The 57,671-nt window shown below is 46.4% G+C and carries 47 protein-coding genes, 9 tRNA genes and 1 other RNA gene; 53 read left to right on the forward strand and 4 right to left on the reverse strand.

All coding sequences use genetic code 11. The features are described from left to right. The first annotated feature begins 174 nt into the window (after nucleotides 1–174). The 32 genes from ABH897_RS20210 to ABH897_RS20365 all read left to right on the forward strand — a co-directional run bounded on the left by ABH897_RS20210 (nucleotide 175) and on the right by ABH897_RS20365 (nucleotide 24,897). Nucleotides 175–266: transfer RNA gene (locus ABH897_RS20210), tRNA-Ser, on the forward strand. 31 nt (nucleotides 267–297) lie between these two features. Beyond that, a tRNA-Met gene (locus tag ABH897_RS20215) sits at nucleotides 298–374 on the forward strand. 10 nt (nucleotides 375–384) lie between these two features. Then, nucleotides 385–460 (forward strand) — tRNA-Val (locus ABH897_RS20220). A 4-nt stretch (nucleotides 461–464) separates the two neighbouring features. Further along, nucleotides 465–540 (forward strand) — tRNA-Thr (locus ABH897_RS20225). 16 nt (nucleotides 541–556) lie between these two features. Next, a tRNA-Asp gene (locus ABH897_RS20230) sits at nucleotides 557–633 on the forward strand. A gap of 77 nt (nucleotides 634–710) precedes the next feature. Further along, nucleotides 711–783, forward strand: a tRNA-Phe gene (locus tag ABH897_RS20235). Between the two features lie 9 nt (nucleotides 784–792). Continuing rightward, nucleotides 793–878, forward strand: a tRNA-Tyr gene (locus ABH897_RS20240). Nucleotides 879–885: 7 nt separating this feature from the next. Next, nucleotides 886–958 (forward strand) — tRNA-Lys (locus ABH897_RS20245). A 164-nt stretch (nucleotides 959–1,122) separates the two neighbouring features. After that, on the forward strand, nucleotides 1,123–2,271 hold the full coding sequence (locus ABH897_RS20250) for a PucR family transcriptional regulator (protein ID WP_404592615.1): 1,149 nt from the start codon (nucleotides 1,123–1,125) through the stop codon (nucleotides 2,269–2,271). A gap of 103 nt (nucleotides 2,272–2,374) precedes the next feature. Next, complete coding sequence (locus tag ABH897_RS20255) at nucleotides 2,375–3,499, forward strand: ABC transporter ATP-binding protein (protein ID WP_283654128.1); 1,125 nt, start codon at nucleotides 2,375–2,377, stop codon at nucleotides 3,497–3,499. Nucleotides 3,500–3,793: 294 nt separating this feature from the next. Continuing rightward, nucleotides 3,794–4,732, forward strand: coding sequence for an HPr(Ser) kinase/phosphatase (gene hprK / locus ABH897_RS20260; RefSeq protein WP_044645057.1), 939 nt, complete (start codon nucleotides 3,794–3,796; stop codon nucleotides 4,730–4,732). A gap of 43 nt (nucleotides 4,733–4,775) precedes the next feature. Beyond that, nucleotides 4,776–5,834, forward strand: a complete 1,059-nt coding sequence (gene lgt / locus ABH897_RS20265; protein ID WP_283654129.1) for a prolipoprotein diacylglyceryl transferase — start codon at nucleotides 4,776–4,778, stop codon at nucleotides 5,832–5,834. Beyond that, a complete protein-coding gene (ppaX, locus tag ABH897_RS20270; RefSeq protein WP_404592616.1) occupies nucleotides 5,831–6,484 on the forward strand; it encodes a pyrophosphatase PpaX in 654 nt (217 codons plus the stop codon). Before lgt ends, ppaX begins: the two co-directional genes overlap by 4 nt. Then, the gene (locus ABH897_RS20275; protein WP_404592617.1) at nucleotides 6,481–6,975 is read left to right on the forward strand and encodes an acyltransferase; all 495 of its coding nucleotides are present in this window, start codon (nucleotides 6,481–6,483) and stop codon (nucleotides 6,973–6,975) included. Before ppaX ends, ABH897_RS20275 begins: the two co-directional genes overlap by 4 nt. Before the next feature lie 409 nt (nucleotides 6,976–7,384). Continuing rightward, a complete protein-coding gene (locus ABH897_RS20280) occupies nucleotides 7,385–8,590 on the forward strand; it encodes an ATP phosphoribosyltransferase regulatory subunit (RefSeq protein WP_404592618.1) in 1,206 nt (401 codons plus the stop codon). Next, the gene (gene hisG, locus ABH897_RS20285; RefSeq protein WP_283654133.1) at nucleotides 8,587–9,231 is read left to right on the forward strand and encodes an ATP phosphoribosyltransferase; all 645 of its coding nucleotides are present in this window, start codon (nucleotides 8,587–8,589) and stop codon (nucleotides 9,229–9,231) included. The genes ABH897_RS20280 and hisG overlap by 4 nt, the downstream gene beginning before the upstream one ends. A 59-nt stretch (nucleotides 9,232–9,290) precedes the next feature. Next, complete coding sequence (hisD, locus tag ABH897_RS20290; protein ID WP_283654134.1) at nucleotides 9,291–10,598, forward strand: histidinol dehydrogenase; 1,308 nt, start codon at nucleotides 9,291–9,293, stop codon at nucleotides 10,596–10,598. Then, the gene (gene hisB, locus ABH897_RS20295) at nucleotides 10,588–11,196 is read left to right on the forward strand and encodes an imidazoleglycerol-phosphate dehydratase HisB (RefSeq protein ID WP_283654135.1); all 609 of its coding nucleotides are present in this window, start codon (nucleotides 10,588–10,590) and stop codon (nucleotides 11,194–11,196) included. Before hisD ends, hisB begins: the two co-directional genes overlap by 11 nt. A gap of 3 nt (nucleotides 11,197–11,199) precedes the next feature. After that, nucleotides 11,200–11,829, forward strand: a complete 630-nt coding sequence (hisH, locus tag ABH897_RS20300) for an imidazole glycerol phosphate synthase subunit HisH (RefSeq protein WP_404520814.1) — start codon at nucleotides 11,200–11,202, stop codon at nucleotides 11,827–11,829. Between the two features lie 43 nt (nucleotides 11,830–11,872). After that, nucleotides 11,873–12,604: a 1-(5-phosphoribosyl)-5-[(5-phosphoribosylamino)methylideneamino]imidazole-4-carboxamide isomerase gene (hisA, locus tag ABH897_RS20305; protein ID WP_283654137.1), complete on the forward strand. Its 732-nt coding sequence runs from the start codon at nucleotides 11,873–11,875 to the stop codon at nucleotides 12,602–12,604. Between the two features lie 11 nt (nucleotides 12,605–12,615). Further along, nucleotides 12,616–13,374, forward strand: coding sequence for an imidazole glycerol phosphate synthase subunit HisF (gene hisF / locus ABH897_RS20310; protein ID WP_404520815.1), 759 nt, complete (start codon nucleotides 12,616–12,618; stop codon nucleotides 13,372–13,374). Continuing rightward, the gene (gene hisIE, locus ABH897_RS20315) at nucleotides 13,371–14,111 is read left to right on the forward strand and encodes a bifunctional phosphoribosyl-AMP cyclohydrolase/phosphoribosyl-ATP diphosphatase HisIE (protein ID WP_404520816.1); all 741 of its coding nucleotides are present in this window, start codon (nucleotides 13,371–13,373) and stop codon (nucleotides 14,109–14,111) included. Before hisF ends, hisIE begins: the two co-directional genes overlap by 4 nt. Before the next feature lie 36 nt (nucleotides 14,112–14,147). After that, nucleotides 14,148–14,972, forward strand: a complete 825-nt coding sequence (gene hisJ / locus ABH897_RS20320; protein ID WP_404520817.1) for a histidinol-phosphatase HisJ — start codon at nucleotides 14,148–14,150, stop codon at nucleotides 14,970–14,972. 231 nt (nucleotides 14,973–15,203) lie between these two features. Beyond that, nucleotides 15,204–16,982, forward strand: a complete 1,779-nt coding sequence (locus tag ABH897_RS20325; protein ID WP_283654140.1) for a tetratricopeptide repeat protein — start codon at nucleotides 15,204–15,206, stop codon at nucleotides 16,980–16,982. A 40-nt stretch (nucleotides 16,983–17,022) separates the two neighbouring features. Next, entirely contained in the window at nucleotides 17,023–17,976 is a 954-nt protein-coding gene (trxB, locus tag ABH897_RS20330) for a thioredoxin-disulfide reductase (RefSeq protein WP_044645043.1), read from the forward strand. Nucleotides 17,977–18,264: 288 nt separating this feature from the next. Continuing rightward, nucleotides 18,265–19,215, forward strand: a complete 951-nt coding sequence (locus ABH897_RS20335; RefSeq protein WP_283654141.1) for an ROK family glucokinase — start codon at nucleotides 18,265–18,267, stop codon at nucleotides 19,213–19,215. A gap of 51 nt (nucleotides 19,216–19,266) precedes the next feature. Beyond that, on the forward strand, nucleotides 19,267–20,166 hold the full coding sequence (gene rapZ, locus ABH897_RS20340) for an RNase adapter RapZ (RefSeq protein ID WP_013308254.1): 900 nt from the start codon (nucleotides 19,267–19,269) through the stop codon (nucleotides 20,164–20,166). 12 nt (nucleotides 20,167–20,178) lie between these two features. Continuing rightward, a complete protein-coding gene (locus ABH897_RS20345) occupies nucleotides 20,179–21,165 on the forward strand; it encodes a gluconeogenesis factor YvcK family protein (protein WP_134911640.1) in 987 nt (328 codons plus the stop codon). 5 nt (nucleotides 21,166–21,170) lie between these two features. After that, nucleotides 21,171–22,115, forward strand: coding sequence for a DNA-binding protein WhiA (gene whiA / locus ABH897_RS20350; RefSeq protein ID WP_014279171.1), 945 nt, complete (start codon nucleotides 21,171–21,173; stop codon nucleotides 22,113–22,115). A gap of 135 nt (nucleotides 22,116–22,250) precedes the next feature. Then, nucleotides 22,251–22,520, forward strand: coding sequence for an HPr family phosphocarrier protein (locus ABH897_RS20355; protein ID WP_007428150.1), 270 nt, complete (start codon nucleotides 22,251–22,253; stop codon nucleotides 22,518–22,520). A gap of 270 nt (nucleotides 22,521–22,790) precedes the next feature. Continuing rightward, complete coding sequence (locus tag ABH897_RS20360; protein WP_283656165.1) at nucleotides 22,791–23,549, forward strand: SIMPL domain-containing protein; 759 nt, start codon at nucleotides 22,791–22,793, stop codon at nucleotides 23,547–23,549. A 235-nt stretch (nucleotides 23,550–23,784) separates the two neighbouring features. Beyond that, nucleotides 23,785–24,897 carry a stalk domain-containing protein gene (locus tag ABH897_RS20365; RefSeq protein ID WP_404592619.1) on the forward strand — a complete coding sequence of 371 codons (1,113 nt, stop codon included), beginning with the start codon at nucleotides 23,785–23,787 and terminating at the stop codon, nucleotides 24,895–24,897. A 127-nt stretch (nucleotides 24,898–25,024) separates the two neighbouring features. Here the strand turns inward: ABH897_RS20365 and clpP are convergent, their stop codons facing one another. Next, a complete protein-coding gene (gene clpP, locus ABH897_RS20370; RefSeq protein WP_025686039.1) occupies nucleotides 25,025–25,621 on the reverse strand; it encodes an ATP-dependent Clp endopeptidase proteolytic subunit ClpP in 597 nt (198 codons plus the stop codon). 209 nt (nucleotides 25,622–25,830) lie between these two features. Then, a tRNA-Arg gene (locus tag ABH897_RS20375) sits at nucleotides 25,831–25,905 on the reverse strand. Nucleotides 25,906–26,140: 235 nt separating this feature from the next. Between ABH897_RS20375 and ABH897_RS20380 the strand changes: the two genes are divergently transcribed. From ABH897_RS20380 to ABH897_RS20470, 19 genes are all read left to right on the forward strand, one after another. Next, nucleotides 26,141–27,178, forward strand: a complete 1,038-nt coding sequence (locus tag ABH897_RS20380) for a sugar-binding transcriptional regulator (protein ID WP_283654144.1) — start codon at nucleotides 26,141–26,143, stop codon at nucleotides 27,176–27,178. Nucleotides 27,179–27,269: 91 nt separating this feature from the next. Further along, nucleotides 27,270–28,280, forward strand: a complete 1,011-nt coding sequence (gene gap, locus ABH897_RS20385; RefSeq protein WP_404592620.1) for a type I glyceraldehyde-3-phosphate dehydrogenase — start codon at nucleotides 27,270–27,272, stop codon at nucleotides 28,278–28,280. A gap of 123 nt (nucleotides 28,281–28,403) precedes the next feature. After that, entirely contained in the window at nucleotides 28,404–29,585 is a 1,182-nt protein-coding gene (locus ABH897_RS20390; RefSeq protein WP_149095409.1) for a phosphoglycerate kinase, read from the forward strand. 59 nt (nucleotides 29,586–29,644) lie between these two features. Next, the gene (gene tpiA / locus ABH897_RS20395) at nucleotides 29,645–30,397 is read left to right on the forward strand and encodes a triose-phosphate isomerase (RefSeq protein WP_283654145.1); all 753 of its coding nucleotides are present in this window, start codon (nucleotides 29,645–29,647) and stop codon (nucleotides 30,395–30,397) included. A 1-nt stretch (nucleotide 30,398) separates the two neighbouring features. Further along, entirely contained in the window at nucleotides 30,399–31,943 is a 1,545-nt protein-coding gene (gene gpmI, locus ABH897_RS20400) for a 2,3-bisphosphoglycerate-independent phosphoglycerate mutase (protein WP_283654146.1), read from the forward strand. Nucleotides 31,944–32,006: 63 nt separating this feature from the next. Beyond that, entirely contained in the window at nucleotides 32,007–33,293 is a 1,287-nt protein-coding gene (gene eno / locus ABH897_RS20405) for a phosphopyruvate hydratase (protein ID WP_044645031.1), read from the forward strand. A 340-nt stretch (nucleotides 33,294–33,633) separates the two neighbouring features. Next, nucleotides 33,634–33,867 (forward strand): preprotein translocase subunit SecG, encoded by a 234-nt coding sequence (gene secG, locus ABH897_RS20410; protein ID WP_043922593.1) that lies wholly within the window; start codon nucleotides 33,634–33,636, stop codon nucleotides 33,865–33,867. Between the two features lie 188 nt (nucleotides 33,868–34,055). After that, on the forward strand, nucleotides 34,056–36,683 hold the full coding sequence (gene rnr, locus ABH897_RS20415) for a ribonuclease R (RefSeq protein WP_404592621.1): 2,628 nt from the start codon (nucleotides 34,056–34,058) through the stop codon (nucleotides 36,681–36,683). 267 nt (nucleotides 36,684–36,950) lie between these two features. Further along, nucleotides 36,951–37,430 (forward strand): SsrA-binding protein SmpB, encoded by a 480-nt coding sequence (gene smpB, locus ABH897_RS20420; protein WP_014279183.1) that lies wholly within the window; start codon nucleotides 36,951–36,953, stop codon nucleotides 37,428–37,430. 334 nt (nucleotides 37,431–37,764) lie between these two features. Then, nucleotides 37,765–38,129, forward strand: a transfer-messenger RNA (tmRNA) gene (gene ssrA, locus ABH897_RS20425). Between the two features lie 631 nt (nucleotides 38,130–38,760). Beyond that, the gene (locus ABH897_RS20430; protein ID WP_404520873.1) at nucleotides 38,761–39,435 is read left to right on the forward strand and encodes a hypothetical protein; all 675 of its coding nucleotides are present in this window, start codon (nucleotides 38,761–38,763) and stop codon (nucleotides 39,433–39,435) included. Continuing rightward, nucleotides 39,432–40,847, forward strand: a complete 1,416-nt coding sequence (locus ABH897_RS20435; RefSeq protein WP_283654149.1) for a phage baseplate assembly protein V — start codon at nucleotides 39,432–39,434, stop codon at nucleotides 40,845–40,847. Before ABH897_RS20430 ends, ABH897_RS20435 begins: the two co-directional genes overlap by 4 nt. Before the next feature lie 76 nt (nucleotides 40,848–40,923). Next, the gene (locus tag ABH897_RS20440; protein WP_404592622.1) at nucleotides 40,924–42,210 is read left to right on the forward strand and encodes a pentapeptide repeat-containing protein; all 1,287 of its coding nucleotides are present in this window, start codon (nucleotides 40,924–40,926) and stop codon (nucleotides 42,208–42,210) included. Nucleotides 42,211–42,224: 14 nt separating this feature from the next. Then, entirely contained in the window at nucleotides 42,225–42,731 is a 507-nt protein-coding gene (locus ABH897_RS20445; RefSeq protein ID WP_283656166.1) for a hypothetical protein, read from the forward strand. Between the two features lie 14 nt (nucleotides 42,732–42,745). Continuing rightward, complete coding sequence (locus tag ABH897_RS20450; RefSeq protein ID WP_283656167.1) at nucleotides 42,746–43,162, forward strand: DUF4280 domain-containing protein; 417 nt, start codon at nucleotides 42,746–42,748, stop codon at nucleotides 43,160–43,162. Nucleotides 43,163–43,238: 76 nt separating this feature from the next. Next, nucleotides 43,239–46,265 (forward strand): DNA/RNA non-specific endonuclease, encoded by a 3,027-nt coding sequence (locus ABH897_RS20455; protein ID WP_404592623.1) that lies wholly within the window; start codon nucleotides 43,239–43,241, stop codon nucleotides 46,263–46,265. A gap of 7 nt (nucleotides 46,266–46,272) precedes the next feature. Further along, nucleotides 46,273–46,758, forward strand: a complete 486-nt coding sequence (locus tag ABH897_RS20460; protein WP_404592624.1) for an antitoxin YezG family protein — start codon at nucleotides 46,273–46,275, stop codon at nucleotides 46,756–46,758. Between the two features lie 173 nt (nucleotides 46,759–46,931). Further along, nucleotides 46,932–47,600, forward strand: a complete 669-nt coding sequence (locus ABH897_RS20465; RefSeq protein WP_404592625.1) for a hypothetical protein — start codon at nucleotides 46,932–46,934, stop codon at nucleotides 47,598–47,600. Between the two features lie 162 nt (nucleotides 47,601–47,762). Continuing rightward, a complete protein-coding gene (locus ABH897_RS20470; protein WP_404592626.1) occupies nucleotides 47,763–48,284 on the forward strand; it encodes a hypothetical protein in 522 nt (173 codons plus the stop codon). Between the two features lie 1,094 nt (nucleotides 48,285–49,378). On the opposite strand, the gene ABH897_RS20475 is transcribed toward ABH897_RS20470, so the two are convergent. Both ABH897_RS20475 and ABH897_RS20480 read right to left on the reverse strand, forming a co-directional pair. Beyond that, a protein-coding gene (locus ABH897_RS20475) for an IS5 family transposase (RefSeq protein WP_404592627.1) occupies nucleotides 49,379–50,142 on the reverse strand; the annotation gives its coding sequence in 2 pieces (ribosomal slippage) (nucleotides 49,379–49,803 and nucleotides 49,803–50,142; 765 coding nt in all). Nucleotides 50,143–50,225: 83 nt separating this feature from the next. Beyond that, nucleotides 50,226–53,669, reverse strand: coding sequence for an nSTAND3 domain-containing NTPase (locus tag ABH897_RS20480; RefSeq protein WP_404592628.1), 3,444 nt, complete (start codon nucleotides 53,667–53,669; stop codon nucleotides 50,226–50,228). 412 nt (nucleotides 53,670–54,081) lie between these two features. Here ABH897_RS20480 and ABH897_RS20485 point away from each other — a divergent pair, with 412 nt between their 5' ends. Continuing rightward, nucleotides 54,082–54,258: a hypothetical protein gene (locus tag ABH897_RS20485; protein WP_404592629.1), complete on the forward strand. Its 177-nt coding sequence runs from the start codon at nucleotides 54,082–54,084 to the stop codon at nucleotides 54,256–54,258. Between the two features lie 967 nt (nucleotides 54,259–55,225). Next, complete coding sequence (locus ABH897_RS20490) at nucleotides 55,226–57,394, forward strand: pectate lyase family protein (RefSeq protein WP_404592630.1); 2,169 nt, start codon at nucleotides 55,226–55,228, stop codon at nucleotides 57,392–57,394. Nucleotides 57,395–57,671 lie beyond the last annotated feature (277 nt).

Raw genomic sequence — 57,671 nt, forward strand, 5'->3', positions numbered from 1 at the left:
GCATGGAGCTGACCAATACTAATCGGTCGAGGGCTTATCCTAAAGTATAGGACGCAATGGAGTTTCGGATCCAGTTTTCAGGGTGTAACCTTGAAATTACGCTTGGTATTCTAATTCACTATGGTGATATATAGAATAACGCGCGGAATTTTTGCTAAGTGAGTCCATTTACATGGAGAGATACCCAAGTGGCTATAAGGGGACCCTCTGCTAAGGGGTTAGACTGCGAAAGTGGTGCGAGGGTTCGAATCCCTCTCTCTCCGCCATTTAGGACAAGCTAGCAAAATATTATGTTATGGCGGTGTAGCTCAGCTGGCTAGAGCGTACGGTTCATACCCGTGAGGTCGGGGGTTCGATCCCCTCCGCCGCTACCATACATACCCAGGAGGCTTAGCTCAGCTGGGAGAGCATCTGCCTTACAAGCAGAGGGTCGGGGGTTCGATCCCCTCAGCCTCCACCATTGTGCCGGTGTAGCTCAACTGGTAGAGCAACTGACTTGTAATCAGTAGGTTGGGGGTTCAAGTCCTCTCGCCGGCACCATTTTTGAAAAATCCAGGGAACTGTGGTGTAGAGGCCTAACATGCCTGCCTGTCACGCAGGAGATCGCGGGTTCGAATCCCGTCAGTTCCGCCATTTTTCAATATGATAGTTTTACGTACTAAAGTGGGAAGGGGGATCCCTCCACACTTTATTTTTTTGTTAATGGATATGGCTCGGTAGCTCAGTCGGTAGAGCAGAGGACTGAAAATCCTCGTGTCGGCGGTTCGATTCCGTCCCGAGCCACCTTTATATGGAGGATTAGCGAAGTGGCCAAACGCATCAGACTGTAAATCTGCTCCCTTACGGGTTCGGTGGTTCGAGTCCATCATCCTCCACCAGTTTTATGAGCCATTAGCTCAGTTGGTAGAGCACCTGACTTTTAATCAGGGTGTCGAAGGTTCGAGTCCTTCATGGCTCATCGAAAGTCATCAACTTATAGTTGATGACTTTTTTTGTATGCATTTTTGCATGGATTTAGGTTATGTTTCTTACTAACTTTTTTATTTTAAGGTATCGACAGGTTATAATAAGTTCATTATGTTCGCTTAGAGGTTATTCTAAAAAAAGTGAAGTGGTGATCGCGTGGCTTTGGATACGGAATGGATACAGCAACAGCTTCAGAATATTATTCAAGCACCTTTTACTATACTGCCTTGGTGTCCGGAAATGATTGCAGAAGGTCAGTCAGCAGAATCGGCTGTACCGGATAAGTCATTTGTACGTGATAGCAAAATATATTTTCCGTTCCGTGTGGTAGCAGGAGAATTGGCTGCCTTTGCGGTAGAGGCAAAGCATTTGACGGATCGGGAACGGAAGCTGATTGAGGCGTTACTCTGGAACATGGAGCAATTCAGGCAGGATGAGACGGGGACGCAACAGCCCGATAATCCGGTTTATGCTGAGGAAGAGCGAATGAAGCGTTTTGGACAATGGCTCATACAGCAGGCTGGCAACCTACAGAATGAAGAAGAGGTTCCTGATGATTTGGGGCTTCGGGATTCGTTGTTAGCGTATATGGTTCCCATTGTACTGACTGGTGAAGGAACACAGGAGGGCGCTATTGCTTACACTCAGCTATATCGATTGTTAGCCAGTTATTTTGGAGGGAATGTGCTGCTTACTCCATTGGAAGAACAGTCTTGGCTGATTATGGCTAAAAAGGAACTACTGTTGGGAGCAGAAGACGACCGGGATAAAGATGTAGAAACCAGGGATGCGGATTTTACGGAATCGCTGGAGGAGGTTCTTACGGCTTTCAGCCTGGGTTTATACGAGCTCATTGCAAATGAGTGGGTAGGTGTATTTCATTTGGCGGTATCCAAGCCGTCTATACTATTGCAAAGTCTTCCCAAAGAGCTGAATTTGTTATGGGAGACGCTCCATCTTGGCAAAATTTTTCATGTAACAGAGCATATCCACTTTTCATGGGAGTTGCATTTGGAGAGGTTATTAAACCGTATTTCGAAGGAGCAACGCGAGCAATTTTTGGAGCAGGTTGTGCGGTCGTCCGTCATATTGGAGGATGCTGAAACGATGGCTACATTGGATATCTTTTTTCAACTGGATTGTAATGTGAGTGAGACGGCTAAGCGCCTTTATGTGCACCGGAATACGTTGATTTACCGTTTGGACAAGATTAAACAGGAGACGGGACTGGACGTGCGGACGTTTAATGATGCGGTTTTGGTCAAGCTTTTTCTACTATTGTACAAAGTGACAAAAAGGAAATAGCATTTTTGTGCAGTTTGCGAATAGCCACGAAGTGGGTACTAGGGTAAGATACAAGTAAGAAATGTATTCGATTTCAAAACTTGATCTTGGGGAGGCAAAAGCTATGGCTGGTGTACGCTTAGAGCATATTTTCAAGCAATATCCGGGTGCAGATAAAGCTACGGTTGTTGATGTCAATTTGGACATTCGAGATAAAGAATTCCTCGTATTGGTTGGTCCCTCCGGTTGTGGGAAGTCTACTACACTTCGTATGATTGCTGGTCTGGAGGAAATTTCAGATGGTAAATTGTACATTGGGGATCGCGTTGTGAATGACGTGGCTCCAAAAGACCGCGATATCGCGATGGTATTCCAATCCTACGCCCTGTATCCGCACATGAGCGTGTACCAGAACATGGCGTTCGGTCTGAAACTGCGCAAAGTGAAGAAAGAAGAAATCGACAAAAAAGTACGCGAAGCTGCCAAAATCCTCGATATCGAGCACTTGCTGGAACGTAAACCTAAGGCGCTGTCCGGTGGTCAACGCCAACGTGTCGCTCTGGGCCGTGCGATCGTCCGCGATCCTCAAGTCTTCCTGATGGATGAGCCGCTCTCCAACTTGGATGCTAAACTTCGTGGTCAAATGCGTGCTGAAATCACTAAACTGGTTAAACGCCTTGAAACCACTTGTATCTATGTAACACATGACCAGATTGAAGCCATGACGATGGGTGATCGGATTGTCGTTATGAAGGATGGTATCATTCAACAAGCTGCATCCCCGGATGAACTGTACAACCGTCCAGTGAATCTGTTCGTAGCTGGTTTTATCGGTTCTCCTACGATGAACTTTATCACAGGTAAGCTGGCTGAGAAGGACGGCGCGCTGTATTTCACTGCACCGGGTCTGGATTTGTTCGTACCCGAGGGTAAGGGACAGATTTTAAAAGCGAAGGGCTATATCGGCAAAGAAGTGATCCTGGGTATCCGTCCTGAGGATATTCATGAAGAGCCTGTATTCCTGGAGGCTTCTCCGAATACAATCTTTACATCCACTGTGGATGTAACGGAAAATCTCGGTCATGAAATGCTGTTGTACCTGAGTGGCGCCGGAAATGAAACGATTATTGCCCGTGTAGACGGACGTTCCAATACTCGTGATGGTGTTAAAGCGAAGTTGGCTGTTGATATGAACAAGGTTCATATTTTTGATAAGGAATCGGAATTGAGCATTCTGGTTGGCGAATAAGATCAACCGATGAAAGAGAGTCGCAGTTTCCCAGCCGGGGAAAGGCGGCTCTTTTTGTATATCCCATACAGCTTCCAGCTTCGGCATTGCATTCATTGGAAAATTCCGATACGATGGGTACATTGGTATGGGTCTAGGTTCAGCATGAACACAGGTAGCCCGAAATCATGTTGAAAAGGTGAGCTTGGGCTGGCACAGGATGGGCTGGCAGTGAGCTATATGGTTGATAGGGTGACGCTACATAAATAAGATTACGTATAGAATCCGGTCATGCAGGATGAAGGGGAGAATACGATGGCTAAAAAGGTAAAGGTATCTGAGCTTGTACAGCAATTTCAAATGGAGGTTATTTCTGGCGAGAAAGGTCTGCGCAGGCTGATCACGGTGGATGAATTGAATCGTCCGGGGTTGGAGATGGCTGGGTATTTTGAATACCACACACAGGAGCGGGTGCAGCTTTTGGGAAGGTCTGAGCTGGCTTTTCTCGGTATGCTTCCTCCTGAGGAAAGAAAGGATCGGATGCAGCGTCTATGTACGGAGCTGACTCCGTGTATTATCATCACACGCGGTCTGGAAGTACCGGCAGAACTGGTGGAGGCAAGCGCTGAGCGGGATGTCCCAGTATTGCGAACTAATATGGCCACGACGATTTTATCAAGCCGCATTACGGGTTTTCTTGAAAGAAAGCTGGCTCCTACGGCCACCATCCATGGTGTATTGTGTGATGTGTACGGTGTAGGTATGCTCATTACGGGCAGTAGCGGCATTGGTAAAAGTGAAACAGCACTGGAACTGGTTAAACGCGGTCATCGTCTGGTAGCAGATGATGCAGTGGAAATTCGGCAAACGTCCGATTTTCAGTTGCATGGTACGGCGCCGGAACTGATTCGTCACCTGCTGGAAATTCGCGGCGTGGGCATCATTAATGTGATGACGCTGTTTGGTGCAGGTGCAGTTCGTAACAACAAGCGGATTACGCTGGTCGTCCGTCTGGAGGCATGGCAGCAGGACAAGCAGTATGACCGTCTTGGTTTGGATGAAGAAACGACACGTATTATTGACACGGATGTTCCGCTCGTTACGATTCCAGTTCGTCCGGGCCGAAATTTGGCCGTTATTATTGAAGTGGCAGCAATGAACTATCGTTTGAAGCAAATGGGCGTGAACGCAGCTCTGCAATTTACGAACAAGCTGACTGCTACAATTTCTGAAGATATGGAAGATATGGATTAAGGTTCAGTCGTTTGCAAGGAAGAACAAGGAGTGAGAGAAACATATGTCAACGGCAACATTACTGCTGAATCCGATTGCTTTTTCAATCGGGGCAATTAAGGTCCATTGGTACGGGCTTATTTTGGGGCTGGCGGCGCTTGTGGGTTTATATCTCGCCATTCGTGAAGGCAAAAGATTTGGCATTCCGCAGGAATTTTTTATGGATATGCTGCTGCTGGGTGTTCCTTCGGCTATTATTGGAGCGCGTATTTACTATGTAGCCTTCAAATGGGAAGACTATCGAGATAATCTATGGGATGTTTTTAAAATCTGGAATGGTGGTATTGCGATATACGGCGCATTGATCGGTGCGATTATATGCGCAGTCATCTATTTCCGCTATAAGGGTTATAATTTCTGGCGGATTGCCGATATTTGTGCGCCAGGTCTGCTGATTGGTCAAGCGATTGGCCGCTGGGGTAACTTTGTCAATCAGGAAGCCTACGGTGGACCGACGGAAGTAAGCTTTTTGCGGAATCAACTGCATCTGCCGGATTTCATTGTAAATCAAATGAACGTTAACGGAGTGTTTCACCATCCTACATTTCTGTATGAATCCCTGTGGAGTATTGTAGGTGTGATTCTGCTGCTCGTTATTCGACGTATGAAATTTGTACGTGCAGGCGAGATGTTTGCGTTTTACTTCATTTGGTACTCGATTGGCCGTTTTTTCATCGAGCGTGTACGGACGGATAGTTTGGCTTTTCAGGGACCAGACTGGCTGGCTTCTTTTGTGAATGCTTTGTGGTCTCCTATGGTATGGCTGGGGTTTGAACCAGGGCATCTGGACCCGAGTTACGGTAATGTACGGATCTCGCAACTGCTCCCTATTTTCATTGTTGTAGCCGCTGTAATTTTCATCGTGGTTCGTCGTCGTAAGGGGGCATCTGTTCCAAAATATAGCGATCCGATTGTCTCCAGCAAGGTAGGAGTTGATCAGGTACCTGACGTGACGCCGGAACAGGCTTTCCGCCCGGGTCAAGATACGATTCCTCCGACAACGGCTGCGCCGGATAAGCTACACAAGGAAGACACGGACGAGGACAAGAAGGAGCATCTATGATAAATACGATTTTATTCGACTTGGACGGAACGATTATGGATACGAATGAGCTGATTATCAGCACATTTCTGCACATTTTGAATCACCCGGACGCTGACCCGCTGACGCGGGAGCATATTATCCCTCATATGGGCGGAACGCTGGATGACCAGCTTCGTACCTTTTCGGGATTAAAGGATGTGTCTGAGCTGGTTAAAGGCTATCGTGCTTATAACTTGCTCCATCACGACCAAATGGTGAAGCCTTTTCCGTATGTCATCGAGGTTATTCAGGAGTTGCGTGCGCGAGGAATTAAGCTGGGGGTTGTGACGACTAAAATACGATCCTCTACGATTCGTGTGCTTGATCTGTTCGATCTGACCTCCTCTATGGACTATATTGTGACGGTAGACGACGTAGAGCATCCGAAACCACACGGAGAACCTGTGCTTAAGGCGCTGGCTGGGTTGAACGCCAAAGCAGAGCATACGTTGATGGTTGGAGACAGTTCCTTTGATATTCTATCAGCTCAAGCCGCAGGCGTGAAATCGGCGGGTGTAGCCTGGTCGCTCAAGGGTGAGGAAACTCTACGGGGCTATGGACCGGATTACATTTTGCATGATATGCGGGATTTACTGAAGCTGGAGTTTCAAGGTGTCGATGTGTCGTGAGGAAGGTTGACCGCCATCCCGTGGAAGGTCCCAATGCGCTGTGGCAGATTTACCGGACGGTAAGCCGCTGGAAAGGGATTAAAAACTTTGTTTTTATACAGATCGCTCGGTATTGTCCCGTGCTATCCTGGAAAAATGTCATTTACCGCAGAGTGCTTGGGATGAAGGTAGGGCAGCATGCGGCCTTCGGCCTGATGGTAATGGTGGATGTTTTTTTTCCGGAGCATATTACGATAGGGGACAATTCGGTGATTGGATATAACACAACCATTCTGGCGCATGAATATCTCATACAGGAGTATCGTATTGGTAAAGTAATGATCGGAAATAGTGTGTTAATCGGCGCCAATACGACCATTCTGCCCGGTGTTACTATAGGTGATGGAGCTATAGTAGCCGCCGGGGCGGTTGTGCATAAAGACGTGCCGGCCGGAGCATTCGTGGGCGGTAATCCGTTGCGTGAGTTAAGACGGTCGGGTGCGGATGTATAGTAAATAGCATAACAATAAGGGTCCCTTAAGGATTAGGGGGCTTTTTTGTGTTGTTTTTTGTATAAATTATAAATGTGTCTGTTGGCTGAGAGGCTGGCAGTCTTTTTTTAGATTATTGAATTTATAAATTTTCAGCGAAACTGAACAAATCTATAATCGCAAGAAAAACTTTCGCTAAGCGCGGTCTTGCTTCCGTGAAAGTACATCGTTAGATGTTTTTCTTATAGGGTTCATGAATTCTGCAATGGATAAAATAAAGAGAGGGAGACAGTTCTGCAACGTTGCTCTAAAAATGGGCTGCTCCATTCGGTTGACGTTCGCAGTCAGAGCATGATAATATATCGAATATACTTTAGTTTATTAGCACTTTACCATGATAAAGATATTGTGAAATCATGAGGTGATAGAGATGACCAAGCCAAAAGGATTTGAAATCCCCGTAGGGGTTCGGGATTACCTTCCGCGTGCGGTGTCGAAGCTGCGGGCGATTGAATTGAATGTACTCGAATGTATGGAACGTTGGGGCTACCGTCAGATTATGACGCCTACGATGGAATACTACGATACGGTGGGTGTGGCTAGTTCTACTTCGGATCGGAAGTTGTTCAAGCTGCTCAATAACCGGGGAACTACGCTGGTGCTGCGATCTGATATGACCGCGCCGATTGCGCGTGTGGTATCGTCGCTGTTGAAGGAAGAGGAAGTACCACTCCGGCTTTCCTATCACGCAAATGTATTTCGGGCGATTGAGGAAGAGGCGGGAAGAGAAGCGGAGTTTTTCCAGACGGGCGTGGAGCTGGTGGGCGATGACTCGCCCGAGGCTGATGCGGAGGTCGTGGCACTGGCGATTGCATCGCTGCAGGCGGCAGGGGTGTCCTCTTTTAAAATTGCTATGGGGCATGTGGGATTCCTGAACGGTCTGTTCGAGGAAATCATTCCGGGTCGCCCGGTTGAACAGCAAGCGTTAAAGGAGCTGTTATTGAACCGTGATGTGGTGGGCTACCGGACAGCGATTGAGGCTTTGGGTTTGCCTACCGAACATCGGGATAAGCTGGAGGCTATTCTCCGGCTTCGCGGGGGCAAAGAAATTTGTGAGCAGGCTACCCGTCTTAGCGTCGAGCAGCAGACGATTCAATCCATTGCGCATCTGTGCGAGGTTTGGGAAGTGCTGGAGAGTTACGGCGTGTCTGAGCATGTGCTAATTGACCTTACTATGATCGGAGACTTTTCATATTATACAGGAATGACTTTTGAGGGGTATGCGGCGGAAATCGGATTCCCCGTATGTAATGGAGGGCGCTATGACAATCTGCTACAGCAGTTTGGTCGTTCCGTTCCTGCCACAGGATTCGCGTTGAAGACGAACCGAATCGTTGATGGTGTGGACGGTATCCAGATCGAGGCGAAACACCCGGTGCTCATTCGTTATGACGAGCAGGGACGCAGAGAGGCATTATCCGCTGCGGCACAGCTTCGAGGAGCAGGACGGACAGTGGTGACAGGGCTGAGTGGTGGGCCTGAGGATCGCCGCCGCGAGCAACAGGACTTGTACGCAGAGGTTTACAGCTACACAGTCGAAGAAAGACAACCGGTACAAGGGAGGGAATTACCATGACGGAGACGCTGAAGGTAGCCATGCCGAAGGGACGGATTTATAAGCAGGCTTCTGAGCTGTTTCGTCGAGCAGGGGTTCCTATTCCTGTGGATGTGGATGAAACGCGCAAGCTGGTCATTCCGCTGCCTGAACTGGGAATGGAGTTTATTATGGCGAAGCCGGTCGACGTTCCCACGTATGTGGAGTACGGAGCTGCGGATATTGGCATTGTAGGCAAGGATGTTTTGCTGGAAGAGAACAAGGATGTGTATGAGCTGCTTGATCTGGGGATTGCCCGTTGCCGAATGTCGGTCATTGCTTTGCCAGATTGGCAGCCGGGTATTCGTCAGCGGGTGGCTACGAAGTATCCGAATGTGGCTTCCCAGTATTTTCGGGAGCAAGGCCAGCAGGTGGAGGTTATCAAGCTGAACGGTTCTATCGAGCTGGCACCGTTAATCGGCTTGGCAGACCGGATTGTCGATATGGTGGAAACAGGGCAGACCTTGAGAGAGAACGGATTGGTCGAGCAGATCAGTATTTTGGATATTACGAGTCGGCTGATTGCCAACCGGGTCAGCTATCGGATGAAAAACGGCCCGATTCAGGCGTTGTGTGACCGATTGCATCAGGTGATTCCAGCTGCGGTGGCACCGCGGGACTGAGGAGTAGGCTAGGGTTAGGAGAAATATTCTGCAAGCTGCAAGTAAGGGGGAATGGACAAATGAAGATCGTTTTAGCCCGTGATTTCAATCTCCAGCGCGAGGTCGATTATGGCACACCTGAGCAAAATGAAGCCGTTCGTGCGATTATCCGTTCGGTACGGCAGGAGGGAGATGCTGCTGTCCTGCGGTATACGGAATCGTTCGACGGTGTATCGCTGACGGCGGAGCAGCTCCGTGTGACGGAGGAAGAATTGAAGGCGGCATATGACAAGGTGGAGCCTTCTTTTTTGCAGGCGATTCGGGAGGCGGCGGACAATATCCGTGCTTTTCATACGAAGCAAAAACGTAATTCGTGGATGGATTTGCAGCCGGACGGTAGCCTGCTGGGCCAGATCATCCGACCGTTGAAGCGTGTAGGCGTGTATGTTCCGGGTGGTAAAGCAGCTTATCCGTCCTCGGTACTGATGAATGTGATCCCGGCTCAGGTGGCTGGTGTACCGGAGATCGTCATGGTGACACCCCCAGCAACAGGCGGCAAGGCGGGAATTGATCCATATACACTGGTTGCTGCGGCAGAGGCGGGTGTGACAGAAATGTACCGAGTTGGCGGAGCGCAGGCGATTGCGTCTCTCGCTTACGGGACTCATAGCATCGAACCCGTCGATAAAATTTGCGGCCCAGGCAACATTTATGTAGCGCTGGCGAAGCGCGAGGTATACGGGGCGGTGGATATCGACAGTATTGCAGGACCGAGTGAAATTGTCGTGCTGGCTGATGATACGGCGAATGCCTCTTATGTAGCCGCTGATCTGCTCTCGCAGGCAGAGCATGACGAAATGGCCTCGGCCATTCTGGTTACGCCCTCGCAGCGCTTGGCAGAAGAAGTATCAGCCGAGGTACAGCGCCAATTGGCAGAGCTGCCGCGCAGAGATATTGCTGCTGCATCCGTTGATGCCTATGGAGCGATTATTGTCGTTGATACGTTGCATGAGGGGATCCAGATTGTGAACAAACTTGCCCCGGAGCATTTGGAAATCATGACAGAGAATCCGATGGAGCATGTGGGTCTGATCGAAAATGCGGGAGCGATTTTTCTGGGAGCGTACAGCTCGGAGCCGGTAGGCGATTATTTTGCCGGGCCTAACCATATTATTCCGACTAATGGAACCGCGCGGTTCTCTTCTCCGGTCGATATTGATGATTTTATCAAGAAGTCGAGTATGATCTATTACAGCAAGGAAGCGCTGCTGCGCAATGGAGAGACGATTATGCAGCTTGCCCGGCATGAAGGGCTGGAAGGTCACGCAAGGGCGATACAGGTTCGATTGGACAATGAGAAAAAGGCGGTGGATGGCGATGGGGAATGAAAATAACGGAGCAGGACGTACAGGCAGCGTCAGCCGGAAGACGAACGAGACGGATATTCAGCTATCTTTTGCAGTAGATGGCACAGGGCAGGCCGAAATCGAGACAGATGTCCCCTTTCTGAATCATATGCTGGATTTGTTCACCAAGCATGGACAATTTGACCTGAACGTACAGGCCAGAGGGGATGTTGACATCGACGATCACCATACCGTGGAGGACATTGGTATCTGTCTGGGGCAAACCTTATTAGAATCGTTAGGTGATAAAAAGGGAATCAAGCGCTATGCCAGCGTCTTTGTACCGATGGATGAGGCGCTCGCGCAGGTCGTCATTGATCTTAGTAACCGACCGCATTTTGAGTATCGTGCGGAGTATCCGTCACAGCAGGTAGGGAGCTTTTCGACGGAGCTGGTGCATGAATTTCTGTGGAAATTCGCGCTGGAGGCTCGTATGACGCTGCACGTCATTGTTCACTACGGGCAAAATACCCACCATATGATCGAGGCGGTGTTCAAGGCACTGGGACGTGCACTGGATGAAGCGACATCCATTGACCCGCGGGTGACGGGAGTGCCTTCGACGAAGGGAGTGCTGTAGTCCATGTCCATTGCTATTGTGGATTACGGCAGAGGCAATCTGCATAGTGTGAACAAGGCGGTTGAGCGTCTTGGCTATGAGGCTGTAGTGACAGGAGATGCGAAAGTGATACGTTCCGCCAGCGGTGTGATTTTGCCGGGTGTAGGGGCGTTCGGAGACGCTATGGAGCATTTGCGTTCCAGTGGCCTGGATCGGGTCATTCAGGAGGTCGCGAGCGCTGGACAGCCGCTGCTCGGCGTTTGCCTGGGGATGCAGTTGTTGTTCACTCGTGGCGAAGAATATGGCAGCCATGAGGGGCTGAATATTTTGCCGGGAGAGGTCGTGCGCTTTGCTCCTGATCTGGGCGTAAAGGTACCACATATGGGCTGGAACCGTCTGCACATGACGCAGCCGGAACATCCGTTGGTGCAAGGCTTGGAGGAAGGGCATGTATATTTTGTGCATTCTTATCATGCCAAGCCGGAGGTAGAAAGCGATTTGTTGGCGGTGACCGATTACGGCGGGCCGGTAACAGCTATCGTAGGCAGAGGCCATGTATACGGTATGCAGTTCCATCCAGAGAAGAGTGGGGAAATGGGTATGCGACTGCTTCGTCAGTTTTTGGAACTGGCGGAGGCGGAGAAGCGAGCGTAATTACACATAGGTATTTTTGAATAGCTCACAAGGGGGTCATACTTTGTTCACGATATATCCGGCGATTGATATTCGCGATGGCAAATGTGTACGGCTGGTGCAGGGTGATTATAACCAGGAGACGATATACAATGAAAATCCGGTGGAGGTGGCCCGGGAATGGGAGCGCTTGGGCGGTTCCTACATTCATCTGGTCGATCTGGACGGTGCTAAAGCGGGTCAACCTGTGAACGATGAGCTGATCGGACGCATCGCGTCTGCGGTGCAGGTACCTGTACAGGTGGGCGGGGGCTTGCGTACGCGCGAGCATGTGGAGCGGTTGTTGTCACTAGGCGTGAGCCGCGTGATTTTGGGCACGGCGGCGATTGAGGACCGTGCTTTTACGGAAGCGGTGTTGGGTACCTATGGTGACCGGATCGCGATTGGTCTGGATGCGCGAAATGGCTATGTAGCGACACGAGGGTGGCTCGAAACCTCGGAGGTGCGAGCGGATGAACTGGCGGCTGAGCTGGCCTCCAAGGGTGCAGAAACGTTCATTTTTACGGACATTTCCCGCGATGGAATGATGCAGGGTCCGAATGTAGAGGCGATCGTGGCGCTTGCGAAAAGCAGTGGACGCACCGTGATTGCTTCTGGCGGTGTCAGCAAGATGGACGATCTGATTACGCTAAGTGCTTATGCGCAAAAAGGTGTAGGCGGCGCTATTGTGGGTAAGGCATTGTATACAGGCAGCATTAATTTACAGGTCGCCGTACAAGCTGTAGCAAAGGCATAGGGGGAGTAGGCATGCTGGCTAAACGGATTATTCCCTGCTTGGACGTAAAGGATGGCAGGGTGGTTAAGGGCGTCAATTTTGTGAACTTACGCGATGCAGGCGATCCGGTAGAACTGGCGGCGCTTTATGACCGGGAAGGCGCAGACGAAATCGTATTTCTGGATATTTCCGCTTCGGTTGAAGGTCGCGCCACTATGGAAGAGGTGGTTCGTCAGACAGCGGGGGAAATTGCCATTCCCTTCACCGTGGGCGGCGGGATATCGCATGTCGATGATATGAAGCGCATCCTGCGTGCAGGGGCCGATAAAATCGGCATTAATACGGCGGCTGTTCGCAACCCTCAGCTGATTGCGGAGGGTGCGCGCAGCTTTGGCTCACAATGCATCGTAGTCGCGATTGATGCCAAGTATAATGAGGCTTGGGGCGAATGGGAAGTGTATACACACGGAGGCCGCACGCCATCTGGCATTCGGGCCTTGGCTTGGGCCAAGGAGGCTGAACGGCTGGGGGCAGGCGAAGTTCTGTTGACCAGCATGAATGCGGACGGAACCAAGGATGGTTTTGACCTGCCGCTGACCTCTGCGGTGTCGGATACCGTGGGTATTCCGGTCATTGCTTCCGGTGGAGCGGGCAAGCAGGAGCATTTTTATGACGTGTTTACGGCGGGTAAAGCGGACGCTGGCTTAGCGGCAACCATTTTTCACTATAAAGAAATAGGAATTCCCGAGCTAAAACGGGATTTGAAGCGCAGAGGAGTGGAGATACGATGAGCAACGAATTGAACCAGCAGCTATCTCTGGAACAGGTATTGGATAATATCCGCTGGAATGAAGCGGGACTTGTCTCGGCGATTGTGCAGGATGATGCCACGCTTCAAGTATTGACGCTGGCCTATATGAATCGAGAATCGCTGAAGCTTTCTCTGGAATCGGGAGAGACATGGTTTTGGTCCCGTTCCAGACAGGAACTGTGGCACAAGGGGGCAACCTCGGGGAATACGCAAAAAATCACCTCCATTCAGCTGGATTGTGACGGTGACGCGCTGCTTGTTCGTGTAATTCCCAATGGCCCTGCCTGCCATACCGGAGCGACGAGCTGCTTTTTCCGTGATATTTCCGCGCCAGGAACGGCTGTAGCTCCTGCTTCGGAAAATGCCGGGGGCCAAGCGTCGGTGGCGACTCAAACGGGCACGACTCATGCTGCAACAGACCGCTTTGAGGTGCTTGCCCAGCTGGAAGCAATCATTAAGGAGCGGGAAGTGACACGTCCTGAAGGGGCCTATACGACCTACCTTTTTGACAAAGGCGTGGATAAGATTCTGAAAAAGGTTGGCGAAGAAGCATCCGAGACGATCATTGCCGCCAAGAATAAGGATAATGAGGAGCTTCGTCTGGAGGTCAGCGATCTGATTTATCACTTGCTGGTACTGTTACAGGAGCGCAAACTACCGCTGGATGATGTGCTGACTGAGCTGAACCGCCGTCATGAGCGTCCCCGTCGTGATTAAAATGGGTGATGTAGCGCTGAAAGAGGGGAGAGCCGCATGAAAATTGACTATCATACGCATCATGCCCGCTGTGGTCATGCGATAGGAAATCTGGAAGAGTATGTGCAGCAGGGTATTCGGTTGGGGCTGGATCAGCTCGGCTTGTCCGATCACATGCCGCTATTGCATGTTAACCCGGCCGACTATTATCCGGAGATGGCGATGCCTATGGAAGAGCTGCCACGTTATGTGGAAGAATGTCTTGAATTAAAACAACGCTATAAGGGACAGATTGACATTCGTGTCGGCTTGGAAGGCGACTACATCGAGGGCTGGGAACAGGAAATCGAAGACATCATCACCGCATATCCGTGGGATTATGTGATTGGCTCCGTACATTTTCTCGGGGAGTGGGATGTAACAGATTTCCGTCAGGTGCACCATTGGGAAGGCAAAAATGTGCTGGAGGTGTACCGGACTTATTACGATGCGGTTTCCAAAGCGGCAGCGACCGGGTTGTATGACATCATGGGTCATCTGGATGTCATTAAGCGTTTCGGCCACTATCCGAAGTCGGAGGAAGCGGAGGAGCTGCGTGAGCTGGAGCGCTCTACACTCTCGGCCGTTGCCCGCAGCGGGCGGGCTATGGAGCTGAATGCATCGGGGCTATCCAAGCCCTGTGCAGAGATGTTCCCGAGCCGCCGCATGCTGGAGGAGGCATTGGCGCTAGGCATCCCGCTGACGGTAGGGTCGGATGCTCATGATCCAGCGAAGCTGTCCGAGCATTTGGAGAAGGCGCGCGCGCTTCTGCATGAGGTCGGATATCGGGAGCTTGCCGTATTCCGGCAGCGTGAGCGCTCGTCCGTGCCGTTGGCGCTTTGAGGTCTATGTTCTGCCTAATATATAGCCCGATAATCAGCCGAACGTTGCCTTTTTACACATGAAGGCGCGTGCGGCTATTTGGCTTATCCACTCATTTTCCAGCGGATGGGTCAGGACAGGGTTCCGTTTTTTGGGATGAGGTATACCCTACTGTCAAGTCGTTTTAAAGTTGTGGTATACTGAAGGGTATGAACATGCCAGTTACAGTTAAAGGAGGTGCCTTTGTTATTTATGAAAGGGAAACATCTGCGAGCTTCGGGACCTAGCCCTAAGATTATTGTTTTGCGTTTCGACGCATCTTTCTTTTTTGAGAAAGCTGTGCGCTCGCTTGATCGCAATCATTATGACAAGGCATTGAAATATTTTCGCAAAGCCGTTGAATATGAACCGGATAATCCGGTGAATCATTGCAATATGGCGGGTATATTATCAGAGATGGGGGATTATGCAGGTTCGAATGAGATCCTGTCCTCTGTTCTGAGCGACGTAGACCCGTCGATGACAGAGTGTTACTTCTATATGGCGAATAATTACGCCAATATGGAGCAGTTTGAAGAAGCGGAGAAAGCCTTGGTCACGTATTTGGAGGAGGACGAGGAAGGACAGTTTCTCGATGAAGCCGAGGAAATGATGGAGCTGCTCTATTATGAGCTGGACCGTCCAACCAAGCTGAACCGCATTAAGGCCCGGCAGGGAGTGGTCGAGCATGATCAGGCCCGTGTCCTGCTGGAGGAAGGGAAGTTTGCTCAGGCGGCCCAATTGCTTAAGCAAATTTCAGAGGAACAGCCGGACATGTTCGCTGCGCGGAACAATCTGGCGCTGGCGTATTACTACATGGGACTGTTTCAAAATGCGAAGACAACCATTCTTCGGGTACTGGAGGATGAACCAGGTAATTTGCATGCGCTGTGCAACTTGGCGATCTTTTATCAGCATGAGGGCGGCGGCCCGGAATTGGATCGTCTGATTCAAACGTTGACGGTCACCATACCATTTCAAGAGGAGCAGGTATTCAAGCTGGCTACTACGATGGGGATTCTCGGACGTCATGAGGAGGCCTACAGACATTTTCGCAGGTTGCTCCAAGGTGACGGAGAGAATAATGATGACGCCTCCCTGTACCATTATACGGCGGTGGCTGCCAGCAATACGGGAAGATATGCGGAAGCCCGGCGGTTGTGGGGTCATTTGCAAAAGCAGGATGCTTCCTCGGAAGTTCCACGGTTTTTCCTGTCCCGGCTGGAGGAGCTCCAGCAGGAGGGCACACCGCTGCAAGTACTCAGCTACCATTACCATCTCCCCTTTGAGGAGCAATTCCGCATGTGGGAGAAGTTCGGAGCTGACCAGGTGCCTGACAGTATGAAGCGAGATCCGCTAATTCGGTCTTCCTTCTTCTGGGCGTTGCGCCACGGCGATCGAGCGACCCAGCTTCAAGTCATTCAGGCGCTAAGCCTGATCGGTGACGATGAGGTGCGACAGGCATTGGAGTCCTTCGTAGAAGACCCGGATCAGGAAGGCGAGTTGAAACGGCGCGCCTTGCAAGTACTGCAAGAGCTGACGGAGCCGTCAGTTAAGGACATACAGGAGACAAATCAGGAAACGGAGCGACTTCTGCGACCAGAGTCAGAGAAGGTTCACCACGTATCCGAAGATGAGGTGTCTGCCCATTCAACTGTCCATCCGGAATGGCAGGCAGTGTTGGATAAGGTACTTGCCGTTATGAGCAAGTCTGATCCGGTCATGCAGCGCGATTTGAGGTCACTTTGGCTAGAATATCTGGATCGGCTTGCCCCGGAAGTCCCGATTGTTCAGCATACTGAGGGATGGGCAGCGGCGCTGGAATACTTGACAGCCAAAATGAATCATCATTCGGTGACCTATCAGGAAGTAGCTGACCGTTATGGTATTTCCGTATCGACCGTAAGCCGCTATGCACGCCAGATTGACAGCGTGTGCGGTATCAAGCAGAAGATGAAACAGCCGCTCTCCACGTTTAAAAAGCAGGTCTGAGATCTGATACAAACACCACTTAGAAGGAGGCAACAAACGTATGTATAAATCCATAATTATTGGTACAGGTCCTGCAGGCTATACAGCAGCTATTTATTTGGCGCGCGCAAACATGAATCCACTGATCATTGAGGGAATGCAGCCCGGCGGGCAGCTTACCACAACGACTGAAATTGAAAATTTTCCGGGTTTTGAGCAAGGTATCCTTGGACCTGAGTTGATGGATAACATGCGCAAGCAAGCCGAACGCTTTGGCGCTGAATTTACTTCTGGCTGGGTAGAGGAAGTGGATTTCAGCAAGCGCCCTTTTAAAGTGAAGGTAGAGGGAAGAGGCATCATTGAGGCGGAGTCGGTGATTATTGCTACAGGAGCGTCCGCCAGATATCTTGGTATTCCGGGTGAGCAGGACAACGTGGGACGCGGAGTCAGCACTTGTGCGACCTGCGACGGCTTCTTTTTCCGTGGGAAAAAAATCATCGTAGTGGGTGGCGGAGATTCAGCCATGGAGGAAGCGAGCTTCCTGACCCGGTTTGCTTCCAGCGTAACCTTGGTTCACCGTCGCGATGAGCTGCGGGCGTCTAAAATTATGCAGGATCGCGCACGGGAAAATGAAAAAGTACATTGGGCGTTAAACCGGACTCCTGTGGAGGTCGTAACGGGAGAGACGGGATTAAAGGGCTTGAAGGTACACAATAATGAGACGAATCAGGATGAGCTGCTTGAGGCAGATGGTGTGTTCGTGGCCATCGGACATACGCCTAATACAGGCTTCCTGAACGGCCAAATCAGTACAGACGATCATGGTTATATTCAAGTGAAGCCAGGAACGACAGAAACGAACATTCCCGGGGTATTTGCCTGCGGGGATGTGCAGGATAACCGTTACCGTCAAGCCATTACGGCTGCGGGAACGGGCTGTATGGCGGCTATGGACTGCGAGAAATATCTCGAAGGTAGCGCTGTTCATGACTGGAGCGAAACACTGGATCAATAAAGAAAGCTACAGAATACAATATGGCTAAGGTGAGGGCGATGGATAGGCCCTGTTAAGACGTGCCTTGGATTCAGGAAGAGAAAGCCTGCTGCATCTGCACAGGCTTTCTCCTTTTTATGGATGACGAGACCTGAAGTTCCGCTAATCCTGCGCTTTCCAACAGGGAAGTGTCCTTGACCGTAACGGGGGCTTCAATTATAGTTGGAACGTAGGTAACTATTATAAGTCAAGATTTTAATCATATATTTCATACACAGTTTTTAAGTAAACATAAAGGTGGCTTGGAACATGTCTGAAAGTATCTATGTGGGTGTCGATTTGGGCGGTACAGCAATCAAGGTAGGCATTTGTAATGAAGACGGACAGCTTTTGCACACATACGAAGGACCAACGGAAACAGCTAAGGGCGTAGACGTTGTGATCAGCAATATCGAAAAATATGTGCGGCACATTGTTGAGCAATCTCCCTATGAATGGGATCAACTGAAGGGTGTCGGAGCGGGCGTTGCCGGTTTTACGAATGTTCGCGAAGGCATTATAGTCCTCGCTCCCAATATTGGCTTTCGTGACGTACCGATTCGTGCGCTGTTGGAGGAACGGATCGGCAAGCCTGTAAAAATAGACAACGATGCTAACGTCGCTGCACTTGGCGAAGCTTGGGCCGGGGCGGGCAAAGGTATAGAAAACTGCGTATGCTATACCCTGGGTACGGGTGTTGGTGGTGGTATTATTATTAATGGTAAAATATATCAAGGTTTTTCAGGCATGGCTGGAGAAATTGGTCATATGAGCGTTGTACCGGATCTGGAGGCCATTCAGTGTGGATGCGGCAAAATGGGTTGCCTGGAAACCGTATCTTCCGCAACGGGCATTATCCGTATGGCAAATGACGCTGTGGAACGTGGAGATCGGACTTCTCTGGCGCTGGAAGATCAAATCGCCGCCAAGGAAGTATTTGATGCAGCCAAGGCCGGGGATGAGGTCGCACTCCGTATCGTGAAGCGAGCTGCCTTTTATTTGGGGAAATCTATGGCAGCGGTTGCCACCGTGCTAAACCCGGAGCTGTTTATTGTAGGCGGGGGTGTTTCCAAAGCGGGTGATTTCTTGTTCGAAGAGATGCGTCTGGTATTTGCCAAACTGGCACCTGAGCCGCTCCAGCAAGGGGTATCTATTGTTCCGGCATCGCTTGGCAATGACGCAGGTATTGTAGGAGCAGCCGGTTTGCTGCTGCGCTCCTGATCCATAGGTTACTGACATAGAGCGAAGAAGCAAAAGGAGAGGGAAGTCCATATGACAGACAACTTAAAAAACGCTGCGCCGTGGGCAACACTCATTATTATTACGGGAATGTCAGGCGCAGGGAAGACCATTGCAGTGCAAAGCCTGGAAGACTTGGGCTTCTTCTGCGTTGATAATTTACCGCCTGTGCTGATTCCCAAATTTGCTGAATTAATTGAACAGTCCAACGGTAAGATAGGCAAAGTGGCGCTGGTGATTGACTTGCGCGGGCGAGAATTTTTTACAGCCTTGTCGGAATCATTGAACTATATTAAGGATCATTTTACGATTCATTGTGAAATTTTGTTCCTGAATGCCAATGACGGTGTTCTCGTACAGCGATACAAGGAAAGCCGTCGTCGCCACCCGCTTGCTCCGGATGGTATGCCTCTTGACGGTATACGACTGGAGCGCAAAATGTTGGAGGAGCTGAAAAGCTCGGCAACACAGGTCATTGATACAAGTGTAATGAAGCCTGCAACTTTAAAGGCGCGGATTATTTCCCGATTTTCTCATCTGGAGAGCAGCATGCTTTCCGTAAACATTACCTCTTTCGGCTTCAAATATGGTATTCCCATTGATGCCGATCTCATATTCGACGTGCGTTTCCTGCCCAATCCTCACTATGTGGACCAATTGCGACCACACACCGGACAGGATAGCGATGTGTATGATTATGTTATGAAATGGCCGGAGACTCAGGCATTTCTGACCAAGCTACTGGATATGTTACATTTTTTGATTCCGCAATACCGCAAGGAAGGCAAAAGCCAGGTCATTATTGGTATCGGGTGTACCGGCGGTAAGCATCGTTCTGTCGCGATATCTGAATATTTAGGAAAAATGCTGGGTGCCAGTGAAACAGAATCAGTTTCTGTTTCACATCGGGATGCTGATCGCGACCGGCATTAATGAGGTGAAAACATGAAAGAGACCGGATCACAACGGGAGCGCCCTCGTATTGTTGTTATGGGCGGCGGAACCGGCTTGTCCGTCATGCTGCGGGGGTTGAAACAAAAGCCGCTGGATATTACGGCTATTGTTACAGTCGCTGACGATGGCGGAAGCTCCGGGATATTGCGCAGTGAGCTACAAATGCCCCCTCCGGGGGATATTCGTAATGTGCTGACTGCACTGGCTGATGTAGAGCCGGTGATGTCCGATATGCTGAAATATCGTTTCGGCGCAGGATCAGGCTTGGCAGGCCATAGTCTGGGCAACCTGATTTTAGCGGCGATGACCGATATATCAGGAGATTTTGTGACGGCGGTGCGTGAGCTTAGCCGTGTATTTGCTGTACGGGGGCGTGTGCTGCCGGCGGCTGAAGAAGGCGTTGTGCTGAGTGCCGAAATGGAGGATGGCACGGTGGTTACCGGTGAATCCAAAATCCCGGAAGCGGGCGGCAGAATCAAACGTGTTTTTCTTGAACCGACTCACGTGGAGCCGTTGCCTGAGGCTGTAGAGGCCATTAATGAGGCCGATGCGATCCTGATTGGTCCTGGCAGTCTGTACACCAGCATTTTGCCGAATTTGCTTGTACCGAAGCTTGCAGAGGCTGTGGTGAAATCAGACGCTATCAAGATATTCGTCTGCAACGTTATGACTCAGCCAGGCGAAACGGATGGATATACAGTGGGGGACCACTTGCAGGCTATTTATGAGCATGTAGGGCATCATTTGTTTGATTATGTGATCGTCAATAATGGAGAGATTCCGCCTCAGGTACAGGAAATGTATGCCGAGCAGGGTGCCAAGCCAGTTCAAGTAGACATGGGAGAGCTGACTGAGCGGGGGTATAAAGTGGTGGCAGATACGCTTGTTCTGTTCCGCACCTATTTACGGCATGATGCCGACAAACTGAGCCAGCACATTTACCAATTGGTACAAAACTGGATATTAAGAAGGAGGTGAGTCCCTTGTCCTTTGCGGCACAAACAAAAAAAGAGCTTACGATGATTGAAAGCCAGCCCTGCTGTGAAAAAGCGGAACTATCTGCGCTCATACGTATGCTCGGGTCCGTACAGCTGTCCAACAAAAGGGTGATATTGGACGTGTCCACAGAAAATGCCGCGATTGCAAGGCGGATTTACTCCTTGATCAAAAAGCATTTTCAAGTTCATATTGAGCTGCTTGTACGGAAAAAAATGCGCCTGAAAAAAAATAACGTGTACATTGTCCGCATTCCAAGCGGTGTACAAGAGCTCTTGAAGGATCTTTACATCGTATCAGAAGGGTTCTTGTTCACGGACGGGATTAATCGGGATATCATTCGGAAAAACTGTTGTAAGCGGGCTTATTTGCGTGGCGCTTTTATGGCAGGTGGTTCTGTGAACAATCCGGAGGGATCGTCTTACCATCTGGAGATTTCCTCGATGTATGAGGAGCATTGCCAGGCGCTGGTCGATCTGGCGAATGAGTTTCATCTGAATGCCCGCTGCATTGAGCGAAAAAAAGGCTTTATTCTCTACATCAAGGAAGGCGAAAAGATCATTGAGCTACTCAGCATCATTGGCGCGCATCAGGCTTTGTTCAAATTCGAGGATGTCCGCATTATGCGTGATATGCGTAATTCCGTCAACCGGATTGTTAATTGCGAAACGGCTAATCTGAACAAGACGATTGGAGCTGCTGTCCGGCAAATTGAGAATATCAAGCTGCTGGAGAGGGAAGTCGGCCTGGATACGCTGCCAGATAAGCTGCGCGAGGTGGCGGAAATACGTCTCGCTCATCCTGATTTGAATTTAAAAGAAGTCGGGGAAATGCTCAAAGGGGTTGTGAGTAAGTCGGGTGTCAATCATCGACTTCGCAAAATTGACGAGATGGCTGACAAAATCAGGGGAGAAAACGGCCTGATTCCATAAAAGGAGTGTCTGTGGGGCTTCAGCCCCGGTTTTTTTAGTTTTTTTTCTAGTGTCTGTCCCGGGTTAATGTTATAATGTGATAAATAAAATGGAGTAAGTAGTGTCCAGATTTATTTGATGAGGGGGTAAGCTGACATGTCAAAACATCCGGTAGTCGTACGCTTGAAAACAGGACTGCACGCCAGACCTGCTGCGTTGTTCGTACAGGAAGCGAATAAATATTCATCTGAGATTTTTGTGGAAAAAGAAGACAAGAAGGTTAATGCCAAGAGTATTATGGGTATTATGAGCCTTGCCATCAGTACAGGTACTGAAATTTACATTAGTGCTGAAGGTGCGGATGCCGAACAGGCTGTAAACGCTTTAGTAAGTCTGGTTAGTAAAGTAGAGCTGGAAAATCAATAAATAAACATCTGCTTTGTGATATGGTATATGCTCTTAGTGAAAAGCCCCTCTGGGGCTTTTTTTGTACCCGAAAAAACAGAGTGGGCAATCCCCTGTTGGGCTGCTACAATGTGGTCTCTTTGAATATCGGCGGTGTGTTTAGCCCAAGCTACAAGCAATTTAAATTCTGTGATGGTACTCTGTTTCGAAAATGTGGTGCCTAACTGCAACCTTTTCCCTTAGTTTCCGTCTGGAAGGTACATACATCATCAAGAAAAGAGGGCGAATATGATGAAGCATTGGACAAAAGCTGCAAATACAGCAGTTCTGGCAGGAGCATTATTGGCAGGAGTAGTAGCGGGAGGATTATGGACAGGAGCAGATCGCGCCTATGCCGCGTCAGCATCTACGACGGTAAGCAGTGTAATTAATGTGAGTGGCAGCGGGGAAGTATTGGTTAAACCCGATATTGCCTATCTATCCATCGGCGTACAATCTGAAGGAAATACAGCAGCAGCTGCCCAAAAAGCCAACGCCGCTAAAATAAGTAAGGTCACACAACTGCTGAAAGAAAAGTGGAGCATCAGTGCAGACGACATTCAGACGAGCCAGTTCTACGTGCAGCCTAACTATACCTATGACGAAAAACAAGGACAGAAGCTCAAAGGCTATATTGCCAATCATACGCTTTCCGTAAAGTACCGTAATTTGGATAAAATCGGTCAGTTACTGGATGAGGCTACACAGTCTGGAGCGAACAACGTGGATAATGTGCGTTTTTCGGTAGAAAACTCTTCAGCTTATGAAGAAGAAGCGATTGCCAAGGCGTTGGGAAATGCTCAATCCAAAGCCAGTGCTGTAGCGAAGGCAACCAAACGAGGGCTTGGAACTCTCCTGAACGTAACGGTAGATGGGGGAGATGCCCAAATCTTCACACAACGTGAGGCTGCTATGAGTAAAGCACTCTTGGATACAAGCGGCGGAACAGAAATACAATCCGGTCAAGTGACTGTGAAGGTCCAAGTATCGGCACAATACGAATTGAACTAACGTACAGATGATAACGAAGCCACAAGCGTCCTGCTTTATTTGCAGGATGACTTGCTGGCTTTTTTATATGTCGAAATTATTTTGTAATGAGTCTGTAATAGCTGGGTCCCCTAGATGTACAGATTGAAATCGGAGAGTGTACAGATTGTAAACTACGAACATAGGGGGATAGATATAATAAGTAAAGTAATCAATACACGTAGAATACACATCTATAACAGGAGGAATATTTAATATGAACAAGCATACAAAAAAATGGGGCTCCGCACTGCTGGCAGCGGGAATTTTAGTAGGAGTTGCAGTTGTTCCCGTTTCCTATATCGAGGCAGCTTCATACAAACAACAGGCTACAGCACAGCAACCAGGTATTTCTATTAAATGGAATGGTAAAACGTTGGCGACCAAAGGGATTCAGGTGAACGGAAGCACAGTGATTCCCGTAGCAGCATTGCGCGACAGCCTGGGGATTCCGGTGAGTTATGATGCCAAAACAGCGACTTATACCGTAGGTAGTGGGTACAATAAGCTTTACATCATGTCCTCTTCCTCCGATGGTCCCTATGTCAATGTCAATGGAATAAGCACACGCAACATGGACGCCAAACAGATCGCCGGGAAGCTGTACATTCCTATGAGTCTGCTGAAAGACTATCTGGGTATCGATGCTCAGTGGAATGCAGCTCAGAAAACAGTAACAATGAGTAAAAGCCAGCTAAATCCGATCACGATTACGTCCCAATCTCTTCCGGCTTCGAGTGATGCAAAGGTTTCCTACAAGGTTAAGTACTCGCAAATCAGCGGTGGCCAGCTAAACCCTGAAGCTCAGCAGGCCATTAATAGTGTGCTCAAAAAGCAAGCGGAGGGAGTACTGGCAGCAGGCAAAAAGCAAGTAGCAGAGGGTGAACCTACAGTAGAAAGACCGTATACTTTCAGTAATGATTTTGCTATTGCCTATAACCAACAAGGGATTTTGAGCATCATTATGGAGGATTACTCCGATACGGCTGGTGCTCATGGTATGACGGCGCGTAAAGGATATACGTTCTCACTCGCTGATGGAAAATTGCTGCAATTGTCTGACGTGCTGAAGGCCAATCCTAATTACAAACAGTTTCTTAATAGCGACCTGAAGAAAAAAATTAATGGTCCAATGGTGAATGAAGGCGGCTTTGGTGGCTTCAAGAATATTGCGGCTAATCCGAATTTTTATGTAACGAATAGCGGTGTGACGATTGTGTTTGACTTGTATGAGTATGGGCCTTATGCGTATGGTATTCCTGAGTTCACTTATTCGTTTGGTCAATTGTTGCCTCAAGGCAGCAAGCCTTTTACTGGACAGAATGAATAGTACAAATGAATAAGTTAGATTATCTGTACACAAAAGAATAGTAAACGAAAAAAGCTGCCTACCGGATACAATCATCCGGGGCAGCTTTTTTCGTTTACCAGCTATTCAGAGGCCATAATTCGTTCTCTTACACACCTTCTGGAGAGGAGCTAGTAAGCACTTTATCAATAATACCGTATTCCTTGGCATCATCCGCGGACATGAAATAGTCACGGTCTGTGTCTTTTTCAATGCGCTCCAGTGGTTGGCCTGTGCGATCTGCGAGAATGCGGTTCAATTTGTCGCGCATTTTCAGAATGCGGCGGGCGCGGATTTCAATATCCGTTGCTTGACCTTGTGCGCCACCCAGCGGTTGGTGAATCATAATCTCACTGTTCGGCAAAGCAAAACGTTTGCCCTTGGCACCTGCGTTCAGCAAGAACGCACCCATGGAAGCCGCCATACCTACACAAATCGTAGACACGTCAGGTTTAATATATTGCATCGTATCGAAAATGGCCATACCGGCTGTGATCGAACCGCCAGGGCTGTTAACATACAAGTGAATGTCTTTTTCAGGATCTTCGGCAGCCAAAAACAGCATTTGCGCAATAATAGAGTTGGCTACAACGTCATTGACGTCCGAGCCCAACAAAATAATGCGATCCTTCAACAGTCTGGAATAAATGTCATAGGCGCGTTCGCCGCGGTTACTTTGTTCTACTACCATAGGAACATAGCTCACGTCAAAAAACCTCCCTTTAATATCGTTAATGGATTTGGTGGACATGCCGATTACACGTCCCTATTTATAAACTGTTACCGTATTAACCACATGATAAACAATTTCAAACAAAAAGTCAAAGAAAGTCAAACTAATAGTCAAAAAAAAGAGCCCTCTGCGCTCTTATTGGTTAAAACAGTATATAGAAGCATTTAGACATTCATATAAAATGGCGCGCCCGCGAGGAATCGAACCTCGATCTCAGGCTCCGGAGGCCTACGTCATATCCGTTGGACCACGGGCGCACAGCTAATTGGAAACAAAGATGATTATATGATATACGGCATTGAATTGCAAGCTTTTATTACGTGCGCATATTCACATAAAAAGTTGAGAAATATAGGTTCAGATAGACTTGCATGTGGAGCAAATATTGGGTAAGATATACGTGGGACTTAAAAAGTTAACCCGGGACGTTTTAAGACCAGTTAGTGATATAGTATTAAAGATAGAACTTAGAAGTGTGCGGGAGTGGAAAGCATGCGAAAGATATTAGAAATACAGAAGCAGCTTCTGCCCGACCTCATGGATGTTTTGAAAAAAAGGTACACAATCCTGCATCAGATTATGCTGTCCGATGTTATTGGACGCAGAACGCTGGCGGCTTCACTGAACATGACCGAGCGCGTGTTGCGCGCCGAAACCGATCTTCTTAAAGCCCAAGGGCTGATTGAGATTGAGAGTGTGGGCATGAAGGTGAGCAAAGCAGGACTGGATCTGCTGGAACAGCTGGAGCCAATTGCGAACAACTTGTTCGGCCTGTCCCAATTGGAGGATCAGATTCGTCAAGCCTATGGTTTGAGGAAGGTGGTTGTCGTTCCAGGGGATTCGGATGCTTCTCCTTTAACGAAGCAGGAGCTGGGTCGTGCCGGGGCAAAAGCGCTGCTGAGTGTTATGGACGACGAGGATGTGGTCGCCGTAACAGGTGGCACGACGATTGCCGACGTGGCGGACCAACTGACACTACCTGCTAATGGCCCACTTAAGGGCGGATGGTTCGTACCAGCACGTGGGGGTTTGGGAGAAAGCATGGAAATGCAGGCGAACACAATTGCTTCCACAATGGCTCGTAAGGTCGGCTCACAATACCGTCTGCTCCATGTACCGGATTTGCTCAGCAATCATGCTTACAACTCCCTGCTTGAAGATACGAATATTCAGGATATTTTAAGCCTGATTCGCGAGAGTCGGATCATCATTCACGGGATAGGCAACGCCATAGCAATGGCACGTAGACGCAAGCTCGACCCTGAAACCTTTGCCCAGATCAGCAGTGAGGGCGCGGTTGCCGAATCGTTTGGCTATTATTTTAACGAAGACGGCGTCGTTGTTCACAGAATGCTGACGCTTGGACTCCGTTTGGAGGATATCAGGCGTACCGAGACGGTTCTAGGCGTAGCTGGAGGTAAGAGCAAGGCGGCCGCTATTCATGCAGTGCTGCGTTTCGGGCAGGAAGATATTCTTGTCACCGACGAAGGCGCTGCTGCTGAAATTGTAAGCCATTATTTGAATGGTTAAACGGATTTATGAATTGTGTTGTCTTGACGGGCTTTCGGGTCTGTCTTGAATATATAAACTAAACTAAACGAACTTTGGGAGGAACTCACTCATGACAGTTAAAGTTGGTATTAACGGTTTCGGACGTATTGGACGCCTTGCTTTCCGCCGGATTCAAAACGTGGAAGGTATTGAAGTAGTAGCAATCAATGACTTGACAGATTCCAAAATGCTGGCACATCTGTTGAAATATGATACAACACAAGGTACTTTCCAAGGAGAAGTAGAAGTACACGATGGCTTCTTCAAAGTTAACGGTAAAGAAGTTAAGGTTTTGGCTAACCGCAACCCAGAAGAACTGCCTTGGGGAGAACTGGGTGTAGATATCGTTCTGGAATGCACAGGTTTCTTCACAACTAAAGAAGCTGCTGAGAAACATTTGAAAGGCGGCGCTAAAAAAGTTGTTATCTCCGCTCCAGCTACTGGCGACATGAAAACTGTCGTTTACAACGTAAACCATGAAATTCTGGACGGTACTGAAACTGTAATCTCCGGTGCTTCTTGCACAACAAACTGCCTGGCTCCTATGGCTAAAACTTTGCAAGACAAATTTGGTATCGTTGAAGGCCTGATGACTACAATTCATGCTTACACTGGCGACCAAAACACGTTGGATGCTCCGCATGCTAAAGGCGACTTCCGTCGTGCTCGCGCTGCAGCTGAAAACATCATTCCTAACACAACTGGTGCTGCTAAAGCCATCGGTCTGGTAATTCCTGAACTGAAAGGTAAACTGGATGGCGCGGCTCAACGTGTACCAGTAGCAACTGGTTCCCTGACTGAGCTGGTAACTGTTCTGGAGAAAAACGTAACTGTTGAAGAAATCAACGCTGCGATGAAAGAAGCTTCCGATCCTGAAACTTACGGCTACACTGAAGACGAGATCGTTTCTTCCGACATCAAAGGTATCACTTTCGGTTCTTTGTTTGACGCAACTCAAACTAAAGTCCTGACTGTTGGCGACAAACAACTGGTGAAAACTGTAGCTTGGTACGACAACGAAATGTCCTACACAGCACAATTGATCCGTACGTTGGAATACTTCGCTAAATTGGCTAAGTAAGAACAGTCTTATCGCGCAACATCATAGAGCGGAAACAGCAGTTATTGTTTCCGCTCTTTATATATCAAAATGTGCCTTAAATTCCTGTTTCGTAAAATTAAAAGGGTGCGGAGGAATATGGAGATGAACAAAAAGAGCGTACGTGATATAGAACTGAATGGAAAACGGGTGTTTGTTCGTGTAGATTTTAACGTTCCGGTTGAGGACGGTAAAATTACGGATGACAAGCGTATTCGTGAAACCTTGCCAACGATTAACTACCTGATTGAAAAAGGTGCAAAAGTTATTTTGGCGAGTCACTTTGGACGTCCAAAAGGTCAGGTCGTTGAATCCATGCGTCTGACTCCTGCTGGCGTGCGTTTGTCTGAACTGCTCAAAAAGCCTGTTGTTAAAGTGGACGAAGCAGTTGGTGAGGCTGTTAAAGCGAAAGTGGCTGAACTGCAAAACGGCGACGTGCTGTTGCTTGAAAATGTACGTTTCTATCCAGGAGAAGAGAAAAATGATCCTGAATTGGCGAAGCAATTTGCTGAGCTGGCTGACATTTTCGTGAATGACGCATTTGGTGCAGCGCACCGTGCTCATGCTTCCACAGAAGGTATCGCGCATCTTCTTCCGGCTGTTTCCGGCTTGCTGATGGAGAAAGAATTGTCTGTAATCGGTAAAGCTCTTTCAAACCCAGATCGTCCTTTTACAGCCATTATCGGCGGTTCCAAAGTAAAAGACAAAATCGACGTGATTGACAACCTGCTGAACATTGCAGATAACGTAATTATTGGCGGCGGTTTGGCTTATACATTTTTTAAAGCTCAAGGTCATGAAGTGGGTCAATCCCTACTGGATGAATCCAAACTGGACGTAGCTCTTGGATTTATCGAAAAAGCGAAGAAACTCGGCAAAAACTTCTATCTTCCGGTAGATATCGTTATTTCTGACGATTTCAGCGCTACGGCGAACACGAACATTGTTGATATTGACGGCATTCCTGCAGATTGGGAAGGCGTGGACATCGGACCGAAAACACGTAAAATCTATGCAGATGTTATCAAAAACTCCAAACTGGTTGTATGGAACGGACCAATGGGCGTATTTGAAATGGAGCCTTTCGCTGGCGGTACGCGTGAAGTAGCGGAAGCTTGCGCAACAACAGAAGCATACACCATCATTGGTGGCGGTGATTCTGCGGCAGCGGCTGAGAAGTTCCATCTGGCTGACAAAATGGATCATATCTCTACTGGCGGCGGCGCATCCCTTGAATTTATGGAAGGCAAAGCACTTCCGGGTGTTGTTGCACTCAACGATAAGTAATCAAACGTACTGCGCATAATAAATGCTTTAGGGCAGCTAATAGTTAGGAGTTGAAACCATTGAGAACACCGATTATCGCGGGTAACTGGAAGATGTTTAAAACCGTACCAGAAGCTAAAACTTTCATCGAAGAGATCAAAGGCAAAGCAGAGGTTGCAGGAGTGGAAAGCGTGATCTGCGCACCATTTACGAATCTTCCTGCTCTGGTTGAAGCAGTAAAAGGTACATCTATCAAAATCGGCGCACAAAACCTGCACTTTGCAGAAGACGGCGCATTTACAGGTGAAATCAGCGGCGGGATGCTGAAAGATCTGGGCGTAGACTACGTTGTGATCGGACACTCCGAGCGTCGTGAATATTTTAACGAAACAGACGAAACAGTGAACAAAAAGGTTCATGCGGCATTCCGCCACGGCCTGACTCCGATCGTATGTGTAGGCGAAAAGCTGGAAGACCGTGAAGCCGGTCAAACCAAAGCGGTTGTAAAAGTGCAAACTGTAGCGGCTTTTGCTGGTTTGGCTAAAGATCAGGCTGCACAAGTGGTTGTTGCTTATGAGCCAATTTGGGCAATCGGAACAGGTAAATCCTCCACTTCGCAGGATGCGAATGAAGTCATTTCCTATATCCGTAGTTTGTTGAAAGAACTGTACGATGAAAATACAGCAAATGCTGTACGGATTCAGTATGGTGGCAGCGTGAAACCTGAAAATGTGGCTGAATATCTGGGCCAAAGCGACATCGACGGCGCACTTGTAGGTGGCGCTAGTCTTCAACCAGCGTCTTACATCGCGCTTGTTGAGGGGGCGAAGTAAGATGACAGTACCAAAACCGGTAGCCTTAATTATTATGGATGGATTCGGACTGCGCGAAACTGTGGAAGGCAATGCGGTTGCACAGGCGAACAAGCCGAACTACGACCAATACTTAAGACAATACCCTCATTCAACGCTTACAGCGTCTGGTGAAGCGGTAGGTCTGCCGGAAGGGCAAATGGGTAACTCCGAAGTAGGTCACCTGAACATCGGCGCAGGCCGGATTGTATATCAGAGTTTGACCCGCATTTCGAAGTCCATTCGCGAAGGCGAGTTCTTCCAGAATGAAACTTTGCTTAAAGCAGTACAGCATGCCAAAAAGAACAACACGAAGCTTCACCTGTATGGACTTTTGTCCGATGGTGGCGTGCACAGCCATATTAGCCATCTGTTTGCTATGCTGGATTTGGCGAAAAAAGAAGGTTTAACAGAAGTATACATTCATGCATTTATGGATGGACGCGATGTTATGTCTGACAGCGGCGTGGACTTCATGCAACAGCTGATCGCCAAAATTCAGGAAGTGGGTATTGGTAAAATCGCGACTGTACAAGGACGCTATTATGCCATGGACCGCGACAAACGTTGGGAGCGTGTAGAGAAATCTTACCGTGCAATCGTGTACGGCGAAGGTCCTCAATATACAGATCCAATGGAAGCGTTGAAAGAATCGTATGAAAAATCGGTGTTCGACGAATTTGTGGAGCCGACGGTTATTGTGAAGGCTGACGGAAGCCCTGTAGGGCTGGTCGAAAGCAATGACTCAGTAATCTTCCTGAATTTCCGTCCTGACCGTGCGATTCAATTGTCTCAGGTATTTACGAATAAGGATTTCCGTGGCTTTGATCGCGGACCGAAATTCCCTAAAGATTTGCACTTTGTTTGCCTGACATTGTTCAGTGAAACGGTTGAAGGCTTCGTAGCCTACGAACCGAAAAACCTGGATAACACATTCGGCGAAGTATTGGTGCAGAACAACAAAAAGCAATTGCGTATTGCCGAGACCGAAAAATATCCGCACGTTACCTTCTTTTTCAGTGGTGGTCGTGATGTAGAACTGCCTGGCGAAACTCGTGTTTTGATTAACTCGCCTAAAGTGGCTACATATGACTTGCAGCCTGAAATGAGCGCTTACGAGGTTGCGGATGCTGCTGTTAGGGAAATCGAAGCCGATAAGCATGATGCGATTATCCTGAACTTTGCCAATCCGGATATGGTTGGACACTCCGGCATGCTGGAGCCAACGATCAAGGCGGTAGAGACGACGGATGAATGTGTTGGACGTGTTGTAGATGCGGTTAAAGCCAAAGGTGGCACTGTTATTATCATTGCCGACCATGGTAATGCGGATATGGAAATTGACGAGCAGGGACGTCCGTTCACAGCTCACACAACTAACCCGGTTCCGTTCATTTTGACTGACGAAAATATCGTTTTGCGTGAGCATGGAATACTGGCTGACGTAGCTCCGACGCTTCTGGATTTAATGCAACTTCCGCAGCCTGCGGAAATGACAGGAAAATCTATGATTGCATCCCGCAAGTAAGCTTGATTTAATAAGTATAGGCTTGACCAATAAATCATGATCGACAAAGGAGATTAAGTACAAATGACTATTATTTCTGACGTGTACGCTCGCGAAGTCCTCGATTCTCGTGGTAACCCAACTGTTGAAGTGGAAGTATATCTGGAATCCGGTGCTATCGGTAGTGCCATCGTTCCTTCCGGTGCCTCTACAGGCGCGCACGAAGCTGTAGAGCTTCGCGATAACGACAAATCCCGTTACCTGGGTAAAGGCGTTCTGCAAGCTGTTAAAAACGTGAACGAAATCATCGCTCCTGAAGTTATCGGCTTGGATGCTGTAAACCAAGTAGAAATTGATACATTGATGATCAAGCTTGATGGTACACATAACAAAGGTAAATTGGGTGCAAACGCAATTCTGGCGGTATCTATGGCTGTAGCTCGCGCTGCTGCTGAAGCTCTGGGTCTGCCACTGTACACTTACCTGGGCGGATTTAACGCTAAACAACTGCCAGTACCAATGATGAACATCGTTAACGGTGGCGCACATGCGGACAACAACGTTGACGTACAAGAGTTCATGGTTCTGCCTGTAGGAGCTCCTACTTTCAAAGAAGCTTTGCGTATTGGTGCGGAAATCTTCCACAACCTGAAATCCGTACTGAACTCTAAAGGTTTGAACACAGCTGTTGGCGATGAAGGCGGTTTTGCTCCTAACTTCAAATCCAACGAAGAAGCTCTGTCCACTATTATCGAAGCGATCGAAAAAGCTGGTTACAAACCAGGCGTTGACGTATTCCTCGGTATGGACGTTGCTTCCACTGAGTTCTACAAAGATGGAAAATACACACTGGAAGGCGAAGGCAAATCCTTCACTTCTGCTGAATTCGTTGACCTGCTTGCTTCTTGGGTTGATAAATATCCAATCATCACCATCGAAGATGGTTGCTCCGAAGATGACTGGGAAGGTTGGAAATTGCTCACTGAAAAACTGGGCAACAAAATCCAATTGGTTGGTGACGACCTGTTCGTAACCAATACAGAGCGTCTGGGCAAAGGTATCGAAGAAAACATCGGTAACTCCATCCTGATCAAAGTAAACCAAATCGGTACGCTGACTGAAACATTCGACGCTATCGAGTTGGCTAAACGTGCAGGATACACAGCTGTAATCTCTCACCGTTCCGGTGAATCCGAAGACAGCACAATTGCTGATATCGCTGTTGCAACAAATGCAGGCCAAATTAAAACAGGTGCGCCTTCCCGTACTGACCGTATCGCGAAGTACAACCAATTGCTCCGCATTGAGGATCAACTGGGTGAACTGGCTCAATACCACGGCCTGAAATCTTTCTACAACCTGAAAAAATAATATTACGCAAAGATGCTGACGGTGGTCAGGCGGCTGTGATTCAAGAACACAGAGTCTGAGCGCTCGAAGCCTTTTACGTAATTACAAAACAGATCTGTTCGCTAACGTGAACAGGTCTGTTTTTTTGTTTTTGCCCATGTGACGTCGGTTTTACTCTTTTGCAAGGCTTAATGAAGTGACTCGGTATAGCTGGTTGTTATCTACTGGAAGCTGTGGTAGAATAAAAATAGTGTTTTGCGTTAATTTCCGGCTATTCATAACATGATATGATCATGTTTTCATAAAAGAGGCTGTGTTGTTTTGCAAAACGGATGTATTAGCTCAGGAGGTGGGATTTTTCATGGAAATCTTTTTGAAAGTGCTGCTCGTTGTGTTCTCGATTGCTGTTATTGCGGTTGTTTTACTGCAAAAGGGGAAAAGTGCAGGTTTGTCCGGTGCCATCTCTGGCGGTGCTGAGCATCTGTTCGGCAAGACAAAAGCTCGCGGTATGGATTTGATTTTACAGCGCGTGACTGCTGTTTTGGGTGCGGGCTTTATGATCGTTTCCGTTTTGGTTGCATTTTTTGCAAAATAAGCTAAATAATAACCTTAAGCCTTCGTTTCACGGGAAACGGGGGCTTTTTTTGGATTTTAGATAGGCAGGGATGCCGTCGATTGAATTCGTGTATACTAGGGTATGAGTATATAAAGAGCCTTGTATCAGGAACAAGGAACATGCGGATTATTACTGAAAATTAAAGGTCACCCGAGGTGGACGATATTATGATAACAGAGCAACAATTACTTGATTTTATGCGCGAGACCGCATACAAACCTATGACTTACCAGGAGCTTGAGCAGCATTTTGAAATTAAGGACGCGGCGGATTTCCGCGAATTCCTTAAGCTTTTGAACGCGCTGGAGGAAGACGGAAAAATTCTGCTGACCCGGACGAACCGCTATGGTGTGCCGGAACGGATGGATTTGCAGCGCGGACGTTTGCAGGCTCATGCCAAGGGATTTGCTTTTCTGATCCCGGAAGACCGGGAGCACCCGGATGTATACATTCATGCTAATGACTTGAAGAGTGCAATGAATGGAGACACGGTACTGGTAAGAGTAACGTCGAAGGGACCTTCGGGTGGCCGTTTGGAAGGCGAAGTCGTGCGGATCGTGAAGCGCGCAGTGCTACAGGTGGTAGGCGTGTTCCAGAGCCACGAAGCATACGGTTTTGTTTTGCCGGATGATAAGCGGATTAACAGGGATATTTTTATTCCAAAAGCCAGCTCCAACGGAGCCGTGAACGGTCAAAAAGTCGTTGTGCGCATTGTGAGCTATCCGGAAGGACGAGCTGCGGCGGAAGGTGAAGTATTGGAGGTGCTGGGTCACAAGGATGATCCTGGTGTGGATATTCTATCGGTTATTCGCAAGCATCAGCTTCCAGAAGCTTTTCCCGATGAAGTGACAGAGGAAGCGGAAAAGGCTCCCGATGCGATTACGGAAGAAGAAATTGTGCGTCAGGGGCGGCGCGATCTGCGCGATAAAACGATTGTAACGATTGATGGCGAGGATGCCAAGGATCTGGATGATGCGGTTAATGTAGAGCGTCTGCCAAACGGCAACTACCGTCTGGGCGTTCATATTGCCGACGTAGGGTATTATGTGCGTGAGAGCTCCAGGCTGGATCAGGAGGCGTATAACCGCGGTTGTAGCGTGTACTTGGTCGACCGTGTTATTCCTATGCTTCCGCATCGGCTTTCGAACGGGATTTGTTCCTTGAATCCACAGGTGGATCGACTGACTTTGTCCTGTGAGATGGAATTTAATGAGCATATGAAGGTCGTAAAACATGATGTTTTCACCAGTGTCATTAAAACGAAGGAACGAATGACGTACACCAACGTTCGTAAAATCCTCGAAGAGGAAGATGCTGAACTGATGGAACGGTACAAGGAGCTGGTGGAAGACTTCCGTACGATGAAGGAACTGGCTTTGAAACTGCGAGCTAACCGGATGCGCCGGGGTGCGGTTGATTTTGATTTTGATGAAGCAAAAGTAATTGTGAATGATGAAGGCAAGGCTGTAGATATCGTTAAAAGAGAGCGCACGATTGCTGAGCAGATCATTGAAGAGTTCATGCTGGCAGCCAATGAAACGGTAGCCGAGCATTTTCACTGGCTCAAAGTGCCGTTCCTGTATCGGATTCATGAGGACCCGGACCCGGAAAAGCTGCAAAACTTTATGGCTTTTGCCGCCAATTTTGGACACCAGATCAAAGGTCGGGGGAACTCCATTCATCCGCGTGCGCTGCAAACGTTGCTGGAAGACATTCAGGGCACGAAGGAACAAACGGTGCTTAGCACCATGATGCTGCGTTCGATGAAGCAGGCGAAGTACGATGCGGAGTCGACAGGACATTTTGGACTGGCTGCGGAGTATTATTCTCATTTTACATCGCCGATTCGCCGTTACCCTGACTTGGTGATTCACCGTGTCATTCGTGAGGTATTGGAAAACGGTGGGGCTTTAACAGCCGAGCGTCAGGAGTATTTGACTGCATGGATGCCAGATATTGCGCAGCAATCTTCAGAACGTGAACGTGTGGCTGTGGATGCAGAGCGTGATACGGAGCAGATGAAAAAGGCTGAATACATGCTGGACAAGGTCGGCGAGGAATTCGAGGGAATCATCAGCAGCGTAACCAGCTTTGGTATGTTCATTGAGCTGGACAATACGGTGGAAGGCCTGACGCGTCTGAGTGCGCTTACGGACGATTATTATCATTTTGACGAGCAGCATATGGCGTTGATCGGTGAACGTACCTCCAAGGTGTTCCGCATCGGAGATGAGGTTAAGGTTCGCGTCGCGCGCGTGAATATGGAAGATTACACGATTGATTTTGAACTCGTCGATATGAAGCAGCAGCAACGCCGTGAACGCACGGGTGGTTCAAAGACAGGCGCTGGCTTTGCGCGTGGCGGTGAGGGCCGAGGTAAAGGAAAGCCCCATGAGGGGCGCGACCGTAAGAGCGGCAAGGACAAGGCTGGCAGAGAGCGTAAAGGCGGTCGTGATGCTGCCGGGAAGCCTAAAGAAGCTGGTTCAGGCGTAGGCGGCGGAGGTATTAGTACCGCAGGTCGTACGGGCCGTAGCGGCGGAAACGGAGCAGGAGCTGGCTCAGCCAGCGGTTTCGGTTTTGGCAGCGGCAAGGGCGGTTACAACTCGCCAGCATCAAGTGCGGGTAAACGTAAGAAGAAGACGTCAGCCAGCGGTATTTTTATCGGCGGAGCAGCTACACCAGGCAGTGATGCCAGCCCGAGCGGTGACGGCGCTGCACGTCGTAAGCGGAAGAGCAAAGGCAGTGGTGGTGGCGGTAATAGCACCGCTGGGTTTGTCCGGAAAAAGAAGAAGTGAGTGATGTTGATGGTAGCTTACTTTCTTGTTAGATAGATGAATCTTTGGAATCAGTGTATTAAGCTGATCTTTGGCTTAGATTACGGCGGTTTCTGTCTGATGTTTTGGACGGAGGCCGCTTCGTTTTAAAGACTTGACCTTTCTTGCTTTTACCGTCTGGATTTTGTTACAATATATTTCTAAGCCGCTCATTTGCAGTTATGTAGTGAACGGGCTGGAGTTTTCTTTTTACGGAATAGATTACATTAGGAACAAGGAGTGGTATTCATGGGTAAGAAGGCAGACGGGAAAGTGCTCGCCCAGAACAAAAAAGCTTCCCATGACTATTTTATCGAGGACACCTACGAGGCGGGCATGGTGTTAACGGGAACGGAAATTAAGTCTTTGCGTAATGGTCGCTCTAATATCAGTGATGCGTTTGCCACCATTCGTAATGCTGAAATTCACATCCACAACATGCATATTAGTCCTTTTGAACAAGGCAATCGTAACAACCCGACCGATCCGACGCGTACTCGTAAGCTGCTGCTGCACAAAGAGCAGATTCGCAAGCTTATTGGTCTGTCCAAACAGGAAGGCTACACGATTGTGCCGTTAAAGATTTATGTTCGCAACGGCTATGCCAAGCTGTTACTTGGACTCGGTAGAGGTAAAAAGCAGTACGACAAACGAGATGCTGCGGCCAAACGTGATGCACAGCGTGATATCCAACGCGCTCTGCGTGAGAAGCAGAAAATTGCGAGATAATTTAGCGTAGCTTGGAGTCGGTAGACGAAGTGAAGCCAACGTGTGATTAGGCTGGAGCTGGAGTTTTCCATTGTTACTTGAATTAAGAGGGCATGGTACAAATTACGTGAATAAGCTACTTGTTCCTGTAATGGTGCTATTTTGTGGAGCTTAAATGGCTTCATTCCGTTTCGTTATGAAGTGTAATATGGTATACTAATGAAGTAGTAAGTTTTAAAGTTTTACTTTTGAGCTTGTTCGACTGTTGAATCTCAGGATTCAGCTTACGATATAGTTACATGCATGCTTATGCTCCGGTATTTCCGGATTTGTCCGTGGAGCCCTTTTATAATAAGGGGGCGTTTATGGATTCGACGGGGATAGTTCGAGCATGGGTAGCGGGTAGTGGGGACGCGTCCGCTTCATCAACGCTAAAGCCTATTAAACGGCAAACAACAAAACAACTACGCTTTCGCAGCCTAAGAAACTGTGTGCGTGCTTCTACCCAGCATCGTCCATGTGACTGGGATAGGGGCTAACAAATAGTGGAATACGCTGTCTCATCTCCGCCTGCGGTGAGCTGAAGAAGACAATCAGGCTGACCCGAAGGGAATCCGGTGACAGGGAGTTCCTAGGGTGACATCAAAACTGTCACTACACCCGTAGAAGCTTATGTGTCGTTATCTTCGGACAGGGGTTCGACTCCCCTCGCCTCCATCTAAAAAACCCGCTCACTGAGCGGGTTTTTGCTTTTTATTACGCAAAAATATAGACCAAATGTAGACATGAAATTATTAAGGGTCAAATTGTACTGGGACTTGTAGACATCATGTCTACAACTTGGTTTATAAATTTTATGCACTGCATACAACTGAATGGTATTGATTTTTCATTTGTACAAGCTGAATTTGAAGGGGAATAGAGCAGGTAGAAAGAATGTTTGGCAAGCAGGCTGACATGGAATTTGCTCCATTTTTATAGAAAAATAGCGACGGTACCTACGTTGGCGTAGAATGACGCTTTCGTCGGTACCGTCGCTTTTTGAGGTTCAAAGGGGGTGATTATTTGCCCTTAAAGAGAAAAAGGAGCGTCTGGTGCTGTGCTCTGCATGATAATTTCTTTTTTTGGCTAAGACGGATTTAGTTTGATCGGTAGTCCGTTCCTATTCATCCTCTTTTCCATATTAATTTCAGAAAGATACATTGAAAATAACGCATGGGATGGTTCTTTCTGTAAACATAATCTCTATTCTGGCCGATACATACATAAGATGGGCTATTGTTAAATATCCCCTCTCACTTTCGTATTTTGAAGTAAACTCTCATCTTTTGAAGTAGAAGGGACTACCTCTATGAACTATATGGACGAGCATATCCTAAGTCTCAAAAATAAGCTTAACCACGATGTAGCATCTAATAACGAAAATATGAACCTATCTCAACCTGCTGTATCCGATCAGGATAACTCTGTTACTGAACAAAACAGGGTGCTGCGGATGGGTGATGAACTGATCCCGTTGGAATGGGAAACGATTTTGGATGGACAAATGGCGGTTAGCATCCCCAAATTTTTTAGCCTGATGCCACTGGAGCAAGCCCGATTTAAATATCCTTCGGAACAGCGTCCGCAGATCATTTATACCTCTTTGGACGGCACGGTGAACATCACCTTTAATCCGACTGAATCGGCTTTGGAGGTGGACGAGCTTCCCGAGTTTGTAGAACAAATGGCGGATGTATTGCGGTCTGTACAACCCGTTCGTAACTGGATCGGTACGGAAATGATTGTGAATCGTTCCGGGTTGTCCATCGGGCTGGTCCGTTTTGTGGCAGCAGGTGTGGATATGAATTTGTACAATGAAATACTGCTGTTTATCCGTAAAGGACAGGTGACGATGGGCACATTTAACTGTATGGAATCAGACATGGAAGCGTGGTTGCCTGTGGCAGAAAATACAGTGCAATCGCTCCATGTTGTTCCGTTTCCTTCGAATTCCACATTTGAGAAAGGGGTGGCTTTCCTATGAGCCTCGGTTACGATCAAATTCAAATCTATCCATACGTCATGGTCGATCTGGAGCAGCTTACCCTCACGAAGAAAATCAACGAGCATACCCGGCTTTATTTTACAGGAATCATCCCCGAGGATATGCAGGACAGCTATGTGGAAACGACTGAAAAGAACACCGTCATCGAGGTGAGCCAGCGGGATGAAACGGGCGAAAGCAAGCCGCTGTTCAGCGGGATTGCCCTGTCGGTTGAAGTGAAGGTCGTGCGGGATGTGTACTATCTGGAGGTGGAGGCGATTTCCCATACCTACCGGATGGATATCCAGCAGCGTACCCGTTCTTTTCAATATACGAAAATGACCATTCCTCAGATGCTGGAGCAGATCGGCAAGGACTACGAAGGGCTGGATGTGATTGATGGAGCGACAGGTGGAGAGCCAATCGGAAGGTTGGCCATCCAGTACCAGGAGACGGACTGGGCGTTCTTGAGACGTATGGCCTCCCGGTATCATACGAGCCTGATGCCTGTGGCTCGTTTTGACAGTCCAAAATTTTATTTTGGCATTGAGGATAGTCCCGCACAGGTGGTGCTGGATCATACCCGTTATACCGTGCGCAAGCAGATGCTGCCTTTCCGTTATTTTCAGGAAAATGAGCAGGCGAAGGTGACAGAAAATGACTTTATTTTCTATGAGGTAGAAACGGACGAGGTACTGGATTTGGGAGCTCAGATGACCTTTCAGGGACACAGCTTGTATGTAGTGGAAGCCTATACCGAAATGAGGCAGGGGCTGCTGCGTCATCAATATGTGCTTGCCTCGTACAAAGGATTACGGCAAAAAAGCTACTATCAGGAAAAGCTGGCGGGAGCCTCGTTAAGCGGTGTGGTCGTGGACGTGCGTCAGGATCAGGTGCGCATCCATCTGGATTGCGATGAGAAGCAGGATGTAGATAAGGCGCATTGGTTCAACTATTCGACGGTGTATAGTGCTGGAGGTCATACAGGCTGGTACGTCATGCCGGAAAAAGGAGACCCCGTATCGCTGTATTTTCCGGGCAGTCGTGAAGAAGATGGGATTGCGGGGAGTGCGATTAGGCGTGCAGGCAGAGGAAGCGGACACAACAAGTTCTCCAATCCGCAGATGAAAATATGGCGAACGCCTCATGGCAAGGAGATTCGTTTGGGTCCGGATGAGCTGGTCGTGACGGGCAAGGACGGCGCTATTTTTATCAAGCTGGACGACAAGGAAGGTATTCATATCGTAAGCAGCAAGCAGGTAAATATCTCGGCGGGTGGCAATCTGAGCCTGTCGGCAGGGAAAACGATGAGTCTGTCCGCAGGCAGTGAGCTGCGTATGGATTGCAACGGCAGTCATATTCAATTGAGCGGATCAGCGGACATGAAGGGCAGTGAAGTGAAGTCGAATTAGGTTGTAGTGCGGCGGCTGAATGGCGGCAACATGATGATATGACATATGAAGAGTTTTAGGTGGTGGATGAAAGCAGATGGAGAAGCCCATAGATGAGCTGGACACGCAGCAACAACAAGCCATCTTGAAACAGGCGTGGTTTCTGATCCGTAGAGACTGGGCACTGAAGTTCAAGGCGACGCAAGAACAACGGATTCAAGCCTGTGTCGAGGCCTTCCAAGGGTATTGTTGGAAGGTTCGGCAGGAGCAGCTTCAAGGAAGAAAAGGAAAGATCGGTTATATCACGTACTCCATGCTGCGTACCACATGGTTGGAGGAGCAGCCAACTTATCTTGTGGAGGCTTCAGATGCTTTATGGATGCTTGATCCTGAACCGATCCGATTCGAATATGATGCAGAGTGGACGTTCTCTTACTGGAGCGATTTGCAGCGGCAATTGCGAACGGAGGTAGAAAAGCAGCAGGTTTCTCTATCGGAGCTAGAATGGGAGCAGATCATGCTGGAGGCAGCGGTACATATTCATGCGCTAGTGGTGAATATGATGCGTTTGGCGATGAAACAGGCGGTGCGTTTACCTGAATTTCAGGAGTTGGAGCGGGAAGAAACATTTGAGATTCGTGTTGGAGAGTACCTGGATCAGAGTGTGTCTGTGTATAAAGAAGACCGCAGACGGAGGGATGCGAACGTAATCAAGTCGTGGCTGGAGGAAGAAGAAGAACAAGCCTACAGCTATCAGGCATTGGAGGGCATTCAGCTATCGGACGGCGATTATAGCCAGTTGGATTTTCGGTATACGGCCTTTCGTCAGGTCGAGATGGGACACAGTCGCTTGCATGGTTGCGTTTTGGTAGGAACGATCTGGCAGGAAAGCCAGCTCCAAGGCACAGACTTCACCTATAGCTTGCTTCACGGAGCCGATTTTAGCGGATGTTCCATGAGAGGGGCAATATTGGATGCTGTTATGGGCAACGCCGGATATGGCTTGGATGCTTCTTTAGATTGGGAGCCATTGGGGTTTGCTGGGGTAGATTTCACAGGGACGAGCTTGCAAGGAGCTCATTTTCAAGATGCACAGCTGCGAGGAGCTGTATTTCGAGATGCTCTGCTGCAAAGAGCGTCCTTGAATGGAGCAGATCTAACGGATGCCTATTTTGCGGGAGCGGATGTGTCAGGTACTTCCTTTGAGGGAGCTTGTTTGATCCGGGCCGATTTTACAGGTGCAAATGTGCAAGGGGTCATTTTTACCGATGAACAGCGAAGGGAGGCCATTGGATTGGAATGTGTATCCCCTGAGGTATGGGAAGAGCCTTCTACATTTTCACAGACGAGGGATGGCGTTAGGAAAAGGGGGTGGTTGCATTGAGATATTTTCGACTGATGGTAGACGAGCGGGTAAAACATCGGGTGGAGCCTGCTGCGCTGTCTCCCCTGCAAGTAGAAGACATCTTGACAGATGCCCCGATGAAGGGACCGCAGGATGAACCTCTTTTTTTAGATGTACATACTGATCAACGAACGATATACCCCGATTTTTTGGAATTTCCTCTGCCGCTGATGTCGGATCGTCTGAAAGCATTATTGGAGAAATATATGCCGGGACTGGAATGGAAAGCGGCCATCCTTACCGATTTCCAGCAGGCCAGACAGGACGTGTACTGGATGCTTCGTCCGCCGATAGTGGATTGCGTGTCCGCACAAACGGAGTGGTATCCCAATGATGTGTTGAAGCATTTGGTGCTCAAAAAGGGGGATATCCCATCGCCCGTTTTTCGGATTGCGGGACTGATCGAACCCCATATCTATATCCATCTGGCTGTGGCGGAAAGTCTGCTGCGCCGATCTTTTACAGGCATTCGAGTACAACGAATTGAGATGGAGCACTAAGGAGGATGGAGCAAGTGGAAGAAGCCCAAGTGAAGCCGGGAACCGGTGCGAAAAAGAGCTATGTCGTGGCAGGGGCAATTTTAAGCTGTAGTTATGGCACACAGCCTACCCGTTTGAAACGGCCTTTTAGCCATGGGGTCTACGTGAAAAACAAGGCACAAATGAACATTGGAGATTATGTACCGGGTGTGAACATCAAGTCCTTTGGGAACTGCTCCAGTCCATTAAACCCGTCTGTGCAAGCCAGCGAAATGGTGGACATCTATGGTGTGAAGAAAGCCCCGTGTGTTCCTGTCCTGACCATGCCGTGGCTGAACGGAAAAAGCGACATGAGGATTGAAGGCCAACCTGCCTTGACACAGAACTGTACCCATCAGTGCCTGTATTGTGGTCATATCCGAATTGAAAATGATGGGCAGGAGCTGGATTAAGGGCCTGTTTCAAAGCCGTTGGGTTTCGGAAGCGGCCTGGCGGCTTTAAGCCGCCCGAAAGGAGACATGAACTCACTTGAGTGTATTACAAAACGGAATCGGGTATGAAAGCCTGCGTTTTTACGGTTCCTTTCAACCTCAACATATAGAAAAGCTTCAAATGACAAGAGCCATCAACGATCATGCATATTTGATGGTGAGCGGCATGCTGTCGGAAGAACAGGGAGCCGCATGTATTGGACAGAACATGGAGGATGAACCGATCGTCATCCGCCAATTGGATGAGCAGGGACAGTCGCTAAGACGATTGTTTCACGGTTTGGTTACACGCATGTCCGTACATTGCATACGGGGCGTATATACCTTTGAACTGGAGGCGGCTTCACATTCGTATCAGATGGATATCAAGCTAAAAAAGCGATCCTATCAAGATATTCACCGCACCTATGATGACCTGGTCACAGCGATGGTTCGAAAATACCAGTATGGAGATGCCATTGATACCGTCACGAACTATGCCAAACTGGACACTTTTGTTTTACAATATGAGGAGACGGATTGGGCATTTTTAAAGCGCCTCGCCTCGCGCTTTGGATCGGTGCTGGTGCCGGAGGTAACGGCTGCGTCGCCCAAAGTTTTTTTCGGGATGCCGGAAGGCAAACCGTACAAGGTGGAACGGGATGTATTTTACCGGGTACGGAAAACGTTTCATGAGCTAGATGAGGGAAAGCCGGGAGAACGCGCAGGTTCGTATGTGACTTATGTGATCGAAAGTTTGCTTTATGTGGCGCTAGGGGATCTCATTACGTTACCGATTGGATCAGGAAAAGAGTTGGCCGTCGTTCGGGCAGTGACACGGTTAGAGGATGGCTTGTTGCTCACTCGTTACGATCTCCAGGCCGAACAGGATATCCGCTATGCCCGTTATGAAAACGATAAGGCTACGGGGATTACACTTACGGGTAGTGTGTTAAAGGTACAGCAAGACTTTATACAGCTCCAGTTGGATATCGACCCTAAACAAGACCCGGCTAAAGCATGTTGGTTCCCGGTGGCGACTCGCTATGTAGCGGAAGAACACAGTGGATGGTATGATATGCCAGAGATTGGGGAGCGGGTGGAGCTTTACTTGCCGACGAGCCGGGAACATGAAGCCTACGTGGCGGATTCGCTGCGGCAGCATCGCTACACGATGGGTCAGCCGGACGTCAAAGCATGGAGACATGCGCAAGGAAGCGGTGTGGATATGTCGAAGCAAGAGCTGACCCTGTCCACTTCGGGAGCATTTTCGATTGCACTCCATGAAGGGAGTGGCATTACCGTCAGTAGTCCGGGAAATGTGCAGATTCAAGGCGGTCACGTGAAGCTGGATGCAGGGCAGGAGCTGTCACTTGAAGCAGGAAGTGCATTGTATCTTAAAGGCGGAGCCAGCAGCATGGTGCTGGATGGTGAAACGGATATCAAAGCCCCGGTGATTGATCAGGAGGGTACGGTGAAGGCTCCAGTGTTCGTCATGGATCTTCCTCCCGTGCCGGAACCGCCGCTGATGAATATTAAGGCATATGAAGCAGCACAATCCGCAGCCGCGAAGGCTTCATCCAACAGCACAGCAAAGACCCCGACCGCGAAGATCACGAGCCCGGCTGCTCAAAAACAAGCCGATGCGATGCTGGGTACGGTGTCCAAGCTGTTAGGCTCCATTCCGGTGATGGGAAAAGTAGCGGGTGTTGTGATGGGAGCAGCGCTAAGTGGACCTGTGGGAATGGCAGCGGGTGCAATTATGCTCGCAACCGCTGCCATTCCTGTTCGGAGCAAAGGAACGTCTACCTTGGGAATGTCTAAAAAAACGGGTGTACATCCGTTAAAACATTTGGCAGGTTTGGCACTTCAAGGATTGATTAGCCAGTACGAGCATGAGCAAGCGAAACAAGCCTATTATAGCAAGTGGATTCTAGGCAAAGTATATACGAGTGCGCGTCATGTGGCCCATTCCGGTGGTCCCCTAGAGCTCGTTCAAAACTTACTGAAAGAATCGAATGCTATGGTTCATGCCTATCAGCAAGTCCCGGAAGATGTGAGAAAATACTGGAAGGCCAATCACGACAGTTACATGAAAAAGGAAAAGGAAAAGGAGAAAGAAAAGGAGAAGGCAAAGGCAAAGGAGAAAGAAAAAGAGAAAGTTAAAGAATCCTACAATTTTAATGAGTATGGAAAACAAATTATATGGGGTACGACAATACTTAGTAAAGAAGGGGTTTCGGGTAAGGAAGCAGCCAAAGCTAGCATTGCCTACAAAGATGAACAAATCAAAATAAACAAAGGATTAGTTCACGAGGATATTAACCAAAAACAATTAGAAGCAGCTATAAAAGGCTATGATTATTTAACGGGAAAGAAGATAGACACATTACTAGCTATTTCTATTATCGGTAGCAGTTTAATTATTAACTTTCAGGGGATTAGAGGTGCGAATAGGAATCTAGGGATAACCCCTAAACCATTTAACATCTCAAAGGTTAAAAAACCGATAACGGGGAAGGTTACACCTTCAAAACCAATTGAACCACCCAAAATTGAGGTAACGGGTGTAGTTGATAGTAAGGCTAAAGTTCCTTATGGAACACAGATTGGTAGAAGCGGTAACAAAAAAGTGTTACAACCTAACGTAAAGTACACAACTCCAGAAGGCTATACTTATGAAACAAATAAATTTGGTCGTATTGATATCGTCGAGGCTGATTTACAACTTGGCACAGGACCAAGAAATAAGTACGCTCAAAGCAAAGTGGGGGGAGAAGATAGAATCCGAGGTGATTATCCAGAGAGAGATGATGGTGGTCATTTAATCGGTAGTCAATTTAAAGGTTCTGGAGACATTGATAACTTAGTGCCAATGAATTCTCAAATTAATCAAGCTGGTGGGAAATGGCACACAATGGAACAAGAATGGGCAGCAGCATTAGGGCGGAAAGAAAGCGTAAAAATAAAAATAAAACCCCAATATATTGATGATTCTGCTAGACCTGATAGTATCATAGTGGAGTACTCAATTGATGGTGGTAGAACTCAAAAAGTCACAATAAAAAATCAAAACGGAGGTTGAGAAGGCTATGGAGAAACAAATGGATCAGTTATATCCTCAAATTGCAGAGCATGTTTTAGATATGATACCTGAAGACAAATGGCATGAGATTTATTTGTATGCTGAAATATTAGGTGACTCTAGTAATGTATACTTTTATTTTAATACGTCTGAGAACGGAGATTTTATATACTCTCATGATATCCCCGAAAAATATGGTGTAAGTGAGAAAATTTATGATGACTTGCTATTAGGGTTACAATCCAAATTTGAAAAGCTAAGAAAAATATTTATTGATAATGATCAAGAGGCGTGGACGAATTTAGCCTTAGTACTGAAGTATCCTGGTAAATTAAATATTCAATATAATTATGAAGACATAATAGCTTCAAAAGTAACACCAACTCAACGACAAATGATTTTTGAATATCAACATTTAGGATTGTTACCCATAAATGAGAGAAACAGACAGTTTTTAGAGGAATATTTAAATAATCAAGATAAGTATCAGTAGAGCCAAACCCACTTTGACATAATTCGTCATTGTGGGTTTTTATAATGCACTCGGCCTTCCTATAATCTGGCGATGAAAGAGTGCTACATGCTGGGCAGGAAGGGATTATGAATAGGATGAAGTAGAATAAATAAAGCGAATCCACCTTCTAAACCTAAAAAAGGAAGACCATAATGAAGCCTAAAATAATAACTAAAGGATGGAATAAACACGATCTTTGGAAGGGATGTATACTTTCATCTATTGCGCACGCAATTATGGTGGCCCATTACCCTGAACTGTCCTATGAACATTCTTGGGATGGAATGAACTACAGTGTTATTGACGGAACAGGTAGGAGAGCAACAATTACATTCAGTGAAAAGTATTGTGTTGCAGCATTCCGAAATGACAATGTTACTCGTTCTGATGTTACAGCTGCTATTGATTATTTTAAAGGGGCACCCAATGAAGTCTTGGAGTTAGCGAAAAACGAAACTTTGGAGTATCTGCTGGAAGAAGGGGAAGATGGTGTGCCCATTCCTTCCATTACTACAGCCTTTTGGGGGGATCAGGATAATATGATCTCCATAGATAACGTAGTAAGGATCGTTTTAAAGGGAGGCTATCTTTTAGAAAGACAGTTAATGGAATATGATTCAGCGGTTGAATCTTGGCGAGATTATTATGAGATGAGGGATGAACAAGTTGATCTTCTTAAATCAATATACACGAGAAAGATTAAAGATTTAAGTAATGACATAATATTAACCAAGAAAGAAATTGAAGCGATTGGAACTAGTGATCCTGAGGGATTGAATGAAAGCGAGACTTCCTTTGGTGGAATTGGAATATGTTGGTAATGGAACGATAAATAGAGATTCTGGAGTACTTGATATATATAGGGGAGAGGGGCTGATAGTGGTAACAAAGCCTAATGGTGAATGGGTCACGCTCCTTGAACAAGGTAAGGCAATGGACTTGAATATAGTTTTTGTCCCATAAAAATTGGGGGATATTATATTATGTTAGAGAAAATGAAAGAACTGATAGGGTGTAATTCAATAGATGATATCCATTTAACTGGTGTTGTACATATGGAAGAGGATGGGGTTTCTGAATTTGTTGCTAATACGAATTTTGTATATTTTGAGTTTGGTGATCAGTTTATTGAACTTGAAGCAATAGATGGTTATGGCAGACTTCGTATCACAATAGTTGATTCCTTCAAACATGAAAATGATATTGAAGATATGACTCCTAGTAAAGCTAAGATCGGTGATTTTATATTCACGAACCCATTAGCAACTAATGAAGTGAGTAGTATGATATTTTTCAATTTGGAGATGGAGTATGATGCGTTAATATGTGATGTTTTGCATATTAAATTAATTAACGGACAGGATTTATTTATTGATCCCTCGTTTCTCGGGATTAATATAGGTGGTATAGAACAGAAGCATTTTTGGGAAGAAAACTTTGTGGAGAGGGTCCTGCCAAGAGTGGGAGCATACCCAAAAGAGACTTGTATTGAATTTAATCATTAATGACGGTGGAATTCTTTTGCAACAATATAAGTTAGTCGCATGATGGTATCTTTTTTATGCAACGTACGTTAATTAAGTAGGCACATTTTCGACCAATTCAGGTCGAAGCTTGATAGTGTTTCTAATGGACACATGTGATAAATAGCAAAAGAGAAGCTAGATAGATGCGCGTTCAGCCTCCCTTTTGCCATTAAGACTAAGAATGAAGGGAGACTCAGCCTCTCTCCATTTCTATAGAAAATAGCGACGGTATCGACTAGGGCGTAGAGTGACGCTTCCGTCGGTATCGTCGCTTTTTGAGATTCGAAAGGGGAGGGCTATTTGTCCTTAAACAGAAAAAGGGTTATCTTGTGTTATATTCTGCATGAACATCATACGTTGCTACGGAGTAAGGAACGGGTCTTCCATTGAGATGTAGCAAGGATCAGCCAACTCAAACTCAGGTGGGTAGAAACTGTTTGTGGGTGAACGACTTAACTGACAGCGCCATGATCCAAGTGATTTCGTAAGAATTACAATTATTTACAATATACCCGTTATATTCAATGACTTCTTTTAGCCTATCCGGTATCTTTTTCTTCATTGTATTTAAACTTACGCTTGTTCTTTCAGCCATTGTTCAGCCTCTTTGTGATGAATTCCGACTTTTGTAAAAAGGGTAATGATGTAATCGTTGATGTTAATGACGGCAATTTTGTAGATTTGAATATTGCCGAGGCCCTACAACACAACGTATTGGGGTAGCTACTGAAAAATCCATCATCTTCTCATTCAGTCCTATAAATACTAAGGACATGTTGATTATCTCCTGCTACCATGGATCCTAAGGTTGGAGAGAGAAAAGTATGTGATCCTTGTCATTAAATGAGTTACGAGGCTGATTGAAAAGGTGGGATGGAGGGGAGAGGCATGTAAAGAGTCCATGTATTGCTGAGTTCGAATGATACATATAATGAGGCCTCCTAATATTAAAATTAGAAATAGGGTCTCTCCAATTGGTCGCTTTTTGTTTTTGCAGCTGATGTTGAAGCTATGCTGGATTAATTTGATGCTCAAGTATTGGGATAGCACTCTACTAGGGCGTGTATTCAAACCTAAGCAAGCCAGATCATAATCGAGGCCAACGTCAAAAAAGCCTTGAAGGTGCATGTCAATTTATCAAAGCGAGTCGCTAGGCGACGGTAGTGTTTGGTTTTGTTGAAAAAGCACTCCACTAAATGCCGTTCTTTGTAGATTGCTTTGTCCCATTTTCGCTGTACTCGACGGTTTTTCTTGCTGGGAATCACTGGAGTCGCCTCTTGCTCTTCTAGGAGTTGGAGAATCCGGTTCGTGTCATATGCCCGATCGGCCAGAACTTGCTTTTGGGTTAAATCCATCGACTTCAGCATTTCATAGCCCATGACCGAGTCGTGACGTTGTCCGGCCGTCAACTCTAAGCGCAACGGATTGCCTAAAGCATCCACAATAGCGTGAATTTTAGTGGTCAGTCCGCCTCGGGATCTTCCTATGGCCTGGAGATACTGCCCCCTTTTGCCCCGGCTCCATGCTGATGAACACGAACAATAGTCGCATCAATCATTACACTTTCGAAGTCAGGTTCAATCGAAACATGCTCTAAAACTCGATCCCAAATGCCAGCGATTTGCCAGCGGCGGAACCGGATGTACACTGAGGACCAAGAAGGATAATACTCTGGCATATCGCGCCATGGCGCTCCTGTCCGGGCGACCCACAACATCGCGTTGAGCATCACCCGATTGTCTGTTCCAGGTCGATCTCCTTGTTTTTTTCGTTCCGGTGGCAGCACGTCTTTAATCTTTTTCCACTGATCATCTTGGATTTCGTATCGTCTCTTCATACTTCTTAATTTACCACGATTTAACTTTATTTTGTAGTTTGAATACACGCCCTAAAGAAAATAAATAAATTATCTGTACCGTATCATAGAATCGATGAATAATCCCCAGAACAAAATTTAACATGAACTTTCTCTAACTCCTGTATCAAACCTAATGTTTCTTCGTAGGCTCCGATCTCTTTCAACAGTTCAACGTCCTTGATTTTATAGACTGCAACTGACCAATTCTCGTTATGCTTATTGCAAATATCGCTATTATTCTTCAATTCCTTAAACTTACTTTTGCTTAGTTGTTTAGGATATGGGTCCCAATTTTTAATAAGATTTAGATGCTCAAACATCGATAACTCATCAGAAATGAAAGCAGTCGAAGAATGGGGAGTTCCGGAATCATCATAATAAAATTCGTATTTACAGAGAGCAAGATGATTTTTCACTCTGCTTTCTTCACTTTCATAATTAAGTTGATTTAAGTAACCTTCAATTTTGGGGCTAACATATAGTCGATTAAATTGGAAGGGGTCTAATTCTTGATACATTCTGTACATGCGCCCCTCCCAATCATAATTTTTAAAATAGTAGATTCCGAATTCAGCATAATAAATACTATTCTGAGTTCCTTTATCGTATTTAATTGTACGTTTTAATTTGTCAAAATTATTACCCCACACCTCTTTCCAGAACTCTTGACGGGATTCTCCGCCGGAATCTTCTTCATTCCTGTACTCCATGCATGTTGTAAAAGCATAACAGAAAGTGTAAATAGGAATGTGAAGGGAACGGACCCATTGTGAATCTTGGAGGATAAGATTTCCAAAGACAATCTCGCAAAGAACAGGATCGTTTTTCAAATAGTGATTGTATATATCGCTTGATAAAAATTCCGAGGCACGGATCACGGGTTCATCTAAATACATGAATGAACCAAAAGTTTCAGCACAGAAGCCGATTAGGTTAGTAAGTTTTGAATTTGTGTTTTGTTGGAGTAAATGTTGAATTATTATTATACATAAACTGCTTTCCACATCAGGAAGATTCTCGAATTCATGCAATGCTGCGAGAGACAGTGTAATTGATTCCCTTGTGTGTAAATAGTCATGAATATAGTGATGGCGATTGTTTTTAAGTATTTTTCTTAGTTCTTTTTTTAGAGAGGGTTGAAGATCGCTCTCAGTTATAAATTCTGAAATCTGCTCATCATCGAGGGGGATTTCATTTGGACCGAAAAGCCAATTTTCTGCATCTTCTTTTACAATTTCTAATGATTGTTCTTCTTCATCTCTATATATATTGTTGTCAGTTTTAACTATACTTTCTTTTTGCACTAATATCGGCTTTCGGCCGCATAAAGAGGCTATCTTTTCTCCAAATTGATTGGTGTATCGAAGGCCAAAATGATTGAGTATTTCTGGAATATTATCAACAAGCATATCAAGTTCAATATCCATACATAAATCATCAAGTAATTCTATTTCGGTCAACAAGATAGCTTTTAATTCTTTTTTTATTTTTGGGAAATAATTCTCATGGTAAATGCTATACTCATCTGGAAACACTTCCTGAAATTTTTCCATAGCCATGTAATGATACACACTAAATGCTTCTTGGTAAAATTGATTTATAATATCTCTGCCATTGAAATGCATTCCTTTTTTTATGCATCGAAATATAATATCAGGTAAGTTATGAAGATCCATATACTGCGCTTCTATATTTCCATGCCCCATAGTTAAACAGTAATTATTAATTTCATTTTCCAAAAAATTAAAGAGTGTGGGATGTAAATGAGGATCACAACAATGGAGCATTTGAAAGAACCTATGAAGTTCTTCTTCCCCATTAGGTAAATCATCTAATCCATCAGATTCCCAATTCCAACTGCCATCAGGTTCGGTATAACAATAAGGATAATCCACATAATGTAATATACATTGTTGCTCTAGCATTTCCGTAATTTGTTTGCTAGAGCTCTTAGAGAAATGTTCGAGTAGAAACTGAAGTTGATTGTAATAAGCACAGCGTTGTATAAGCTCAGGAATAAACTGTTCAGTATTTTCTTCAATATAATAATATAGAAAATCTTGTACAGAGGGCATATTGAACTTCAACAAAATTTCGTCTTCTTCATCACTATAAAAGGACTTAATCATTGTTTTTTCAAGTTCGGAGATACTGTCACTTAGCTTCTTTATCCCCATCCGGTTTGAACGAGTAGCTATATATTGTACATAGCAGCATTTCATATCTTCCAGATTCATGGGTGTTGAAGAAATTAGCAAAAGCAGGGCTACAATCTGCGCCTCTTGACTAAGTTCTAAAAAGATATCCTCCCAGAATGCACCAGGGTTATCGAAATAATCACATAGTTCAATAAAACACTCTTCTGCGGAAGTCTCTTTATCGGGTTCTTTATTTAGATAGAGTGCAAGTACCCGTGGGTTATAATTATCATGGTTTATTATTTGACTACAATTGTGAAAAAGATAAGTAACATGTTCATGTTCTAGGTTTGAGGCGTAGAGATGTTGAAATAAAATGTTGGCCTTTTCAGCATTACTATATTTCTCCATCGTACATATCAGAGCATATTTCTCTAACGTTTCCTTCAACATAGGTTGTTTTTGAAGTCCTTGACGAAGAATGTATTCTCTTGTTGTTAAGATGAGACGCTTGTTCTCTCCATAGTCTATTATACGTTGGATCAGTTTAATAAGCCGACTTTCATCTTTCCTACTAGTGTTTTCATTATGAAAAATACTTCCCCAGAAATCATCTAAAATAATGACTTGTTTCCTATCGTCCTCTAGCATATTATAAATATCCTCAATAGAATTTCCCCATATAAATCCGTCTAGATCCTCTGGTTGCAAGTATGCCAGTGCCATTAGATAAGCTATCGTGGTCTTTCCGACACCTGGTTCTCCAGAAATTACAATTACATGATTCTGTGACCATTTTTGTAATGCTTCGCGATAGATTTGCGTAGGGGCAAATTTAGTAGATGCCTTTATTGCTTCTTTAAGCTCTTCAGCCGATTCCCTGTATAATGAGCGGTGTATGGACTTTAGAAGGATTTTTTCTAATACATTAATGCTTGGTGACCAAAGTTTAGGATGTGCCCATTCTACCCAATGATAATTTGGTTCTTCCAATAACCGATTAATATCTGTCCTGCTCAAAATATCATCTCTATGTTGAATAGACTTTTCAAACAAATCTATAATTTGTTCTTTCTCACCTGGTTGAAAATCAAATGACACCCCCAAAATATATCGGTCAGGATTTAACTTACGCACCTTTGGTAGCTCGGAATTTTTTAAACTACGGAAAAGTTGCTTGAAATCTTTGTAGCGTTTTGCCTGAATAATAGTCTTCTTGCCGTGATTTATATAAGAACCATCAATACCTGAATCGCGCCCTTCCTTGTACATTTCTACAAAAAAGCCTTCCCTGATTTGAACGACATCACAAACGAGCTTTTCAAATTCGAGTGGCTCCAACAGTTCATGAAAGTTGTATTTTGGCATATCTATTCCTCCAGTTCCCTTGACAACCTATATATATAGTAATTTTACATTTATGAATCCAACTTTCAACCTACGTAGAAATACAGACCAATTATCAGTACTGTTCAAATGGGGAGTGCCTCGCCTCCATTTATGTACGCAAAGGCTACAACAAGTGCCTTGGTTGTCGGTTTTTCATTTTGTGTTATTAACGACCATAATCATAGACTGGAGGGACTCAAGATGTTTGCGAATCGAGAACAGCTTCAAGAAATATTCAAAAAAGCTAACTAACATGCACGCAAGCAAGCCAATGAGTCGAGTGCATCCATTTACTATATAAAGAACAATAAACGAGTTTGTGAGGGTGCAGAAGGAAATAAGTTCGAGATCATTTATGATGCAACTGGAAAACGACAGGAGTTTGAATATCATGAGTAAGCAAAAATCAGTAATGACGGTTTTTGCTGGGACAAATGGAGTAGGAAAAAGAACGCTCAGCATGCAGATGAGAGAAGGGGGAGGCGAACTACTTGCCTCCGATCAGAGCGAAAGCCGACGGCGGGGCAGTCCGAGAAGAAGTCTTTTAGATCAACCCACCAGCGAATAAGAGAAGGAAGATCAAGGCCATTCGTACGGAAGGCATCATGAAATGGATCAAGAAGAAGGGCCAAGAGATCGTTCAGGATACGCTTACTTACGCATTGCTGACCGAGTTATAGGCGGAAATTGAGTCGGAGGATCCGCTGATGACAGATTACACGAAGGTCAAACATGAAGTGTTGAAGCCTTAACAGATCGCTCAGAACCTTCCTATGATTAAATTGTCACACAATACTTCTTAATTATTTCGGCCAATTCCTCAAATGCGTATTTGTGATTGACCATGTCTACCGTGAAGTCTCGGCATGTTTAGTTTGGCTGACTTTCCCTCTAGCCTCCAGATCTCCTAACAATTTTTTAACAGTTCGTTTTCCCGCCGGAGCTTTTGAACATAGCGGTTCTGATCCGCATATTGGGCTCGTCCTCCCGCTGATCCAACAGACCTAATTCACCTGTTCTTGGTATTTATGCATTCAGCACTTCATCTGAACCTTGCCTTGTCTTCCCAAGTGAGCGTTAATCTGCCGATACGTCCAGTTTTCCTTAACGCGCAGGCAGATCGCTTCCAGCTGTAGTTCCTCTGAATACGCTTAAACTTTTGACCTTTTATCGCCATGAAAAATGCACTGGTTAGTGGGAAATTTTCCGTCCATAGGGATATTTATAAAATTAATTTTCAGTAAAAATAATCCAGGAAATATTTCGGATCATATGATATAATTTACAATATCGAAAGAAAGGGAATATTGACGAATTAGTTCGAAATTATGGGGAAGAGTCTTAATAATACCAATTTCTCCCCTTGAAGATTATTGATAGACGCTGGAGTTTGAATGTAAGTCTCATTAGTTTGACTCATGCATTGTGATATTTTTCTCATTATAAACACGGGGGGAGGTGAATCGAGAAACTTGACGGCTTTTTGATAACGGTTCAATGATGTATGCAACAAATCAAACTTGGGAGGATTAGAAATGAAAAAGAGGATTACGAATGTAATGGGCATTGTTTTATTGTTTTCACTTGCAATATCTTTAATAACAGGAGGATTGCAAAATACTACAATTTATGCTGCCGGTCTTTCGATCATCGACGATGGAGGCTGGAATGAAACTGCGTATGTAGAATGGTCACCTGAAAGCAATGCGGAGGGGTATAATGTATATGTTAAACCTGTAAGTGCGCCAGATTCTTACTACCAACAAATTGATAGTGAATTAATTCGAAAATACCCTTCCTATTGGAGAGCTGATGCCGTAGGCCTTGCAACTGGAGATTATGTAATGAAAGTTGAAGCCAGGCTACCAGGGGGTTCAACGGTAAGTGCTGTTTCAAATAAGCTATCCGTAGCGTCATATGATAGATCTGGATTTGCTTTCTCATCAAAATCGCTATATGGTACAGGCTCGGGTGCTTATAATGAAGACGGAACACTTAAGAATGGTGCCCAAGTTCTTTATGTAACATCCAAGACTGCACAAACAGTGACCCTCGATGTGAAAATCAATAGCTCAGGTCGTGTTCAAACAGGTGTTGGTCTAGGCGAGATTTTGGCATTAAGACAAAAAGGCTATGATACAACACCACTTGCAATCAGATTTATTGGGAAAGTTACAGAAGATGATATGAGAGGACAACTTAATAGCAGTGGATATCTTCAAGTAAAAGGCAAAAAAAATTATTCGGAAATGAATATGACGGTTGAAGGTATCGGAGACGATGCTTATGCTTACGGATGGGGAATACTTCTTAGATATGCTGGAAATGTGGAAGTGAGAAACCTGGGTGTGATGTTGTTCCCTGATGACGGTATTTCAATGGATACAGGAAATGCAAATGTTTGGGTGCATAATAATGATGTATTCTATGGATCTGCAGGAGGAGATGCCGACCAAGCAAAGGGAGATGGTTCCACAGACGTTAAAAATGGATCGACGTATATTACAATCTCTTATAATCACTACTGGGATTCAGGAAAATCGGCTCTGGTCGGCTTAAGTGAATCGTCAGAATTCTTTGTCACCTTCCACCATAACTGGTTTGATCATTCAGACTCCCGTCATCCACGTATAAGAGTGGCATCTGTTCATATATATAATAACTTCTTTGATGGAGTCTCAAAATATGGTGTCGGTGCTACAATGGGAGCTTCAGCCTTTGTAGAATCTAATTATTTTAGACATGCTAAATATCCAATGCTGAGTTCTTTGCAAGGTACGGATGCTTTAGGGGAAGGTACATTTTCGGGAGAAAACGGAGGTGTGATTAAGGCCTACAACAATAGTATAGTTGATGCTGCCAGTCTGATTTATGCAAACTCCAATAACGGGACAGCTCTGGCAAATGAAAACTCTTTTGATGCGTATTTAGCTTCGTCGAGAAATGAAACCGTACCAAGCTCATACAAAGCATTAAAAGGAGGAACAGCTTATAACAACTTTGATACAAGCGTCGATATTGGAGTAAACGGTGCTGACATTGATAACGTAAGCGATGTTGAACAAATTGTTACTGCAAAAGCTGGACGCCTGAATAACGGAGACTTTACATGGAAATTTGATAATTCCGTTGATGACACGTCGTATGCACTCAATTCAGCTCTAATGGCTAAAATAAAAAGCTACACAACTCAACTTGTATCTGTAGGGGGTAATTCAATCTCACCGGAACCAACACCGGGGCCAACGCCAGAACCAACACCGGGGCCAACGCCAGAACCAACACCAGGGCCAACGCCGGAACCAACACCGGAGCCGACACCAGAACCAACCCCAGAACCAACACCGACTCCTGTTCCGGTACCAACACCCGGAGAACAAGTTCATAACTTTACCATAGCTGGAACTAACAACGACTTCTTTGATATTAAAGGGGATCTTTCGGCAAACAAGGGAACTGTGGAGTATAATGGTGTGACTCTAACTCAATGCTTAAAAATCGAGAACTCAACCAGTATTGGGTTTACTACTACGGAAGCTTCAACATTAACATTAGTGTTTAATTCAGCAGACGGAACAAAAATCAAGGTTGATGGAACCGATTATCCAATGACTGATGGTATTGTCAGCGTATCACTTGCTCCTGGCGCACATACCATTACAAAAGATAATCCTACAAATCTTTATTACATGGAATTGGAATAGATTATCTGATGAGTTTTGGCTTGTTATGATAAAAAAAGATGTACTGCGGGACTACCCCCCATTGATGAGACAGGGATCAAAACACACTCAAGTTTAAGTGACCAGTTGCCGGAATTGAACCGGCGACTGGTTTATTTAGTTTTGTTTGAATGTGAATTGATCTGCACACGTTTATGATGGATTCTGTGCCTTGACTTGCTCTAAGTCTGATGAATGCTCAGGTCCTTTTCCGTAGCTGTATTGTTTACTAACAGGCTGCTCTATCGCATCTTGAACG

Source organism: Paenibacillus sp. RC73, assembly GCF_044908085.1.
GTDB classification, from domain to species: Bacteria; Bacillota; Bacilli; order Paenibacillales; family Paenibacillaceae; genus Paenibacillus; species Paenibacillus terrae_A.

Bases quoted from the DNA above. Each gene is read 5' to 3' on its own strand.
- hisF (WP_404520815.1), top strand. From the start codon at position 12,616: ATGCTGGCTAAACGGATTATTCCCTGCTTGGACGTAAAGGATGGCAGG.
- hprK (WP_044645057.1), top strand. From the start codon at position 3,794: ATGGCTAAAAAGGTAAAGGTATCTGAGCTTGTACAGCAATTTCAAATG.
- smpB (WP_014279183.1), top strand. From the start codon at position 36,951: ATGGGTAAGAAGGCAGACGGGAAAGTGCTCGCCCAGAACAAAAAAGCT.
- hisIE (WP_404520816.1), top strand. From the start codon at position 13,371: ATGAGCAACGAATTGAACCAGCAGCTATCTCTGGAACAGGTATTGGAT.
- ABH897_RS20470 (WP_404592626.1), top strand. From the start codon at position 47,763: ATGTTAGAGAAAATGAAAGAACTGATAGGGTGTAATTCAATAGATGAT.
- ABH897_RS20435 (WP_283654149.1), top strand. From the start codon at position 39,432: ATGAGCCTCGGTTACGATCAAATTCAAATCTATCCATACGTCATGGTC.
- hisB (WP_283654135.1), top strand. From the start codon at position 10,588: ATGGGGAATGAAAATAACGGAGCAGGACGTACAGGCAGCGTCAGCCGG.
- lgt (WP_283654129.1), top strand. From the start codon at position 4,776: ATGTCAACGGCAACATTACTGCTGAATCCGATTGCTTTTTCAATCGGG.
- ABH897_RS20460 (WP_404592624.1), top strand. From the start codon at position 46,273: ATGGAGAAACAAATGGATCAGTTATATCCTCAAATTGCAGAGCATGTT.
- rnr (WP_404592621.1), top strand. From the start codon at position 34,056: ATGATAACAGAGCAACAATTACTTGATTTTATGCGCGAGACCGCATAC.
- ABH897_RS20335 (WP_283654141.1), top strand. From the start codon at position 18,265: ATGTCTGAAAGTATCTATGTGGGTGTCGATTTGGGCGGTACAGCAATC.
- ABH897_RS20390 (WP_149095409.1), top strand. From the start codon at position 28,404: ATGAACAAAAAGAGCGTACGTGATATAGAACTGAATGGAAAACGGGTG.
- hisD (WP_283654134.1), top strand. From the start codon at position 9,291: ATGAAGATCGTTTTAGCCCGTGATTTCAATCTCCAGCGCGAGGTCGAT.
- ABH897_RS20345 (WP_134911640.1), top strand. From the start codon at position 20,179: ATGAAAGAGACCGGATCACAACGGGAGCGCCCTCGTATTGTTGTTATG.
- trxB (WP_044645043.1), top strand. From the start codon at position 17,023: ATGTATAAATCCATAATTATTGGTACAGGTCCTGCAGGCTATACAGCA.
- ABH897_RS20355 (WP_007428150.1), top strand. From the start codon at position 22,251: ATGTCAAAACATCCGGTAGTCGTACGCTTGAAAACAGGACTGCACGCC.
- ABH897_RS20465 (WP_404592625.1), top strand. From the start codon at position 46,932: ATGAAGCCTAAAATAATAACTAAAGGATGGAATAAACACGATCTTTGG.
- eno (WP_044645031.1), top strand. From the start codon at position 32,007: ATGACTATTATTTCTGACGTGTACGCTCGCGAAGTCCTCGATTCTCGT.
- ppaX (WP_404592616.1), top strand. From the start codon at position 5,831: ATGATAAATACGATTTTATTCGACTTGGACGGAACGATTATGGATACG.
- ABH897_RS20365 (WP_404592619.1), top strand. From the start codon at position 23,785: ATGAACAAGCATACAAAAAAATGGGGCTCCGCACTGCTGGCAGCGGGA.
- hisJ (WP_404520817.1), top strand. From the start codon at position 14,148: ATGAAAATTGACTATCATACGCATCATGCCCGCTGTGGTCATGCGATA.
- ABH897_RS20255 (WP_283654128.1), top strand. From the start codon at position 2,375: ATGGCTGGTGTACGCTTAGAGCATATTTTCAAGCAATATCCGGGTGCA.
- rapZ (WP_013308254.1), top strand. From the start codon at position 19,267: ATGACAGACAACTTAAAAAACGCTGCGCCGTGGGCAACACTCATTATT.
- gap (WP_404592620.1), top strand. From the start codon at position 27,270: ATGACAGTTAAAGTTGGTATTAACGGTTTCGGACGTATTGGACGCCTT.
- hisH (WP_404520814.1), top strand. From the start codon at position 11,200: ATGTCCATTGCTATTGTGGATTACGGCAGAGGCAATCTGCATAGTGTG.
- gpmI (WP_283654146.1), top strand. From the start codon at position 30,399: ATGACAGTACCAAAACCGGTAGCCTTAATTATTATGGATGGATTCGGA.
- ABH897_RS20380 (WP_283654144.1), top strand. From the start codon at position 26,141: ATGCGAAAGATATTAGAAATACAGAAGCAGCTTCTGCCCGACCTCATG.
- ABH897_RS20325 (WP_283654140.1), top strand. From the start codon at position 15,204: ATGAAAGGGAAACATCTGCGAGCTTCGGGACCTAGCCCTAAGATTATT.
- ABH897_RS20440 (WP_404592622.1), top strand. From the start codon at position 40,924: ATGGAGAAGCCCATAGATGAGCTGGACACGCAGCAACAACAAGCCATC.
- ABH897_RS20485 (WP_404592629.1), top strand. From the start codon at position 54,082: ATGAGTAAGCAAAAATCAGTAATGACGGTTTTTGCTGGGACAAATGGA.
- ABH897_RS20490 (WP_404592630.1), top strand. From the start codon at position 55,226: ATGAAAAAGAGGATTACGAATGTAATGGGCATTGTTTTATTGTTTTCA.
- ABH897_RS20280 (WP_404592618.1), top strand. From the start codon at position 7,385: ATGACCAAGCCAAAAGGATTTGAAATCCCCGTAGGGGTTCGGGATTAC.
- ABH897_RS20430 (WP_404520873.1), top strand. From the start codon at position 38,761: ATGAACTATATGGACGAGCATATCCTAAGTCTCAAAAATAAGCTTAAC.
- ABH897_RS20480 (WP_404592628.1), bottom strand. From the start codon at position 53,669: ATGCCAAAATACAACTTTCATGAACTGTTGGAGCCACTCGAATTTGAA.
- ABH897_RS20445 (WP_283656166.1), top strand. From the start codon at position 42,225: ATGGTAGACGAGCGGGTAAAACATCGGGTGGAGCCTGCTGCGCTGTCT.
- secG (WP_043922593.1), top strand. From the start codon at position 33,634: ATGGAAATCTTTTTGAAAGTGCTGCTCGTTGTGTTCTCGATTGCTGTT.
- hisG (WP_283654133.1), top strand. From the start codon at position 8,587: ATGACGGAGACGCTGAAGGTAGCCATGCCGAAGGGACGGATTTATAAG.
- ABH897_RS20360 (WP_283656165.1), top strand. From the start codon at position 22,791: ATGAAGCATTGGACAAAAGCTGCAAATACAGCAGTTCTGGCAGGAGCA.